This window comes from Bacillus glycinifermentans (genome assembly GCF_001042475.2).
Lineage (GTDB): Bacteria > Bacillota > Bacilli > Bacillales > Bacillaceae > Bacillus > Bacillus glycinifermentans.
Window position 1 is genome coordinate 1 of record NZ_LECW02000027.1, and the last position, 56,106, is coordinate 56,106.

Below are 56,106 nucleotides of genomic sequence, written 5' to 3' on the forward strand. Positions count from 1 at the left end.
TAGGACGCCGCCAAGCAACCTGAAAGGCCAGCTTTACTAAGCTGGCCTTTTTTGTCGTGCATTTTTTCTTCGTGTTTTATGACAGTCAAAAGTGGAAATAATAAAGAGTAAAGAGCAATTAGTTGAAAAAAAATAAAAAACCACTTATAGTAAGATTAAAGTCAAATATAGTCAAAGTCAAGTGAAGGAGGGGGCTGAGTGGGGCAAAACATTTCCGATATCATCGAACAATATTTAAAACAAATATTAGAAAAAAACGGGAAGGAAATTTTGGAGATTAAACGGAGCGAAATCGCCGATAAGTTCCAGTGCGTACCTTCTCAGATCAATTACGTGATCAATACGCGGTTCACAAGTGAACGCGGGTATATTGTTGAAAGCAAACGAGGCGGCGGAGGATATATCCGAATTATTAAAATTAAAATGAACGACAAAATCGATTTGATCAATAATATTTTGGATCAAATCTACACAAGGCTTTCGCAGGCTGCTTCAGATGACATCATTTTACGGCTTTTGGAAAATGGAGTGATCACGGAAAGTGAAGCAAAATTGATGGTCAGTGTAATGGATCGTTCTGTTCTATATATTGATTTACCTGAACGCGATGAGTTAAGAGCTAGAATGATGAAAGCTATGCTGCAATCACTGAAATTTAAGTAAAGAGGGTGAAAAGCGTGATATGTCAAGAATGTAAAGAAAGGCCGGCAACTTTTCACTTTACGAAAGTCATTAATGGCGAGAAACAAGAAATGCATATTTGCGAACAATGTGCGAAAGAGAACAGTGAATCATACTCTATGAATGAGAACAACGGATTTTCTATTCATAATTTATTATCCGGTTTGTTGAATTTTGATTCATCATTTACAAACACCGGGGAGGCTCAGCTTTTTCAGCAGCCTGAACAAGTCTTGCGCTGCAAAAAGTGCAATATGTCATTCCCCGAATTCCGAAAAACAGGGCGTTTTGGATGTTCGGAGTGCTATAAAACATTTCACTCTTACATCACCCCGATTTTACGAAAAGTCCATAGTGGCAACACCGTCCATGCTGGAAAAATTCCGAAGCGGATCGGCGGAAACCTACATGTGAGAAGACAAATCGATACGTTGAAAAGAGAGCTTAACGAATTGATTCAGCAGGAGGAGTTTGAAAAAGCGGCCAATGTCAGGGACCAGATCAGGTCACTAGAACAAAACTTAAACACAAACAATAAGGAGGGGGAAGACTGATGTCACTGCAGCATTTTATTCAGGACGCTTTAAGCAATTGGATGCGGCAAGAAGGCCCTGAAAGTGACATCGTGCTGAGCAGCAGGATTCGTCTTGCCCGCAATTTAGAGAAAGTCCGATTTCCCACACTTTTTTCAAATGAAGAGGCTTCAGCCATTATTGCCTTATTTGAAGAGCAATTCACCGGATATGAAGTGCCGGGCATCGGTAAGTTTGAACTGGTGAAAATGGAGCAGCTTCAGCCGCTGGAGAAAAGGGTGCTTGTTGAGAAGCATTTGATCAGCCCGCATTTGACAGAAGCCTCTTTCGGTGCGTGCCTTCTTTCTGAAAATGAAGAGGTCAGCATTATGCTGAATGAAGAGGACCATGTCCGCATTCAATGCCTGTTCCCTGGGTTTCAGCTGTCTGAAGCTTTAAAAGCAACCAATCAAGTCGATGATTGGATTGAAGAAAGAATCGATTACGCTTTCTCTGAGCAAAGAGGCTATTTGACAAGCTGCCCTACGAATGTGGGAACGGGACTCAGGGCATCTGTCATGATGCACCTTCCTGCTCTCGTATTAACAAGGCAAATTAATCGAATTATACCGGCAATTAATCAATTGGGCCTTGTGGTTAGAGGAATTTACGGTGAAGGCAGCGAAGCTTTAGGGAATATCTTTCAAATTTCGAATCAAATCACTCTTGGAAAATCGGAGCATGACATTGTTGAAGACCTTAACAGCGTGGTTGCCCAGTTAATCGAACAAGAACGGTCTGCGAGGAGGGCGCTTTATCAGACTTCGCAAATCGAGCTTGAAGACCGTGTCTACAGATCTTACGGCGTTTTATCGAACTGTCGGATGATCGAATCAAAAGAGACGGCAAGATGCCTTTCAGACGTTCGGCTCGGAATTGACCTCGGTATCATTAAAGGTCTTTCGAGGAATATATTGAATGAGCTGATGATTCTAACTCAGCCCGGTTTCCTGCAGCAATATTCGGGAGGCGCATTAAGGGCTAACGAGAGGGACATCAGGAGAGCAGCCCTCATCAGAGAACGATTGAAATTAGAAAACAACGGCAATAGACAGGAGGATGAAACGGTATGATGTTTGGAAGATTCACAGAAAGAGCACAAAAAGTATTGGCGCTTGCCCAAGAAGAGGCTCTGCGTCTCGGGCACAATAATATTGGAACTGAGCATATCCTGCTGGGACTTGTCCGCGAGGGAGAAGGGATTGCTGCAAAGGCGCTGCAGGCGCTGGGACTCAGCCCCGATAAAATACAAAAAGAGGTCGAAAGCCTGATCGGCCGCGGACAGGAAATGTCCCAGTCCATTCACTATACACCGAGGGCAAAAAAAGTGACGGAACTTGCGATGGATGAAGCGAGGAAGCTCGGGCATTCATATGTCGGAACCGAGCACATCCTCCTGGGATTAATTCGTGAAGGCGAAGGCGTCGCTGCCAGAGTGCTGAACAATTTGGGCGTCAGCTTGAATAAAGCAAGACAACAGGTGCTGCAGCTGTTGGGCAGCAATGAGAGCGGAGGCGGTGCGTCCGGGGCAAATAGCAATGCCAACACACCTACCTTGGACAGCCTCGCCCGCGATTTGACCGCGATTGCGAAAGAGGACAGCCTCGATCCGGTCATCGGGCGCAGCAAAGAAATTCAGCGCGTCATCGAAGTACTGAGCCGCAGAACGAAAAACAATCCTGTGTTAATCGGGGAGCCCGGCGTCGGTAAGACAGCGATAGCTGAAGGCTTAGCCCAGCAGATTATCAATAATGAAGTACCTGAAATTTTACGCGACAAGCGGGTGATGACGCTTGATATGGGAACTGTTGTTGCAGGTACAAAATACCGCGGGGAATTTGAAGACCGCCTTAAAAAAGTAATGGACGAAATCCGTCAGGCAGGAAACATCATCCTGTTTATCGATGAACTTCATACATTAATTGGTGCAGGCGGCGCTGAAGGCGCAATTGACGCCTCCAATATCCTGAAGCCTTCCCTGGCGCGCGGAGAATTGCAATGCATCGGGGCTACAACACTTGACGAATATCGTAAATACATTGAAAAAGACGCTGCGCTTGAACGGCGCTTTCAGCCGATTCAGGTAGACCAGCCGTCACCTGAGGAAAGCATTCAGATTTTGAAAGGGCTGCGTGACCGTTATGAAGCACATCACCGCGTCTCTATCACTGACGAAGCGATCGAAGCCGCTGTTAAACTGTCAGACCGGTATATTTCCGACCGCTTCCTGCCTGACAAAGCGATCGATTTAATCGATGAGGCCGGTTCAAAGGTTCGCCTGCGTTCATTTACAACGCCTCCTAACCTGAAAGAGCTTGAACAAAAGCTCGATGAAGTCCGTAAAGAAAAAGATGCCGCAGTTCAAAGCCAGGAATTTGAAAAAGCAGCGTCATTGCGTGATACGGAGCAGCGTTTGCGGGAACAGGTAGAAGAAACGAAGAAAACGTGGAAAGAAAAGCAGGGGCAAGAAAACTCCGAAGTGACGGTTGACGATATTGCGATGGTTGTATCAAGCTGGACCGGAGTGCCTGTGTCAAAAATCGCTCAGACTGAAACAGATAAGCTGCTGAATATGGAAAGCATTCTTCATTCGCGGGTTATCGGTCAGGATGAAGCGGTAGTCGCCGTTGCGAAAGCAGTAAGACGTGCGCGCGCCGGACTGAAAGATCCGAAACGTCCGATCGGCTCGTTTATTTTCCTCGGACCGACCGGCGTCGGCAAAACAGAGCTTGCCCGCGCGCTTGCGGAATCGATTTTCGGTGATGAAGAAGCGATGATCCGCATCGATATGTCAGAGTATATGGAGAAGCATTCGACATCAAGACTCGTCGGTTCTCCTCCGGGATATGTCGGCTATGATGAGGGCGGACAGCTTACTGAAAAGGTGAGAAGAAAACCTTATTCAGTCGTCCTGCTCGATGAGATTGAAAAAGCCCACCCTGACGTCTTCAATATTCTGCTGCAAGTGCTTGAAGACGGCCGTTTGACCGATTCAAAAGGACGCACTGTTGACTTTAGAAATACGATCCTGATTATGACGTCAAACGTCGGCGCAAGCGAGCTGAGAAGAAATAAATACGTCGGGTTTAACGTACAGGACGAAACGCAGAATTACAAAGATATGAAAGACAAAGTGATGGGCGAATTAAAACGCGCCTTCAGACCGGAGTTCATCAACCGGATTGATGAAATTATCGTTTTCCACTCACTGGAGAAAAAACATTTGAAAGACATCGTCTCCCTCATGTCAGACCAATTGACAAAGCGTCTGAAAGAACAGGACCTTTCCATTGAATTGACAGAGGCGGCAAAAGAAAAAATCGCCGAAGAAGGCGTTGACCTTGAATACGGAGCCCGTCCGCTCAGAAGAGCCATCCAGAAACACGTCGAAGACCGGCTGTCTGAAGAGCTCTTGAAGGGCAATATTACAAAAGGACAGCATATCGTGCTCGATGTAGAAAACGGAGAGTTTGTCGTAAAAACAGAAGCTAAAACGAACTAATATAGAGAAAAAAGAAAGAGGCATACGTTTGACCAGTATGCCTCACTTTCTTATAAAAGGGAGATTTAAAAAATCTATGGCTAAAACAAAGACTAAATTTATCTGCCAATCGTGCGGTTATGAGTCCGCCAAGTGGATGGGAAAGTGCCCGGGATGCGGCGCATGGAACACGATGGTGGAAGAAACGGTTAAAAAGCCGGCCGCCAACCGAAGAACCGCTTTTGCACATTCCGTTCAAAGGGTTCAGAAACCGTCGCCCATCTCATCGATCGAAACGACGGAAGAGCCGCGAATCAAGACGAAACTGGGCGAATTCAACCGTGTGTTGGGCGATGGAATCGTCAAGGGCTCGCTTGTCTTAATCGGAGGCGATCCCGGTATCGGAAAGTCGACATTGCTGCTGCAGGTATCTGCCCAGCTTGCCGATGCCAATGAAAACGTCCTGTACATATCAGGAGAAGAATCTGTCAAACAAACAAAGCTGAGAGCGGACCGGCTTGGGATCAACAATTCAACTCTGCACGTTTTATCTGAAACCGATATGGAGTATATTACGTCTTCTATAGAAGAGATGAACCCTTCATTTGTTGTGGTGGATTCGATTCAAACCGTTTATCAAAGCGACATTACCTCTGCCCCGGGCAGCGTGTCCCAGGTAAGGGAGTGTACCGCGGAGCTGATGAGGATTGCCAAAACAAAAGGAATTCCGATTTTTATCGTCGGACACGTCACGAAAGAAGGATCGATTGCCGGACCGAGACTGCTTGAACATATGGTCGACACCGTCCTTTATTTTGAAGGGGAGAGGCATCATACCTTCCGGATTTTACGAGCCGTCAAAAACCGGTTCGGTTCGACAAATGAAATGGGGATTTTTGAGATGAGGGAAGAAGGCCTCACAGAGGTGCTGAACCCGTCGGAAATTTTTCTTGAAGAGCGTTCGGCGGGCGCAGCCGGATCGAGCGTCGTAGCGTCAATGGAAGGGACGAGGCCGGTCCTCGTCGAAATTCAGGCGCTGATTTCGCCGACAAGCTTCGGCAATCCCCGCAGGATGGCTACCGGGATCGATCATAACCGTGTGTCGCTATTGATGGCCGTGCTGGAAAAAAGGGTCGGTCTGCTTCTTCAAAACCAGGATGCCTATTTAAAAGTTGCCGGCGGCGTGAAGCTCGACGAACCGGCGATAGACCTTGCCGTTGCCGTGAGCATTGCGTCAAGCTTCCGGGATACCCCGCCGAGTCCGACCGATTGTTTTATAGGTGAGGTCGGGCTGACAGGAGAGGTCCGCAGAGTATCGAGAATCGAACAGAGGGTTCAGGAAGCGGCCAAGCTCGGGTTCAAGAGAATGATCATCCCTGCCGCAAATGCGGACGGATGGACAAAACCGAAAGGAATTGAGGTCGTCGGTGTTGAAAATGTAGCTGAGGCTCTTCGAACTTCATTAGGAGGATCATAATAGATGGAAAAAGAAAAAAAAGGAGCGAAACAGGACCTTTCAGAAATTTTGCAGTTTGTCGCGCCGGGGACGCCCCTCCGCGAGGGAATCGAAAATGTGCTGCGGGCGAAAACGGGCGGGTTAATCGTCGTCGGTTTTAACGATAAAGTAAAAGAGGTTGTTGACGGCGGATTTCACATTAATTCCGCTTTTTCACCCGCCCATTTGTACGAGCTTGCGAAAATGGACGGTGCGATTATTCTGAGCGATTCGGGACAGAAAATTCTCTATGCCAATACGCAGCTCATGCCGGAAGCCACGATTCCTTCCTCGGAAACAGGGATGAGGCACAGAACCGCGGAGCGTGTGGCAAAGCAGACAGGGTGCCTGATCATCGCCATATCCGAAAGACGGAATGTGATCACGCTTTATCAGGAAAACATGAAATATATTTTAAAAGATATCGGCTTTATTTTAACAAAAGCCAATCAGGCGATTCAGACTCTTGAAAAATACAAGCTGATTTTAGACAATGCCATTTCGACATTGAGCGCTTTGGAGTTCGAAGAGCTCGTCACATTCGGCGACGTCATTTCCGTGATGCATCGCTATGAAATGGTGCTGAGAATCAAAAATGAGATTAATATGTATATTAAAGAGCTGGGCACGGAAGGACATTTAATCAGGCTCCAAGTCAGCGAGCTGATCACGGACATGGAGCAGGAAGCGGCCCTCTTTGTGAAAGACTATGTCAAAGAAAAAATCAAAGACCCGTTCGTCCTTTTAAAACAGCTTCAAGATATGTCAAGCTTTGAATTGCTGGATGATTCCATTCTGCTGAAGCTTCTAGGTTATTCAGCTACTACGAATATGGAGGAATATGTGTTCCCGCGCGGTTACAGACTTCTTCATAAAATACCCCGTCTTCCTATGCCGATCGTCGAAAATGTTGTTGAAGCGTTTGGCCATTTAAAGCTTATTATCGAGGCTGATGTAAAAGAATTAGATGAAGTGGAAGGAATTGGAGCTGTTCGTGCCCAAAAGATAAAGAAAGGGTTAAAACGGCTTCAGGAAAAACATTATATCGATAGACAGCTGTAAGAAATTTTCATGGAACCGATTAAAAATTGCAATTTATGGGTATATTATTTTTACTTTTTGTTTTCCCTTTAAACAGCTGCTTTCATAAAAAATAAACGATAATAAAAGGAGGTGAAGGTATGTTGAAGCGAATAGTTTTAGCGTTCTTTGCGATTTTGGGAGGCGTTACCGGTATTTTTCTAATACCGGAATTGTTTGTGCTGTTAAACGCACAGGACATACCTTTAATAACAAACCCGTATACGTCCGCTTGTTTGGGAGCCGTCATCTTTTTTCTGCTGGGCATCTGGTGTGCGGATCATGTGATCAACTGGGTGAAAGGGATTGAGGATTCTCTAATAAAAGCGCCTGTATCAGATTTGCTGTTCGGATCTTTAGGATTAATCTTCGGACTTATGCTAGCTTTCCTAATCGTCAATGTCATCCCGTTAAAAAACATCCCGTATCAGCTGATCAGTACGGTCATCCCGATCGTTCTCGCCGCTTTTCTCGGCTATCTCGGATTCCGGGTAGGCTTTAAGAAAAAAGATGAGATGCTCACGCTGTTCTCGTCCCGGAAGAAAAAAGGAAATGCTGAAGAAGAGCGGACTGAAGAGGACAAAAAGCTGAAAATTTTAGATACAAGTGTTATTATTGATGGGAGAATTGCTGATATTTGTCAGACCGGATTTCTCGAAGGTGTCATTGTGATTCCGCAGTTTGTGCTGGAAGAGCTCCAGCATATCGCCGACTCTTCTGACGTCCTTAAACGAAACAGGGGACGAAGAGGGCTTGATATTTTAAACCGGATTCAAAAGGAACTGGATATCAAAGTTGAAATCTATGAAGGCGACTTTGAGGATATTCAAGAGGTCGATAGCAAACTGGTCAAGCTTGCAAAGCTGACGTCCGGGGTCGTCGTCACAAACGATTTCAATTTAAACAAAGTATGCGAGCTTCAGAAAGTCGCCGTATTGAACATAAATGATCTGGCCAACGCCGTTAAACCTGTCGTGCTTCCAGGGGAAGAAATGAAAGTGCAGGTGATTAAAGACGGTAAGGAACATAACCAGGGCGTGGCGTATTTGGACGATGGCACAATGATTGTTGTAGAAGAGGGACGAAACTATATCGGCAAACACATTGATGTGCTTGTAACCAGTGTGCTGCAGACAGCGGCCGGCAGAATGATTTTCGCCAAGCCGAAACTGCTGGAAAAGGCGCTTTAAAAAGGGAGACAGAAGATGAATTACGAAGTCGTCATTCCTGCCGCCGGACAAGGCAAACGAATGAATGCCGGGAAAAACAAACTGTTTATCGAGGCAAAAGGACTGCCAGTCATTATTCATACATTAAAGGTGTTTGAAGACCATGACGCCTGCAAAAGGATCATTCTTGTTATCAATAAGCGCGAATTCGGCGAATTTGACAACCTTTTGAAAAAGCATCATTTCAGGACACCGATCGAGATCGTTCCGGGCGGTAAAGAACGCCAGCAAAGCGTTTTTCAAGGCGTTAAAGCTGCTGGAAACGAAGAGATCGTTTTGGTTCATGACGGAGCCAGACCCTTTATTAAACGGGAGCATATCGAAGAGCTTGTCATGAAAGCGAAACAAACGGGGGCAGCGATCGTTGCCGTACCCGTAAAAGACACGATAAAACGCGTTCAAGACGAAGAGATAGCCGGAACGATTGAACGTTCAAGCTTGTGGGCCGCTCAAACCCCACAAGCTTTTCGTCTTTCTATTTTAATGAACGCCCATACCGAAGCTGAAGCAAAAGGCTTTCTCGGGACGGATGACGCGAGTCTTGTCGAGGAAGCCGGAGGCAAGGTCGCCATTATTCATGGGGATTATCAAAACATTAAGCTGACGACCCCTGATGACTTGCTTGTTGCCGAAGCGATATTAGAAGCGGAAAGAAGGAATGAACATGTTTAGAATTGGTCAAGGTTTTGACGTCCATCAGCTCACAGAAGGCAGACCGCTTATTATAGGGGGCGTCACGATTCCTTATGAGAAAGGGCTTCTGGGGCACTCCGACGCTGATGTGCTTTTGCATACGGTTGCGGATGCCTGCCTTGGCGCCATTGGCGAAGGTGATATCGGAAAGCATTTTCCCGATACGGATCCGGAATTCAAAGATGCCGATTCTTTCAAGCTGCTTCAGCATGTGTGGGCGCTTGTGAAAGAAAAAGGCTACACGCTTGGGAACCTTGATTGTACAATCATCGCCCAAAAACCAAAGATGGCTCCTTATATCGATGACATGAGAGCCAGAATTGCTGAGGGTTTGGAAGCGGATGTGTCGCAAATTAATGTAAAAGCGACAACGACGGAAAAGCTCGGATTTACGGGAAGAGCTGAAGGAATCGCTGCTCAGGCTTCCGTTCTGCTCCAAAAGGCATAATTCATTTTGAAGACCATTTCATTTGATGATAGAATAAATATAAATTTGAACTCTGATTGAGACGAAAGGAAGTTTGACAGATGGGAAACGAAGTTCGGGTCCGTTATGCACCGAGCCCTACCGGCCATTTACATATCGGAAATGCAAGAACCGCTCTCTTCAATTATTTATTTGCCCGCAGCCAAGGCGGAAAATTCATTATCCGGATTGAAGACACGGATAAAAAGCGGAATATCGAAGGCGGGGAGCAGAGCCAGCTCAACTACTTGAAGTGGCTCGGCATCGATTGGGATGAAAGCATCGATGTCGGCGGAGAATATGGACCGTACCGTCAATCTGAAAGAAATGACATTTACAAAACATATTATGACGAGCTTCTTGAGAAAGGCCTCGCCTATAAGTGCTACTGTACAGAGGAAGAGCTTGAAAAAGAGCGCGAGGAACAGGCGGCCCGCGGAGAAATGCCGCGCTACTCCGGAAAATGCCGCAACCTGACAAAAGAAGAACAGGAAAAGCTTGAGGCTGAAGGAAGGAAGCCGAGCATCCGCTTTAAAGTTCCTCAAGGGGAAGTCATCACCTTCAAGGATATCGTCAAAGATGAGATTTCATTCGAGTCGGACGGCATCGGCGATTTCGTTATCGTTAAAAAAGACGGAACGCCAACCTACAATTTCGCGGTAGCAGTCGATGACTATTTAATGAAAATGACGCATGTGCTTCGCGGGGAAGACCACATTTCAAATACGCCGAAGCAGATTATGATCTACAATGCGTTTGGCTGGGATATCCCGGTATTTGGACATATGACGCTGATCGTCAACGAAAATCGCAAAAAGCTCAGCAAACGGGATGAATCGATCATCCAGTTTATCGAGCAATATGAAGAGCTCGGCTATCTGCCGGAAGCGCTGTTCAACTTTATCGCGCTGCTCGGATGGTCTCCGGTCGGAGAAGAAGAGCTGTTTACAAAAGAGCAGTTTATCGAGATATTTGATGTGAACCGTTTGTCAAAATCACCGGCTGTGTTTGACGCGCATAAACTGAAATGGGTCAACAACCAGTATGTGAAAAAGCTTGACCTTGATCAGGTCATCGATCTCGCGGTACCACATTTGCAAAAAGCCGGCAAAGTATCTGAAGAGCTTTCCGAGAGCGAACGCGAATGGGTCTGCAAGCTGATTTCCCTATACCAGGATCAATTAAGCTACGGCGCTGAAATCGTCGAGTTAACAGAGTTGTTCTTTAAAGAAGAAATCGAGTATAATCGTGAAGCAAGGACTGTTTTAGATGAAGAGCAGGTGCCTGAAGTGCTGAGTGCATTCGCCGAACAGCTCGAACAGCTCGAAGAATTCACCGCAGATCAGATCAAAGCATCGATCAAAGCAGTTCAAAAAGAAACGGGGCATAAAGGGAAAAAACTGTTTATGCCGATCCGCGTCGCGACAACCGGACAGACACACGGTCCGGAGCTGCCGCAGTCCATTGAATTATTAGGAAAAGACACCGTATTAAAACGTCTGAGTACATTGATCAATAAGTAAAATCGTTGACAGGGAGAAGTATAAAGCCAGCGGCCTTTAAAGAGAGAGTCTTCATCGGCTGGAAAAGACTTAAGCGCCGGGCTTTAGAAATGCACCTCTTGAGACCTTTGAAGAACGTTCGCGAAACAAGTATTCAAAGGCGGTATCCGCCGTTATGGATTCGAGTTTGAGAAAACAGATCCGCTGTTTTCTAAACAGAGTGGAACCGCGTGTAAAAAGCGTCTCTGTCATCAGACAGAGGCGTTTTTTTATACGCAAAACAGATAACAGCAGAAAGCAGGAAGCGGGGAACGGGGGGAAATCGTGTGTTCTTTAAAATGCTGAAAGAAGATGTAGATGTCGTATTTGAACAAGATCCGGCTGCGAGAAGCTACATCGAAGTCATATTAACATATTCAGGGTTACATGCTATATGGGCGCATCGAATTGCACATGCTTTATATAAGAGAAAAAGGTTTTTCATCGCCAGAGCGATCTCTCAAATTGCCCGCTTCTTCACCGGGATTGAAATCCATCCGGGAGCCAAGATCGGCAGGCGCTTTTTCATCGATCACGGGATGGGGGTCGTGATCGGCGAAACGTGTGAGATCGGAAACAATGTAACGGTCTTTCAGGGCGTTACGCTCGGAGGAACAGGAAAAGAAAAAGGAAAACGGCATCCGACAATAGAGGATGATGCCATGATTTCAACGGGAGCTAAGGTGCTTGGTTCGATTACGATCGGAAGAGGCTCGAAGATCGGCGCCGGTTCGGTCGTCCTGCACGATGTACCTGAATGCTCCACCGTTGTCGGCATTCCCGGACGCGTCGTGGTGCAAAACGGAAAGAAAATTAAACGCGATCTGAACCATCAGGATTTGCCGGATCCCGTTGCCGACCGCTTCAAAGAATTAGAGAACGAAATCAGGCAGCTGAAACAGGAGCTTTTAGAGAAAAGAAAGGGAAGATGAGTTGTGACCATTACACTTTATAATACGCTGACAAGAAAAAAAGAGCCGTTTGTGCCTCTTGAAGAAGGCAAGGTCAAAATGTATGTGTGCGGCCCGACCGTATATAATTACATTCACATTGGAAATGCAAGGCCGGCCATCGTATATGATACGGTCAGAAAATATTTGGAGTATAAAGGCTATGATGTTCACTACGTCTCAAACTTTACCGACGTGGATGACAAACTGATCAAAGCGGCAAATGAGCTTGGAGAAGAAGTGCCGGTCATTGCCGACCGGTTTATCAAGGCATATTTTGAGGATGTCGGTGCGCTCGGCTGCTCAAAAGCCGACTGCCATCCGCGGGTAACCGAAAACATGGACGACATCATCGAGTTTATCCAGACGCTCATTGATAAAGGCTATGCCTATGAAGCGGACGGTGATGTTTACTATAAAACAAGGTCGTTCAAAGACTACGGAAAACTATCGCATCAATCGATCGACGAATTGAGATCCGGCGCCCGGATTCAAGTGGGCGAGAAAAAAGAAGATGCCCTCGATTTCGCTTTATGGAAAGCGGCGAAAGAAAACGAAATCTTCTGGGATAGCCCTTGGGGCAAAGGCCGTCCGGGCTGGCACATCGAATGCTCCGCCATGGCGAAAAAATATTTGGGGGATTCGATCGATATCCATGCAGGAGGCCAGGATTTGACCTTCCCGCACCACGAAAACGAAATTGCCCAGTCTGAAGCTTTAACCGGCAAACTGTTTGCGAAATATTGGCTTCATAACGGCTACATCAATATTGATAATGAGAAAATGTCAAAATCGCTCGGAAATTTTGTGCTTGTGCATGACATCATTAAAGAGCACGATCCGCAAGTGCTGCGGTTTTTCATGCTCTCCGTTCACTACAGGCATCCGATCAACTATTCAGCCGAACTTCTCGAAAATACAAAAAATGCTTTTGGCCGCTTAAAAACGGCTTATAGCAATTTGCAGCATCGCCTGAAAAGCAGTACAAATTTAACAGAGGGCGATTCCGAATGGCTTGAGAAAATCGAGGAGCAGAGGGAAGCCTTTGTTGCGGCAATGGACGATGACTTCAACACGGCGAATGCGATTTCTGTCCTGTTTGACCTGGCTAAGCATGCCAATTATTATTTGCAGGAAAAGAACACCGCTGAACGCGTGATTCAAGCGTTCATTCAAATGTTTGACGAGATCTGCTCCGTTCTCGGATTCTCTCTTCAGGAGCAGGAGCTGCTTGACAAGGATATTGAAGAGCTTATTGAAAAGAGAAACGAAGCCCGCAGAAACAGAGACTTTGCTACGTCTGATCAAATACGCGATCAGCTCAAAAGCATGAACATCATTTTGGAGGATACTCCTCAAGGAACGCGCTGGAAAAGAGGAGAATCGTAAACATGAATTTGGAAGCCATTAAAGACGCCAAACAATTAAACGGTTTGGCGCTTGCCTACATGGGTGATGCCGTTTTGGAAATCTACGTCAGGCATCACCTGTTAAAGCAAGGTATGACAAAGCCCAATGATCTCCACAAGCACTCGAGCCGCTATGTTTCGGCAAAAGCGCAGGCGAGCATGCTGTTTGCCCTTGAAGAGCAGGATTTTTTTACAGAAGAAGAAAAGGCCGTGCTCAGAAGAGGGAGAAATGCAAAATCCGGAACAGTGCCTAAAAATACGGATGTCCAAACATACCGTTACAGCACAGCTTTCGAAGCCGTTATTGGATATCTTTTTCTTGAGAAAAAAGAAGCGAGACTTGAAGAGATCATAAACAAAGCGTTGGAAATACGGGACGGCAGGGAGGAAGTCAAATGAGCCAGCAGCACGATTACGTCATAGGGAAAAACGCGGTAATTGAAACGTTAAAATCCGGCCGTGAACTGTACAAGTTATGGATGGCGGAAAACACGGTGAAGGGACAGGCACAGCAGGTCGTTGAACTCGCCGCGAAAAAAGGAATCACGATTCATTATGTCCCCCGCAAAAAGCTCGATCAAATGGTTTCCGGCCAGCATCAAGGCGTCGTCGCTCAAGTCGCGGCTTATGAATACGCCGAGCTGGATGACCTTTTTCAAAAGGCCGAGGACAGGAATGAGCAGCCGTTTTTTATCGTTTTAGATGAAATCGAAGACCCGCATAATCTCGGATCGATCATGCGTACGGCTGACGCGGTCGGCGCCCATGGGATCATCATTCCAAAAAGGCGTGCCGTCGGCCTTACGACAACCGTCGCCAAAGCCTCAACAGGAGCGATCGAGCATATACCGGTCGTGAAGGTGACGAACCTTTCGCGGACATTGGAAGAATTGAAAGAACGGGGCATATGGATCGTCGGCACCGATGCGTCGGGGCGGCAGGATTACAGGTCGCTTGACGGAAACATGCCGCTCGCGCTTGTGATCGGAAGCGAAGGCAAAGGTATGGGAAGGCTTGTCAAGGAGTCATGCGATTTCCTCATTCGCCTCCCGATGGCGGGGAAAGTCACGTCCCTAAACGCTTCGGTTGCAGCGGGACTGTTGATGTACGAAGTGTACCGGAAACGAAGCCCCTTGGGAGAATAGAAAAGGATGGATATCCTTTTAGTCGACGGTTATAACATGATTGGGGCGTGGCCTCAGCTGAAGGATCTGAAAGCGAACAGCTTCGAGGAAGCAAGGGACCTTTTGATTCAAAAAATGGCGGAATATCAAGCTTACACCGGTTTTCGGGTGATTGTCGTATTCGATGCGCATCTCGTGAAAGGAATCGAGAAGAAAAAGATCAATCACCGGGTAGAGGTGATTTTCACGAGGGAGAATGAGACGGCTGACGAACGGATTGAAAAACTGGCGTCAGACCTGAACAATATTCAGACGCAAATCCACGTGGCCACATCCGATTATACCGAGCAGTGGGCGATCTTTGGACAGGGAGCGTTGCGCAAGTCTGCGAGGGAGCTGCTGAGGGAAGTTGAAGCGATCGAAAGAAAAATCGAAAAAAGCGTCAAAAAAATTACCATGGAGCGTCCCGTCGGAAAAATCCCTTTATCTGAAGATGTTTTGAAAATATTTGAGAAATGGCGGCGCGGTGATTTGGAGTAGGTTGACGCTTTTTTGTCCATTACTGTATAATATTTCTATCTACGTGCGGTCGGGGGGATCGGAGTGAACTTAGGAAACAACCAGGGGAAATTCAGCAAAGAACAGTTCAGCAAAGAACGGTTTTGCCAGTTGGAAGACGAGCAGGTCATTGAAATGGTTCATGTCGGAGACAGTGATGCGTTAGATTACTTGATTACAAAGTACCGTAACTTTGTAAGGGCAAAAGCGAGATCCTACTTTTTAATAGGAGCCGATCGGGAGGACATCGTTCAGGAAGGAATGATCGGGCTCTACAAATCTATCCGTGATTTTAGAGAGGACAAGCTGACTTCGTTTAAAGCTTTTGCCGAATTATGCATTACCCGCCAGATTATTACCGCTATCAAAACAGCTACTCGCCAGAAACACATTCCGCTAAATTCTTATGTGTCGCTGGACAAGCCTATTTATGACGAAGAATCGGACAGGACGCTCCTCGACGTTATTTCGGGAGCTAAAGTAATGAATCCTGAGGAACTGATTATCAACCAGGAAGAGTTTGATGACATCGAGCTGAAAATGGGTGAATTGCTCAGCGATTTGGAAAGAAAAGTTCTTACGCTCTATCTCGACGGAAGATCCTATCAGGAAATATCCGAAGAATTAAACCGCCATGTAAAATCAATTGATAATGCGCTCCAGCGCGTCAAAAGGAAGCTCGAGAAATACCTGGAGCTCCGCGAAATCAGCTTGTAGGGAGACCTGCGGCATATTGACAGTGATTTTGGGACTGTGATATCTTACTAAAGAAATGATTGTCCAGAAAAAGGTGTAAACATGAAGAAAAAAATCACGTTGGCCTGTAAAAATTGCGGGAACCGTAATTATACGACAATGAAAAGCTCCGCAGCTTTGGCTGAACGGCTCGAAGTAAAGAAATACTGCAATAACTGCAATTCTCATACAGTACATCTGGAAACAAAATAGGGTTTTTGTTTTTAGGTTGTGGAGGTTTCTTACCATGGGTATTATGAAATTCTTTAAGAACGTCGGAAAAGAAATGAAGAAGGTCACGTGGCCAAAAGGAAAAGAATTAACGAGCTATACGGTCACCGTTATTACCACCGTTATCTTTTTCGTCATCTTTTTTGCACTGATCGATTCAGGAATTACTCAATTAATTCGTTTAATAGTTGAATAATGATCAGCATAACGTGTTATAATAGATCTTAATATGACTTGCCAAAAAACCCGTTCGACGGGTTTTTTCATTGTTTCAAAATATGAGGCTCGTATAAAAGAAGTGTCAGTTTCCCGGTACGGCCAATAAACATTAAGGTGTGGGGAGGGAAGGACTTAAAAGGGTCCTGAATGAGAATGGAAAAGAAATGGTATGTTGTGCATACGTACTCCGGCTACGAAAATAAGGTGAAAGCGAATTTGGAAAAACGGGTCGAGTCGATGGGGATGCAGGATAAAATCTTCCGCGTCGTCGTGCCTGAAGAAGAAGAGACAGATATTAAAAACGGCAAGAAGAAAGTTGTTAAAAAGAAGGTCTTCCCTGGCTATGTTCTTGTCGAGCTTGTCATGACGGACGACTCCTGGTATGTCGTGCGAAATACGCCGGGCGTGACGGGATTTGTCGGTTCTGCCGGATCAGGCTCGAAGCCGACGGCTCTGCTTCCGGGCGAAGCCGAAAAAATTCTGAAGCGGATGGGTCTTGAAGAACGCAAAACGGAAATCGACTTTGAACTGAAGGAAACCGTGAAGGTAATCGACGGACCGTTTGCCGATTTCACGGGCACGATCGAGGAAATCGACCATGATAAAAACAAAGTCAAGGTATTCGTTAACATGTTCGGGAGAGAGACCCCTGTTGAACTTGAATTTACTCAAGTTGACAAATTGTAATGGAAAAGCGCTTGAAATCACTATATAAAAGTGGTAATATACAAAGGTGCGTCTTGGCAAAAAGGCCAAGTCGGCTAGCTTGATATTTTTTCATCATTCATATAAAGAATGAGACCTTGAGTGGGAGGGTTCACCCTATTACCACATCACGGACTTAAGGAGGTGTGTCTCGTGGCTAAAAAAGTAGTTAAAGTTGTAAAATTGCAAATTCCTGCTGGGAAAGCGAATCCAGCTCCGCCAGTTGGTCCTGCATTAGGTCAAGCCGGTGTTAACATCATGGGATTCTGTAAGGAGTTTAACGCTCGTACATCTGACCAGGCTGGTCTTATCATTCCTGTAGAAATTTCGGTTTACGAAGACCGTTCATTTACATTTATTACAAAAACTCCGCCTGCTGCTGTACTGCTTAAAAAAGCGGCTGGAATTGAGTCAGGTTCTGGTGAGCCTAACCGTAATAAAGTCGCAACCGTTAAACGCGATAAAGTACGTGAAATCGCCGAAACAAAAATGCCTGACTTGAATGCGGCAGATGTTGAAGCGGCTATGCGTATGGTTGAAGGAACTGCCCGCAGTATGGGTATTGTGATCGAAGACTAATTTGTTTCTTTGTGGGTTGCGAGTTTGGATCAGACAAGTTCGCAACCCTTATTCGTGGGAGGTTATTTCCGCTAAAACCACTAAGGAGGAAATTTTGAAATGGCTAAAAAAGGTAAAAAGTACGTTGAAGCAGCCAAGCTTGTAGAGCGTACAAAAGCTTACGATGTAAACGAAGCGATTGAGCTCGTGAAAAAAACAAACACAGCTAAATTCGATGCCACAGTTGAAGCGGCATTCCGTTTAGGTGTTGACCCTCGTAAAAACGACCAGCAAATCCGCGGTGCAGTTGTTCTTCCAAACGGAACGGGTAAAACTCAACGCGTCCTTGTTTTCGCTAAAGGAGAAAAAGCGAAAGAAGCAGAAGCTGCTGGTGCAGATTATGTAGGTGATGTTGATTACATCAACAAAATCCAGCAAGGCTGGTTCGATTTCGATGTAATCGTTGCAACACCTGACATGATGGGTGAAGTCGGTAAAATCGGCCGCGTGCTCGGACCAAAAGGTCTTATGCCAAACCCTAAAACAGGAACGGTTACATTTGAAGTTGAAAAAGCAGTAAACGAAATCAAAGCGGGTAAAGTTGAATACCGCGTTGATAAAGCCGGAAATATTCATGTTCCGATCGGTAAAGTGTCATTCGAAGACGAGAAACTTGTTGAAAACTTCGCGACAATGTATGACACAATCTTAAAAGCAAAACCTGCTGCTGCTAAAGGTGTATACGTGAAGAACGTTTCCGTTACATCTACAATGGGACCTGGAATCAAAGTGGACCCTTCAACTTTCAACGTAAAATAATATTGACTTAGCTTGATACGTTCTGATATAATTCAAAACGTTGTAAAATAAAATATGTCCATTTATACCGTAGACAGTAGGTGCCTTCAGAGGCTTAATTTCCTACCGAGGTGTATATATATCACAGCTTTTACGCTACGTATGCTTGTATATACAGCCTCCATGTCGAATGGAGGCTTTTTATATGGAATCTGTCGTTAAAGAACGTGATCACCGAACGGTATAAGTGTTACACAAGAATCTACAGGAGGTGTAACCATGAGCAGCGCAATCGAAACAAAAAAAGTTGTTGTTGAAGAAATTACTTCTAAACTGAAAGAAAGTAAATCAACGATCATCGTTGACTATCGCGGTCTTAACGTGGCTGAAGTAACAGAACTTCGCAAACAGCTTCGCGAAGCTGGCGTTGAGTTCAAAGTCTACAAAAACACAATGACTCGCCGTGCGGTAGAACAAGCTGAGCTTGATGGTTTAAACGAGTTCTTAACTGGACCGAATGCGATCGCATTCAGCACAGAAGATGTTGTCGCTCCGGCAAAAGTTCTTAACGAGTTTGCCAAAAAGAACGAAGCTCTTGAAATCAAAGCCGGCGTTATCGAAGGCAAAGTTTCTACTGTTGAAGAAGTGAAAGCTCTTGCTGAACTTCCATCACGCGAAGGCTTGCTTTCTATGTTGCTTAGCGTACTTCAAGCTCCAGTTCGCAACCTTGCTCTTGCTGCAAAAGCTGTGGCAGATCAGAAGGAAGAACAAGGCGCTTAATCTTATCAGTCTTTAAAATTAAAACAAATGGAGGAATTACAAATGGCTTTAAATATCGAAGAAATCATTGCTTCCGTTAAAGAAGCAACTGTTCTTGAGTTGAACGAATTAGTAAAAGCAATCGAAGAAGAATTTGGCGTAACTGCTGCTGCTCCTGTAGCTGTAGCTGGCGGAGCTGTTGCCGGCGGTGCTGCTGAAGAGAAAACTGAATTTGATCTTATCCTTGCTGGTGCAGGAGACCAAAAGATCAAAGTTATCAAAGTTGTTCGTGAAATCACTGGTCTTGGCTTGAAAGAAGCTAAAGAACTTGTTGACAACACTCCAAAACCTCTTAAAGAAGGTATTGCGAAAGAAGAAGCTGAAGAGCTTAAAGCTAAACTTGAAGAAGTTGGCGCTTCTGTAGAAGTTAAGTAATCTTCACCTAATCTTTTAGGAGAAAGCTCGCTGTTAAAAGCGGGCTTTTTCTTTGCTAAATAAATGAGTTCTTTCCGCATAAGATAATCCATCTTGTCTTAAGATATCTGGAGAGTTCACCAATTGAGGAGGTTCTATGGATGACTGACCATTATTATTCGGAAAAACCTTCAGCAAAAAGCAGCAGAAAAACGTGGGCATTCCAATTAAGAAACCGGACGTTTACATTTATCAGCGACAGCGGAGTCTTTTCAAAAAAAGAGGTGGACTTCGGTTCCAGACTGCTGATCGAAGCTTTCCGTGAACCTGATCAAGACGGTGATTTTTTGGATGTGGGCTGCGGCTACGGTCCGATCGGCATTTCGCTTGCTGCGGATTTCAAAGATCGAATGGTTCATATGATCGATGTCAATGAAAGGGCTGTAGAACTTTCAAAGGAAAATGCGTTAAATAATCAGATTGAAAATGTTACGGTATATCAAAGTGATCTGTTTTCCAACGTCGAACCTGCAAAACAATTCGCTTCCATTGTCACCAATCCCCCCATACGAGCCGGGAAAAAAACGGTACACGCCATTTTTGAAAAAAGCGCTGAACATTTAAGGCCTTCAGGTGATTTGTGGGTCGTCATTCAGAAAAAGCAAGGCGGTCCTTCCGCTATTGAAAAATTAAAACAGCTTTTTGCGGACGTTGAAGTCGTCCAAAAAAAGAAAGGGTATTATATCATAAAAGCAAAAAAAGTTTGACTCGGATTTTCAGCTATGTTAACATTATAAAATGCCAATGTATATATTTTGCTTGCCGCTTTTAAGAAACGCCCAGGCCTGTATAAAATATACATTTTTGGGAACACTAATAAAATCGGTATTTTGTTTTTGGATGTGGTTTTCTAATTAGAAACCCTTTTTTCTTTTGTCTTGTAAAAGTATTTCTTACATATATGGGGAAGAAATGCTTGTTACACATATATTACGCATGATTTGAGGGGTGAATCAGTTGACAGGTCAACTAGTTCAGTATGGACGACACCGCCAGCGCAGAAGCTATGCACGTATTAGCGAAGTGTTAGAATTACCAAATCTCATTGAAATTCAAACCTCTTCTTATCAGTGGTTTCTTGATGAGGGTCTTAGAGAGATGTTTCAAGACATATCGCCAATTGAGGATTTCACTGGTAACCTCTCTCTGGAATTTATTGATTACAGCTTGGGTGATCCTAAGTATCCGGTAGAAGAATCAAAAGAGCGCGATGTGACTTACTCAGCACCGCTGCGAGTCAAAGTCCGCTTGATCAACAAAGAGACCGGCGAGGTTAAGGACCAGGATGTCTTTATGGGCGATTTCCCTATCATGACTGACACTGGAACCTTTATTATCAACGGTGCGGAGCGCGTCATCGTATCTCAGCTCGTTCGTTCTCCAAGTGTATATTACAGTGGTAAAGTAGACAAAAACGGTAAAAAAGGTTTTACCGCGACTGTCATTCCAAACCGTGGCGCATGGTTAGAATACGAGACTGATGCGAAAGATGTTGTGTATGTCCGCATTGATCGCACACGTAAGTTGCCGGTTACGGTTCTTTTGCGTGCTCTTGGCTTCGGATCTGATCAGGAAATCATCGATCTGATCGGTGAAAACGAGTACTTGCGCAACACGCTTGATAAAGATAATACAGAAAACACCGACAAAGCGCTTCTTGAAATCTACGAGCGCCTTCGCCCTGGAGAGCCGCCGACGGTTGAAAATGCGAAAAGCTTGCTTGATTCAAGATTCTTTGATCCGAAAAGATATGACCTTGCAAGTGTAGGACGCTACAAAATTAATAAAAAGCTTCACATCAAAAACCGTCTTTTCAATCAGCGGCTTGCTGAAACGCTTGTAGATCCTGAAACGGGTGAAATCCTTGCTGAAAAAGGAACGATTTTGGACAGAAGAACACTCGACAAAGTGCTGCCGTACCTGGAAAACGGAATCGGCTTTAAAAAGCTGTATCCGAACGGCGGAGTAGTCGAAGATGAAGTAACGCTTCAATCCATTAAAATCTTCGCTCCGAATGACCCTGAAGGGGAACAGACGATCAATGTGCTCGGAAATGCTTATATCGAAGAAGGCGTTAAAAACATTACACCTTCTGACATTATCGCTTCCATCAGCTATTTCTTTAACCTGCTTCACGGAGTAGGCGATACAGATGATATCGACCATCTAGGAAACCGCCGCCTTCGTTCAGTAGGCGAGCTTCTGCAAAACCAATTCAGAATCGGTTTAAGCAGAATGGAGCGCGTTGTTCGTGAGAGAATGTCCATTCAGGATACAAATACGATCACGCCTCAGCAGCTGATTAATATTCGCCCTGTCATCGCTTCAATCAAAGAGTTTTTCGGAAGCTCACAGCTTTCTCAATTCATGGATCAGACGAATCCGCTCGCTGAGCTGACGCATAAACGTCGTTTATCAGCGCTCGGACCTGGTGGTTTGACGCGTGAACGCGCCGGAATGGAAGTGCGTGACGTTCACTACTCCCACTATGGCCGGATGTGTCCGATTGAAACGCCTGAGGGTCCGAACATCGGATTGATCAACTCGCTTTCTACATTTGCGAAAGTGAACCGGTTTGGCTTTATTGAAACGCCTTACCGCCGCGTTGATCCTGAGACTGGAAAAGTAACGCCGAGAATCGACTACTTAACGGCTGATGAAGAAGACAACTATGTTGTGGCACAGGCGAACGCCCGCCTCAATGAAGACGGATCATTTGTTGACGACAGCATCATTGCCCGCTTCAGAGGGGAGAACACCGTCGTTTCGAAAGACCGCGTTGACTACATGGACGTTTCGCCTAAACAGGTTGTTTCTGCCGCAACTGCATGTATTCCTTTCTTGGAAAACGATGACTCAAACCGCGCCTTGATGGGAGCGAACATGCAGCGTCAGGCTGTTCCGCTTATGCAGCCTGAATCGCCGATCGTCGGAACCGGAATGGAATATGTATCTGCGAAAGATTCCGGCGCCGCTGTTATTTGCCGCCACCCGGGAATCGTCGAACGTGTTGAAGCGAAAAACATCTGGGTGCGCCGCTATGAGGAAGTAGACGGACAAAAAGTCAAAGGAAACCTTGATAAATACAGCTTGCTGAAGTTCGTCCGTTCCAACCAGGGAACGTGCTACAACCAGCGTCCGATCGTAAGCGTCGGAGATGAGGTTGAAAAAGGTGAAATTTTGGCTGACGGTCCATCTATGGAAAAAGGGGAACTTGCCCTTGGACGCAACGTCATGGTCGGCTTCATGACATGGGATGGCTACAACTATGAGGATGCCATCATCATGAGCGAACGCCTTGTAAAAGACGATGTTTATACGTCTATCCATATTGAAGAATATGAATCAGAGGCCCGGGATACAAAGCTTGGACCTGAAGAAATCACCCGAGATATTCCAAACGTCGGTGAGGATGCTCTCCGCAACCTGGATGAGCGCGGAATTATCCGTGTCGGTGCTGAAGTAAAAGACGGAGACCTGCTCGTAGGAAAAGTAACGCCAAAAGGGGTTACAGAGCTTACGGCAGAAGAACGCCTGCTTCACGCCATTTTCGGAGAAAAAGCGCGTGAAGTCCGCGATACGTCACTCCGTGTTCCGCACGGCGGCGGCGGTATCATCCTTGACGTAAAAGTCTTCAACCGCGAAGACGGAGACGAACTGCCTCCTGGCGTCAACCAGCTTGTCCGCGTGTACATCGTTCAGAAGCGTAAAATCTCTGAAGGGGACAAAATGGCCGGACGTCACGGTAACAAAGGTGTTATTTCGAAGATTCTCCCTGAAGAAGATATGCCGTATCTTCCTGACGGAACACCGATCGACATCATGTTGAACCCGCTGGGCGTTCCATCGCGGATGAACATCGGTCAGGTATTGGAGCTTCACCTTGGTATGGCTGCACGCCGTCTTGGCCTGCATGTCGCATCACCGGTATTTGACGGAGCCCGCGAAGAAGACGTGTGGGAAACTCTTGAAGAAGCCGGCATGTCAAGAGACGCGAAAACCGTCCTTTACGATGGCCGTACCGGAGAACCATTTGATAACAGGGTTTCCGTGGGTATCATGTACATGATCAAGCTTGCCCACATGGTTGATGACAAACTCCATGCCCGTTCAACCGGTCCTTATTCACTCGTTACCCAACAGCCTCTCGGAGGTAAAGCGCAGTTCGGCGGACAGCGTTTCGGTGAGATGGAAGTATGGGCGCTTGAAGCTTACGGCGCAGCATACACGCTTCAAGAGATCCTTACCGTTAAATCCGATGATGTCGTGGGCCGTGTGAAAACATACGAAGCCATCGTTAAAGGCGACAACGTTCCAGAACCGGGCGTTCCGGAATCGTTCAAAGTATTGATTAAAGAACTTCAAAGCTTGGGTATGGACGTCAAAATCCTGTCAAGCGATGAAGAAGAAATCGAAATGAGAGATTTGGAAGACGATGAAGATGCAAAACAAAACGAAGGTCTTTCATTAACAAATGATGAAGAAACCGAAGAGTTTGTTTCTGCTGACATAGAACGTGATGTCGTCACGAAAGAATAAACGAAATTATTTACGCAAGTGACATGGGTATAACCCGAAGATTGAAAGGGAGGTAGGCCCCTTGCTGGATGTGAACAATTTTGAGTATATGAACATCGGTCTCGCTTCACCTGACAAAATCCGTTCATGGTCTTACGGAGAAGTGAAAAAGCCTGAAACAATCAACTATCGTACTTTGAAACCTGAAAAAGATGGTCTGTTCTGCGAGCGCATTTTCGGTCCCCAAAAGGACTGGGAATGCCATTGCGGAAAGTACAAGCGGGTTCGTTATAAAGGCGTTGTTTGTGACCGTTGTGGAGTTGAAGTAACCCGGGCTAAAGTCCGTCGTGAGAGAATGGGGCATATCGAGCTGGCTGCCCCGGTTTCTCACATCTGGTATTTTAAAGGAATCCCAAGCCGCATGGGTCTTGTGCTGGATATGTCTCCGCGCGCATTGGAAGAAGTCATCTACTTTGCTTCTTATGTCGTGACAGACCCGGCAAACACGCCGCTTGAGAAAAAACAACTTCTTTCTGAAAAAGAATATCGTGCGTATCTCGATAAATACGGCAATAAGTTTCAAGCTTCAATGGGGGCAGAAGCGATTCACAAGCTTCTTCAGGATATCGACCTCGAAAAAGAAGTCGATATGCTTAAAGAAGAGCTGAAAACGTCTCAAGGACAGCGCCGCACCCGTGCGATCAAGCGCCTTGAAGTGTTAGAGGCTTTCCGTAACTCCGGAAATAAACCATCTTGGATGATCCTTGATGTTCTTCCGGTTATTCCTCCTGAGCTGAGACCAATGGTGCAGCTTGACGGCGGACGTTTTGCGACTTCCGACCTGAACGATTTGTACCGCCGCGTTATCAACCGTAACAATCGTTTAAAACGTCTTCTGGATCTTGGAGCGCCTAGCATCATCGTTCAAAACGAGAAGCGTATGCTTCAGGAAGCCGTTGACGCATTAATCGATAACGGACGCAGAGGCCGTCCTGTTACCGGTCCGGGGAACAGGCCGTTAAAATCCCTTTCTCACATGCTGAAAGGTAAACAAGGCCGTTTCCGTCAAAACCTTCTCGGTAAACGTGTTGACTACTCAGGCCGTTCGGTTATCGTCGTAGGTCCGAACCTGAAAATGTACCAATGCGGACTGCCGAAAGAAATGGCTTTGGAACTGTTCAAGCCTTTCGTAATGAAAGAGCTTGTCGAAAAGGGTCTTGCCCATAACATTAAGAGTGCGAAGCGCAAAATCGAGCGCGTTCAGCCTGAAGTCTGGGATGTTCTTGAGTCAGTCATCAAGGAGCACCCGGTTCTTCTCAACCGTGCACCTACGCTTCACAGACTTGGGATTCAGGCGTTTGAACCAACGCTTGTTGAAGGCCGTGCCATCCGTCTTCACCCTCTTGTATGTACAGCGTACAACGCTGACTTTGACGGTGACCAAATGGCGGTTCACGTTCCTTTATCAGCCGAGGCGCAAGCTGAAGCTCGCATCCTTATGCTTGCTGCGCAAAACATCTTGAACCCGAAAGACGGAAAACCGGTTGTTACGCCGTCTCAGGATATGGTACTTGGAAACTACTACCTCACGCTTGAACGCCCTGGCGCTGTCGGCGAAGGTATGATTTTCAAAGATACGGATGAAGCGCTGCTTGCTTACCAAAACGGATATGTTCATTTGCATACGAGAGTGGCCGTCGCGGTCAACTCGCTGAAAAATGAAACATTCACTGAAGAACAGCGTTCAAAACTTTTGATTACGACAGTCGGAAAGCTGATCTTCAACGAGATTCTTCCGCCGTCGTTCCCATACATGAACGAACCGACGAAGAGCAACATTGAGGAAAAAACGCCTGAGCGCTTCTTCCTGGACTACGGCGCCGATGTAAAAGAGGCAATCCGCAATCAGGAAATCAACGCGCCGTTCAAAAAAGGCATATTGGGTAAAATCATTGCGGAGATCTTCAAAAGATTCCATATTACCGAAACGTCCAAAATGCTTGACCGCATGAAAAACCTCGGCTTTAAATATTCAACAAAAGCCGGAATTACGGTCGGTGTTTCCGATATCGTCGTTTTGGATGACAAACAGAAAATCCTTGAAGAAGCCCAAGGAAAAGTCGACAACGTCATGAAGCAGTTCAGGCGCGGTCTGATTACGGAAGAAGAGCGTTATGAACGCGTCATCTCCATCTGGAGCGCGGCTAAGGATACGATCCAAGGCAAGCTGATGAAGTCCTTGGATGAAATCAACCCGATCTACATGATGAGTGACTCTGGAGCCCGTGGTAACGCCTCGAACTTTACGCAGCTTGCGGGAATGCGCGGACTGATGGCCAACCCGGCCGGACGGATCATCGAGCTCCCGATCAAATCAAGCTTCCGCGAAGGTTTAACAGTACTGGAGTACTTTATCTCCACTCACGGTGCGCGTAAAGGTCTTGCTGATACAGCCCTTAAGACAGCTGACTCAGGTTACTTAACGCGACGTCTCGTAGACGTTGCCCAAGATGTCATCATTCGCGAGACAGATTGCGGTACTGACCGCGGTATCCTTGCGAAAGCCATCACGGAAGGTACAGAAGTAATCGAGCGTCTTGAAGAGCGCCTCATCGGCCGCTTTGCGAGAAAGCCTGTCAAACATCCTGAAACAGGGGAAATCCTTGTGAAGGAAAACGAGCTGATCGACGAAGACAAAGCAATGGAAATCGTTGAAGCAGGCATTGAAGAAGTGTGGATCCGTTCCGCATTTACATGTAATACGTCACACGGGGTATGTAAACGATGCTACGGCCGCAACCTTGCGACAGGTACCGATGTTGAAGTCGGTGAAGCAGTCGGAATCATCGCTGCCCAATCCATCGGTGAGCCGGGTACACAGCTTACAATGCGTACCTTCCATACGGGCGGTGTTGCCGGAGACGATATTACACAAGGTTTGCCGCGTATTCAGGAATTGTTTGAAGCGCGTAATCCTAAAGGTCAGGCGACGATCTCCGAAATTGACGGTGTCGTAGCCGAAATCAATGAAGTCCGTGACAAACAGCAGGAAATCGTGGTGCAAGGTGAAGTTGAAACCCGTTCATACACTGCGCCTTACAATGCACGCCTGAAAGTAACCGAAGGCGAGAAGATTTCCCGCGGTCAAGTCCTGACAGAAGGTTCGGTTGACCCGAAAGAGCTTCTGAAGGTAACGGATATCACGACGGTTCAGGAATATCTTCTGCACGAGGTGCAAAAGGTTTACCGTATGCAAGGGGTTGAAATCGGGGATAAACACGTCGAAGTTATGGTTCGCCAAATGCTTCGCAAAGTTCGAGTCATCGATGCCGGCGACACAGAAGTGCTGCCTGGCACATTGCTCGATATTCACCAGTTTACCCAAGCGAACAAAAAAGTGTTGCTTGAAGGAAAACGACCTGCGACAGGACGTCCTGTACTGCTCGGTATCACCAAAGCATCGCTTGAAACGGATTCCTTCCTGTCCGCCGCATCATTCCAGGAAACAACACGCGTCCTGACAGATGCAGCGATCAAAGGAAAACGCGATGAACTTCTCGGTCTGAAAGAGAATGTTATCATCGGTAAACTTGTTCCGGCTGGAACGGGTATGCTGAACTACCGCAAAGTAAAACCGGTTTTACAAGTTGAATCTTCGGAAGAAATGGTTCCGGCAGAATAGATTTTAAATATCCTAAAGAAGGATGTCACTAAAAATTGTCATACTGTGTTGACATCCTTCTTTCAGGATGATAATATAACCAAGGTGCTCAATTTAAACCTGTTACTTTGGAGGATGTATAATGTCTTATGATAAAGTATCACAGGCTCAATCTATTATTATCGGTACGAAGCAGACAGTTAAAGCTCTCAAACGCAATTCTGTCAAGGAAGTTGTCGTAGCGAAAGACGCAGATCCTTGTCTGACGACAGGTGTTATCAATCTGGCAAATGAACAAGGCATTCCCGTCTCCATGGCAGATTCCATGAAGAAGCTAGGCAAAGCCTGCGGAATTGAAGTCGGTGCGGCAGCTGTTGCCATTATTCAATAACGTACTCGTTGTTTTTGCTTGCATGCAAAGACATTGTTTTTTGGCTTTAAATGAACCACCTGGGTATGTGGGTTATAAAACATGATGAAGGGAGGAAATACAACATGCCTACAATTAATCAGTTAGTACGCAAGGGACGCGTGAACAAAGTAGAAACTTCAAAGTCTCCTGCACTTAACAAAGGATACAACAGCTTTAAGAAAGAGCACACTAACGTATCTTCACCACAAAAACGCGGGGTGTGTACTCGTGTTGGTACAATGACACCGAAGAAGCCGAACTCAGCGCTTCGTAAATATGCCCGTGTTCGCTTAACAAACGGAATCGAGGTTACTGCCTACATTCCTGGTATCGGACACAACCTGCAAGAGCACAGTGTCGTATTGATCCGCGGCGGACGTGTTAAAGACTTACCGGGGGTACGCTACCACATCGTGCGTGGCGCGCTTGATACTGCCGGAGTTGAAAACCGTGCACAAGGCCGTTCTAAATACGGTACAAAACGTCCTAAGAAAAAATAATTCGGTTTAAATACAAAGAAAAGGGTTTTTAAAAGCGGGGAAATCTGGCAAAGCTGTTAGGGCATCGGACTTCCGCGGGAAGCGGGTTTCCGTGCTGTATCAGATGCCGTGAAGAACCCCCTCTGCATGAAACCTGTAACAAGAGAAGGGAGGCTAATCAGATGCCACGTAAAGGTCCTGTAGCAAAAAGAGACGTTTTGCCTGATCCAATTTACAACTCTAAGCTGGTTACTCGTTTGATCAACAAGATGATGATCGACGGTAAAAAAGGCAAAGCTCAAACAATCCTATACAAGTCATTCGATATCATTAAAGAACGTACCGGCAACGATGCAATGGAGGTTTTCGAACAAGCATTGAAAAACATCATGCCTGTACTTGAAGTTAAAGCACGCCGTGTAGGTGGTGCGAACTACCAAGTGCCTGTAGAGGTTCGTCCTGAACGTCGTACGACTCTTGGACTTCGCTGGTTAGTAAACTACGCTCGTCTTCGCGGAGAAAAAACGATGGAAGAGCGTTTGGCTAACGAAATTTTAGATGCAGCCAACAACACTGGTGCTGCTGTTAAGAAACGTGAAGATACTCATAAGATGGCTGAAGCGAACAAAGCGTTTGCTCACTATCGCTGGTAATCTTACGCGACAAAATATTATTTCCTAAGAAGGAAGGAGAAAAGACCCAATGGCAAGAGAGTTCTCCTTAGAAAAAACTCGTAATATCGGAATCATGGCTCACATCGATGCCGGTAAAACGACTACAACTGAACGTATCTTGTTCTATACAGGCCGTATCCACAAAATTGGTGAAACTCATGAAGGGGCTTCCCAAATGGACTGGATGGAGCAGGAACAAGAACGCGGTATTACGATTACATCTGCTGCAACAACAGCACAATGGAAAGGGCACCGCGTTAACATCATCGACACACCAGGACACGTAGACTTCACTGTTGAAGTTGAACGTTCACTCCGCGTACTCGATGGTGCCGTTGCCGTTCTTGACGCACAATCCGGCGTTGAGCCGCAAACTGAAACAGTTTGGCGTCAGGCGACAACTTACGGAGTACCTCGTATCGTATTTGTCAACAAAATGGACAAAACCGGTGCGGACTTCCTTTACTCTGTAGGAACTCTTAGAGACCGTCTTGAGGCGAACGCTCACGCGATCCAATTACCGATTGGTGCCGAAGACAACTTCGAAGGAATCATCGACCTTGTAGAAAACGTTGCATACTACTACGAAGATGATCTAGGAACACGCTCTGATGCGCGTGAAATTCCTGCTGAGTACAAAGACAAAGCCGAAGAGCTTCGCGCAAGCTTGATCGAAGCTGTTGCTGAGCTTGATGAAGAGCTTATGATGAAGTACTTGGAAGGCGAAGAAATCACAGTTGACGAGCTGAAAGCAGCAATCCGCAAAGGAACATGTAATGTTGAATTCTACCCTGTTCTTTGTGGTTCAGCTTTTAAAAACAAAGGTGTTCAATTAGTGCTTGACGCAGTTCTTGACTACCTTCCGGCTCCAACTGACGTACCTGCGATCAAAGGTATTATCCCTGATTCTGATGAAGAGGTTGCTCGCGAGTCTTCTGACGACGCTCCTTTCTCAGCATTGGCGTTCAAAGTTATGACAGACCCTTACGTTGGTAAGCTGACGTTCTTCCGTGTGTACTCAGGTACGCTTGATTCCGGTTCATACGTAAGAAACTCAACGAAAGGCAAACGTGAGCGCGTCGGCCGTATCCTGCAAATGCACGCCAACAGCCGTGAAGAAATCTCTACTGTATACGCAGGGGATATCGCAGCAGCTGTAGGTCTAAAGGATACGACAACTGGTGACACGCTATGTGACGAGAAAAACCTTGTCATCCTGGAATCAATGGAATTCCCTGAGCCTGTTATCCACGTTGCGATCGAGCCTAAATCTAAGGCCGACCAGGACAAAATGTCTACTGCGCTGACTAAACTGGCTGAAGAAGATCCAACATTCCGTGCGCACACTGACGCTGAAACAGGTCAAACGATCATCGGTGGTATGGGTGAGCTTCACCTTGACATCATCGTTGACCGTATGAAGCGCGAATTTAAAGTTGAAGCCAACGTAGGTGCACCTCAAGTTGCGTATCGCGAAACATTCCGTGCGAGCGCGCAAGTCGAAGGTAAATTCGTACGTCAATCCGGTGGACGCGGACAATTCGGTCACGTTTGGATCGAATTCTCTCCAAACGAAGAAGGAAAAGGCTTTGAATTCGAAAATGCAATCGTCGGCGGTGTCGTTCCTCGTGAATACATTCCGGCTGTTCAAGCAGGACTTGAAGATGCACTGCAAAACGGTGTTATCGCAGGCTACCCTGTCATCGACATCAAAGCAAAACTGTTTGATGGTTCTTACCACGATGTCGACTCTAACGAAATGGCGTTTAAAATCGCTGCTTCCATGGCGCTTAAAAACGCGGCAAGCAAGTGTAACCCGGTTATTCTTGAGCCGATCTCCAAAGTTGAAGTCGTTATCCCAGAGGAATACATGGGAGACATCATGGGTGACATCACATCACGCCGCGGTCGCGTAGAAGGTATGGAAGGACGCGGAAACGCTCAAGTCGTTCGCGCGATGGTTCCACTTTCTGAAATGTTCGGTTACGCTACGGCGCTCCGTTCAAACACACAAGGACGCGGTACGTTCACAATGGTCTTTGACCACTACGAAGAAGTGCCTAAGAGCATCGCTGATGAGATCATCAAAAAAAATAAAGGCGAATAATTGATTTTGCCGCTTCATTAAAGTATAACTACTATTGTAAGATGAGAAAGTGAAACACAGCTTTCACTTTCTATCACTCTATATATTAAAATAAACCCTTTTAAGGAGGATTTTCAGAATGGCTAAAGAAAAATTCGACCGTTCCAAATCACATGCCAACATCGGTACAATTGGACACGTTGACCATGGTAAAACTACATTAACTGCAGCTATCACAACTGTTCTTTCTAAATCAGGTAACGCTGAAGCTCGTGCGTATGATCAAATCGACGGTGCACCAGAAGAACGTGAGCGCGGAATCACAATCTCTACTGCACACGTTGAGTACGAAACTGAAACACGTCACTACGCTCACGTTGACTGCCCAGGACACGCTGACTATGTTAAAAACATGATCACTGGTGCTGCGCAAATGGACGGAGCGATCCTGGTTGTTTCTGCAGCTGACGGCCCAATGCCGCAAACTCGTGAGCACATCCTTCTTTCTCGTAACGTAGGCGTGCCTTACATCGTTGTATTCTTGAACAAATGCGACATGGTAGACGACGAAGAGCTTCTTGAACTAGTTGAAATGGAAGTTCGCGATCTTCTTTCTGAGTATGAATTCCCTGGTGACGATGTACCAGTTATCAAAGGTTCTGCTCTTAAAGCTCTTGAAGGCGACGCTCAATACGAAGAAAAAATTCATGAGCTTATGGCAGCTGTTGACGAGTACATCCCAACTCCAGAACGTGAAACTGACAAACCTTTCATGATGCCTGTTGAGGACGTATTCTCAATCACTGGTCGTGGTACTGTTGCTACTGGCCGTGTAGAACGCGGTCAAGTTAAAGTCGGTGACGAAGTTGAAATCATCGGTCTTCAAGAAGAAAACAAGAAAACAACTGTTACAGGTGTTGAAATGTTCCGTAAGCTTCTTGACTATGCAGAAGCTGGAGACAACATCGGTGCGCTTCTTCGCGGTGTAGCTCGTGAAGAAATCCAACGTGGTCAAGTACTTGCTCAACCAGGTACAATTACACCACACAAAAAATTCAAAGCTGAAGTTTACGTTCTTTCTAAAGAAGAAGGCGGACGTCACACTCCATTCTTCTCTAACTACCGTCCTCAGTTCTACTTCCGTACAACTGACGTAACGGGTATCATTCAGCTTCCAGAAGGCGTAGAAATGGTTATGCCTGGAGACAACATTGAAATGAACGTTGAACTGATCTCAAACATCGCGATCGAAGACGGTACTCGCTTCTCTATCCGTGAAGGCGGACGTACTGTTGGTTCAGGCGTTGTTACTACAATCGTTGAATAATACTTATGAAATAAAAAAACGGGATCCGCTCGGGTCTCGTTTTTTATTTGGGCGTTCTTAGTTCAATTGCGACTATACCAGATATAATGGGAGATTTTTTCCGCTGATAAGTCCTTGATAACATGAGGATTGATCTGTATAATTAAAAAAGTGTGCAAATGCCGGTAATATTGAATATTGCCTTGCAACATGCCTATAAATTTTGTATAATAGTGCATGTTGGTCTTTGACTGCGATGAAGTGAGAGGTTGCTGATACACCCGGCCGCTTTGCCATGGCAAGGTGATTCAGGTTTTTCTCACGGAGAATTGTCTAATGTAAGTAGGCGAAAAGGAGGGAAAATAATGGCAAAACAAAAAATTCGTATTCGTTTAAAAGCGTATGATCATAGAATCCTTGATCAATCCGCTGAAAAGATTGTTGAAACGGCTAAACGCTCCGGTGCCAGCGTATCTGGTCCGATTCCGTTGCCAACTGAGAAATCAGTTTACACAATCCTTCGTGCGGTGCATAAATACAAAGATTCTCGTGAGCAATTTGAAATGCGTACACATAAACGTTTAATCGACATTGTGAACCCAACACCACAAACTGTCGATGCGCTAATGCGTTTGGATTTACCATCAGGTGTTGACATTGAAATTAAACTTTAATCTAAATATAGAATGATCTTAACAGGAGGTGTGACGAATGACCAAAGGAATCTTAGGAAGAAAAATTGGTATGACGCAAGTTTTCGCAGAAAACGGTGATCTTATTCCGGTAACTGTTATCGAAGCTGCAGCTAATGTTGTACTTCAAAAGAAAACAGTTGAAAACGACGGTTATGAAGCGATCCAAATCGGTTTTGATGATAAGCGTGAAAAGCTTGCCAACAAGCCTGAAAAAGGACACGTCGCAAAAGCGGAAACTGCACCTAAGCGCTTCGTTAAAGAATTACGCGGAGTGGAAATGGATGCGTATGAAGTTGGTCAGGAAGTCAAAGTTGATATTTTCTCTAACGGAGATATCGTAGATGTAACAGGAATTTCAAAAGGTAAAGGTTTCCAAGGCGCAATTAAACGCCACGGACAATCTCGCGGACCTATGTCTCACGGTTCCCGCTACCATCGTCGTCCTGGTTCAATGGGACCGGTAGACCCTAACCGTGTATTCAAAGGAAAGCTGTTGCCTGGACGTATGGGCGGAGATCAAATCACTGTTCAAAACCTTGAAATCGTAAAAGTTGATGCTGAGCGCAATCTTCTTTTAGTTAAAGGGAACGTTCCTGGTGCAAAAAAATCACTAGTCACTGTAAAAAGTGCTGTTAAATCTAAATAATTCTCTTAGGAAAGGAGGAAATTGATCATGCCAAAAGTAGCATTATACAACCAAAACGGTTCTACTGCTGGTGATATCGAATTAAACGACTCTGTATTTGGAATCGAGCCGAATGAGAGCGTGGTATTCGACGCTATTAATATGCAAAGAGCTTCCTTGCGACAAGGAACTCACAAAGTTAAAAATCGTTCTGAAGTTAGTGGCGGAGGTCGCAAACCTTGGCGTCAAAAAGGTACTGGCCGTGCCCGTCAGGGATCTATCCGTTCACCGCAATGGCGCGGAGGTGGTATCGTATTCGGTCCTACACCACGCAGCTATTCTTATAAATTACCGAAAAAAGTTCGCCGCTTGGCAATCAAATCAGCATTGTCTTCTAAAGTGCAGGACAACAACTTGATCGTTCTTGAAGATCTTACTCTTGATGCGGTTAAAACAAAAGAAATGGCAGCTATCCTTAAAGGTCTGTCTATCGAGAAAAAAGCTTTAGTCGTAACTGCAGATGCTAACGAAACAGTTGCGCTATCTGCTCGCAACCTTCCGGGAGTTACGGTCGTTGAAGCTAACGGAATCAACGTTCTCGATGTTGTCGGTCACGAGAAGCTTGTGATGACAAAAGCAGCGGTTGAAAAAGTAGAGGAGGTGCTTGCATAATGAAAGATCCTCGTGATGTTCTTAAGCGCCCCGTCATTACTGAACGTTCTGCTGATTTAATGGCTGAAAAGAAATATACGTTTGAAGTAGACGTTAAAGCTAATAAAACAGAAGTGAAAGACGCAGTTGAAGAAATCTTTGGAGTGAAGGTTGAAAAAGTCAACATTATGAACTACAAAGGGAAATTCAAACGTGTCGGCCGCTACTCTGGTATGACAAACCGTCGCAGAAAAGCGATTGTGAAGCTTACTGCAGACAGCAAAGAAATCGAAATTTTTGAAGCTTAATCACTTGTAAAAAGAAGGAGGGAAATTCAAAATGGCGATTAAAAAGTACAAACCGACCTCAAACGGACGTCGCGGCATGACATCTTCTGATTTCGCTGAAATCACGACAGATCAGCCGGAAAAATCCTTGCTTGCCCCGCTTCACAAAAAAGGCGGACGCAACAACCAAGGTAAATTGACTGTACGTCATCAAGGCGGCGGACATAAACGCCAATACCGTATTATCGACTTCAAACGCGATAAAGATGGTATACCTGGACGCGTTGCTACAGTTGAATACGATCCAAACCGTTCAGCGAACATTGCTCTAATTAACTATGTAGACGGAGAAAAACGCTACATCCTGGCTCCTAAGGGCCTACAAGTAGGAACTGAAATTATGTCAGGTCCAGAAGCTGACATTAAAGTAGGTAATGCACTTCCACTTATCAACATCCCAGTTGGTACAGTTGTGCACAACATCGAATTGAAACCTGGAAAAGGCGGACAGCTTGTACGTTCTGCTGGTACATCTGCCCAAGTTCTTGGTAAAGAAGGTAAATACGTTCTTGTACGTCTTAATTCCGGTGAAGTTCGCATGATTCTTTCTGCTTGCCGCGCTACGATCGGTCAAGTGGGTAACGAACAGCACGAACTGATCAACATCGGTAAAGCGGGACGTTCACGCTGGAAAGGCGTTCGCCCTACAGTTCGTGGTTCTGTAATGAACCCTAACGATCACCCACACGGCGGTGGTGAAGGACGCGCTCCAATCGGACGTAAATCACCTATGTCTCCATGGGGTAAACCAACTCTTGGATTCAAAACCCGTAAGAAAAAGAACAAATCAGATAAATTCATCGTTCGTCGTCGTAAAAATAAATAACGGGGTTGTCTACGGTTCTTATCGGACCGTAGTGCAATCACGAAGGGAGGTTCCAAAATGGCTCGCAGCTTAAAAAAAGGACCATTTGTCGATGATCATCTAATGACAAAAATCGAGAAATTAAATGAAACGGATAAGAAACAAGTTGTAAAAACTTGGTCTCGCCGTTCTACTATTTTCCCGCAATTTATCGGTCACACAATCGCAGTCTATGACGGCCGCAAACATGTGCCTGTTTACATCTCTGAAGATATGGTAGGTCACAAGTTGGGTGAGTTCGCACCGACTCGTACTTACAAAGGTCATGCTAGTGATGACAAAAAAACAAGACGCTAATGAGAGGAGGCTTTTAAATGCAACAAGCTAAAGCTGTCGCAAGAACAGTCCGTATTGCTCCTCGTAAGGCACGTCTAGTAATGGACCTGATTCGAGGTAAGCAAGTAGGTGAAGCAGTATCGATCTTGAACCATACGCCAAAAGCTGCTTCCCCGATTATTGAAAAAGTTTTAAAATCTGCTGTCGCTAACGCTGAGCACAACTATGAGATGGATATAAACAACCTGGTTGTTACTCAAGCTTACGTGAACGAAGGCCCTACGTTGAAAAGATTCCGTCCGCGCGCTATGGGACGTGCAAGCCAAATCAACAAACGTACGAGCCACATTACTATCGTTGTATCAGAAAAGAAGGAGGGATAACTCGTGGGTCAAAAGGTAAATCCAGTCGGTCTTCGTATCGGAGTCATTCGTGATTGGGAATCTAAGTGGTTCGCTGGCAAAGATTACGCTGACTTCCTTCACGAAGATCTAAAAATCCGTGAATTTATTAATCAACGCCTGTCTGACGCTTCTGTTTCTAAAGTGGAAATCGAGCGTGCGGCAAACCGTGTAAACATTACGATCCACACAGCTAAGCCTGGTATGGTTATCGGTAAAGGCGGTTCCGAAGTCGAAGCACTTCGTAAAGCCCTTAACAACCTTACTGGCAAGCGTGTACACATCAACATTCTTGAAATCAAAAAAGCTGATCTTGACGCTCAGCTGGTTGCAGACAATATCGCTCGTCAATTGGAAAACCGTATTTCATTCCGTCGTGCGCAAAAGCAACAAATCCAACGCACAATGCGCGCTGGTGCACAAGGTGTGAAAACGATGGTGTCCGGTCGTCTTGGCGGCGCAGATATCGCTCGTTCTGAATACTACAGTGAAGGAACTGTTCCATTGCACACATTGCGTGCTGACATCGACTATGCTACATCAGAAGCTGATACAACTTACGGCAAGCTTGGTGTAAAAGTCTGGATCTATCGTGGAGAGGTTCTTCCTACTAAGAAGAAAACTGAGGAAGGAGGAAAATAATATGTTAATGCCAAAACGCGTTAAATATCGCAGAGAGCATCGCGGAAAAATGCGCGGCCGTGCCAAAGGCGGCACTGAAGTGCATTTCGGTGAATACGGTATCCAAGCTCAAGAAGCTTCTTGGATCACAAACCGCCAAATCGAAGCTGCCCGTATCGCGATGACTCGTTACATGAAACGTGGCGGTAAAGTTTGGATCAAAATTTTCCCTTCTAAACCATACACAGCTAAGCCTCTAGAGGTTCGGATGGGTTCCGGTAAAGGTGCTCCTGAAGGATGGGTAGCTGTTGTAAAACCGGGCAAAGTTTTATTTGAAATTTCTGGTGTGTCTGAGGAAGTCGCTCGCGAAGCTCTTCGTCTGGCATCTCACAAATTGCCAATTAAAACGAAGTTCGTAAAACGTGAAGAAATTGGTGGTGAATCAAATGAAAGCTAATGAAATTCGTGACCTTACCACTGCTGAAATTGAACAAAAAGTAAAGTCTCTTAAAGAAGAACTTTTCAATCTTCGCTTTCAATTAGCGACAGGACAACTTGAAAATACTGCTCGCATCCGTGAAGTGCGCAAGTCAATCGCGCGCATGAAAACTGTGATTCGGGAAAGAGAAATTGCTGCCAACAAATAATTCCGGAGGGAGGTTCTCTAAACATGAGCGAACGCAATCAGCGCAAAGTTTACCAAGGACGTGTCGTTTCTGACAAAATGGATAAAACCATTACTGTTGTTGTAGAAACTTACAAAAAACACCCTCTTTACGGTAAACGCGTAAAGTACTCTAAAAAATTCAAAGCACATGATGAAAATAATCAGGCTAAAATCGGAGACATCGTAAAGATCATGGAAACTCGTCCATTATCTGCGACTAAACGTTTTCGTCTAGTTGAAGTTGTCGAAGAAGCTGTTATTATCTAATAAAGTTCGGAAACTTTTTTCCGAAGGGAGGTAACAAATAATGATTCAACAAGAGACTCGTTTAAAAGTAGCTGACAACTCTGGTGCTCGTGAAGTTCTGACGATCAAAGTTCTTGGCGGTTCCGGACGCAAGACGGCTAACATCGGTGATGTCATTGTTTGCACGGTTAAACAAGCAACACCAGGAGGCGTTGTCAAAAAAGGTGATGTCGTAAAAGCTGTTATCGTTCGTTCAAAGAGCGGAGCGCGCAGAACTGACGGATCTTACATCAAATTCGATGAGAATGCATGTGTTATCATCCGTGACGACAAAAGCCCGCGCGGAACTCGTATCTTCGGACCTGTAGCACGTGAACTTCGTGACAACAACTTTATGAAAATTGTTTCTCTAGCTCCAGAAGTACTTTAATGATATCAATGCCGGACTTAAGGAGGTGCGATCAGGATGCATGTTAAAAAGGGCGATAAAGTAATGGTTATCTCTGGTAAAGATAAAGGGAAACAAGGAGTGATCCTTGCAGCGTTCCCTAAAAAAGACCGCGTAATCGTTGAGGGTGTCAACGTGGTGAAGAAGCACTCTAAACCGACACAAGCAAATCCTCAAGGCGGAATTTTAAACCAAGAGGCGCCAATTCATGTGTCAAACGTAATGCCGCTCGATCCTAAAACAGGTGAAGTGACTCGCGTAGGATACAAAGTTGAAAATGGCAAAAAAGTTCGTATTGCAAAAAAATCTGGGCAAGTTCTAGATAACTAGTAATAAAGGAAGGGAGGTCTATCTCATGAACCGCCTTAAAGAAAAATACACTAAAGAAATTACACCTGCATTAATGAGCAAGTTTAATTACAAATCTGTGATGCAAGTGCCAAAAATCGAAAAAATCGTAATCAACATGGGTGTTGGTGACGCTGTTCAAAACGCTAAAGCGATCGATAGCGCTGTTGAAGAATTAACGTTTATCGCAGGTCAGAAACCTGTCGTTACTCGTGCGAAGAAATCTATTGCTGGATTCCGTCTTCGTGAAGGAATGCCGATCGGTGCGAAAGTAACTCTTCGCGGAGAGCGCATGTATGATTTCCTTGATAAACTGATTTCTGTTTCTTTACCACGTGTACGCGACTTCCGCGGTATCTCTAAAAAGTCTTTCGACGGACGCGGAAACTACACGCTGGGAATTAAAGAACAGCTGATCTTCCCTGAAATTGACTATGATAAGGTAACTAAAGTTCGCGGTATGGACATCGTTATCGTAACGACTGCCAATACAGATGAAGAAGCTCGTGAACTATTAACTCAATTAGGTATGCCATTCCAGAAATAATCAATGAAAGGGAGGCGAAATCGTGGCTAAAAAGTCAATGATTGCGAAACAAAAACGCACACCAAAGTTTAAAGTGCAAGAGTACACTCGCTGCGAACGCTGCGGCCGTCCGCACTCTGTAATTCGTAAATTTAAACTTTGCCGTATTTGTTTCCGTGAACTTGCATATAAAGGACAAATTCCTGGCGTTAAAAAAGCCAGCTGGTAATCCCCGTTAATGGGAAGGAGGTTATTAAATAATGGTTATGACAGATCCGATTGCAGATATGCTGACTCGTATTCGTAATGCAAACATGGTACGTCATGAGAAGCTTGAAATCCCGGCTTCTAAATTGAAAAGAGAAATCGCTGAAATCTTGAAAAGAGAAGGTTTCGTCCGTGACGTAGAATACATTGAAGACAACAAACAAGGCATCATCCGTGTATTCTTGAAATACGGTCAAAACAACGAGCGCGTCATCACTGGTCTTAAAAGAATCAGCAAACCTGGTCTGCGCGTTTATGCTAAGTCAAACGAAGTGCCTCGCGTACTGAACGGACTTGGAATCGCAATTCTTTCTACATCACAAGGTGTGTTAACAGATAAAGAAGCTCGCGCTAAACAAGCTGGCGGAGAAGTTTTAGCATACGTTTGGTAAGAAGTTTAACATGAATGGAGGTGCTTGGTATGTCTCGTGTAGGTAAGAAGCTACTTGAGATTCCTTCTGGCGTTACAGTTACGCTTAACAACAATACTGTAACCGTGAAAGGACCAAAAGGAGAATTAACTCGTACGTTTCATCCTGATATGAACATTAAAATTGAGGACAATGTACTTACAGTAGAACGTCCTTCTGATAACAAAGAACATCGCGCGCTGCATGGTACGACACGCAGCATCATCGGAAACATGGTTGAAGGTGTATCTAAAGGTTTTGAAAGAGGTTTGGAATTAGTCGGTGTCGGTTACCGTGCTTCTAAATCCGGAAACAAACTTGTTTTGAACGTTGGATACTCTCATCCAGTAGAAATCGTTCCTGAAAACGGAATCGAAATCGAAGTTCCATCTCAAACGAAAATAGTCGTAAAAGGTACAGATAAAGAGCGCGTTGGAGCTACTGCTGCAAACATCCGCGCTGTACGTTCTCCAGAGCCTTACAAAGGCAAAGGGATCCGCTATGAAGGAGAAATGGTTCGTCGTAAAGAAGGTAAATCTGCTAAGTAAAACCGCTTAAAGTGAGAAAGGAGTGACTCTGGATGATTACGAAAACAAGCAAGAATGCTGCACGTCTTAAAAGACACGCCCGTGTTCGCGCGAAGCTTTCAGGAACGCCTGAGAGACCTCGTCTTAATGTTTTCCGTTCAAACAAACATATCTACGCACAAGTGATCGATGACATGAACGGTGTTACACTTGTGAGTGCATCTACTCTTGATAAAGACTTTGACGCTGAAAAAAGCAGCGATACGTCTGCGGCTGCAAAAGTTGGAGAACTTGTTGCAAAACGCGCTTCTGAGAAAGGTATTAAAAACGTCGTGTTCGACCGTGGCGGATACCTGTATCATGGACGTGTAAAAGCATTGGCTGACGCTGCACGCGAAGCTGGTCTGGAATTTTAATAAAAGAAGGAGGGACATGTGAATATGCGTCGTATTGACCCAAGCAAATTAGAGTTAGAAGAACGCTTAGTTACCGTTAACCGCGTAGCGAAAGTTGTTAAAGGTGGTCGTCGTTTCCGTTTCGCAGCTCTAGTCGTTGTCGGTGACAAAAACGGTCACGTCGGATTCGGAACTGGTAAAGCACAAGAAGTGCCGGAAGCGATCCGCAAAGCTGTTGAAGATGCGAAAAAGAATTTGATCGAAGTACCAATGGTTGGAACTACAATTCCACACGAAATCGTCGGACATTTCGGTGCAGGAAACATCTTGTTAAAACCTGCTTCTGAAGGTACGGGAGTTATCGCTGGAGGCCCAGTACGTGCGGTGCTTGAGCTTGCCGGTGTAGCTGATATCCTTTCTAAATCTTTAGGTTCTAACACACCGATCAACATGATCCGTGCAACAATCCAAGGATTGAGCGAACTGAAACGCGCTGAGGATGTTGCGAAGCTTCGTGGAAAATCTGTAGAAGAACTGTTAGGATAAGGAGGGAACATTAATGGCTAAATTAGAAATTACCCTCAAACGCAGTGTAATCGGCCGTCCGGAAGATCAGCGCATCACTGTGAGAACGCTTGGTTTAAAGAAAACAAACCAAACCGTCGTTCACGAAGATAACGCTGCGATCCGCGGCATGATCAACAAAGTATCTCATTTAGTTTCTGTTAAAGAACAACAATAAAAATAAATGATAGGCTAAGGAGGTGTCCTAATGAAACTTCATGAATTAAAGCCCGCAGAAGGTTCACGCAAAACGCGCAACCGCGTAGGTCGTGGTATTGGTTCAGGTAACGGTAAAACAGCTGGTAAAGGTCATAAAGGTCAAAACGCTCGTTCTGGCGGCGGTGTACGTCCTGGATTCGAGGGTGGACAAATGCCTTTATTCCAACGTCTTCCTAAACGCGGTTTTACAAACATCAACCGCAAGGAATTCGCTGTGATCAACCTAGACAAACTCAACAGCTTTGCAGAAGGGACGGAAGTTACTCCTGAACTTCTTTTAGAAACAGGTGTAATCAGCAAGTTGAAATCTGGAGTGAAAATTCTTGGCGACGGTAAATTAGAAAAAAAATTAACTGTTAAAGCCAATAAATTCTCCGCTTCTGCTAAACAAGCAATTGAGGCTGCTGGCGGTACAGCTGAGGTGATCTAACTTGTTTAAGACAATCTCCAATTTTATGCGTGTGAAGGATATTCGGAATAAGATTATCTTCACTCTTTTAATGCTTATCGTCTTTCGTATCGGTTCATTCATTCCTGTGCCGAATGTAAATACAGAGGTTCTGAAGGCACAGGATCAAATGAGCGTATTTGGGGTTCTAAACACATTTGGCGGCGGTGCATTATACAACTTTTCCATTCTCGCGATGGGGATTATGCCATACATCACCGCTTCAATTATCATTCAGCTTTTACAGATGGATGTTGTTCCGAAGTTCACGGAATGGTCGAAGCAGGGTGAAGTTGGCCGCCGTAAATTAGCTCAGTTCACAAGGTACTTCACAATCGTTCTTGGTTTCATCCAAGCTTTAGGTATGTCTTACGGGTTTAATAACATGGCCGGCGGCGCGTTAATCAATGACCCGGGAGTCGGCACTTATTTGACCATTGCGATTGTACTCACTGCCGGAACTGCTTTTTTAATGTGGCTCGGTGAACAAATTACGGCTCATGGAGTTGGCAACGGAATTTCCATCATCATCTTTGCTGGTATCGTTGCCGGTATTCCGCAGACGATCAATCAGATCTATGCTCAGCAGTTTGTAGATGCTGGAGATCAGTTATTCATGCAAGTCTTAAAGGTTGTCATTATATTGGTTGCGATTTTGGCGATCGTCGTTGGAGTCATTTTCATTCAACAGGCGGTAAGAAAAATCTCAATTCAATATGCAAAAGGTTCAGGCCGTTCACCTGCTCCTGGCGGTCAGTCAACGCATCTGCCGCTGAAAGTTAACCCGGCGGGTGTCATTCCGGTCATCTTTGCTGTTTCGTTTATCATTACGCCGCGGACCGTGGCATCATTCTTTGGCTCTAACGATGTAACGAACTGGATCCAAAAAACGTTTGATTACACGCATCCGGTTGGAATGTGCGTCTATGCAGCATTGATTATTGCCTTTACCTACTTCTATGCATTTGTCCAGGTAAACCCTGAGCAAATGGCCGATAATCTTAAAAAGCAAGGTGGCTATATTCCGGGAGTTCGTCCAGGAAAAATGACTCAGGAAAGAATCACGAGCATTTTGTATCGACTTACATTTGTCGGCTCCATATTCTTGGCTGTGATTGCCATTCTTCCTGTCTTGTTCGTTAATTTTGCTGGGCTGCCTTCTTCTGCACAAATCGGCGGCACGAGCTTGCTGATTGTGATCGGTGTAGCACTTGAAACTATGAAGCAGCTTGAAAGCCAGCTGGTGAAACGAAACTATCGTGGATTTATGAAGCACTAGAGGAAATGGGATGTGCCCATTCCCTCTAAAAATAGAGAGGACGGGGAATCCGAAATGAACTTAGTCTTAATGGGACTGCCTGGAGCCGGTAAAGGAACACAGGCTGAACGGATTGTTGATGATTTTGGGATACCTCATATCTCAACAGGAGACATGTTCCGCGCTGCCATGAAAGAAGAAACGGATCTTGGACTTGAAGCCAAATCATACATTGATAAAGGTGAACTTGTTCCGGATGAAGTGACGATTGGTATTGTCAGGGAGAGACTTGGCAAGAATGATTGTGACCGGGGTTTTCTTCTGGACGGATTTCCGAGAACAGTCGCTCAAGCTGAGGCACTAGAGGAAATTCTTAAAGGACTGGGCAAGTCGATTGATTATGTCATCAATATTCAAGTCGATAAAGATGCCTTGATGGAACGTCTTACTGGGCGCAGAATCTGCAAAAATTGCGGTGCAACTTATCATTTAGTCTTTAATCCGCCTGCAAAGGAAAATGTATGCGATAAGTGTGGAGGAGAACTCTATCAGCGCGAAGATGATAATGAGGCTACGGTATCCACGCGTCTTGAGGTCAACTTGAAGCAGACTCAGCCTTTACTCGATTTCTATGCGGATAAAGGATATCTTGTAAACATTGAGGGGCAACAGCACATCAATGAAGTTTACGCAGATATAAAAGAGCTTCTCGGAGGCCGGGGCAAATGATTATTTGTAAAACTCCCCGAGAAATCGAAATCATGCGTGAAGCAGGCCGGATTGTTGCTTTAACTCACGAGGAGCTTAAAAAGCACATTAAACCCGGAATCTCGACAAAAGAATTGGATCAAATTGCCGAACGTTTTATTACGAAGCAGGGTGCAATCCCATCTTTTAAAGGGTATAATGGTTTTCGCGGGAGCATTTGCGTTTCAGTCAACGAAGAGCTGGTTCACGGTATACCGGGAAGCCGGGTGCTTCGTGACGGAGACATCATCAGCATCGATATCGGTGCGAAGCTAAACGGTTATCATGGTGACTCTGCGTGGACGTATCCAGTGGGAACGATCAGCGATGAGGATCAAAAACTGCTGGACGTGACAGAGGAATCTTTATATAGAGGCTTGCAGGAAGCAAAACCGGGAGAACGTTTGTCGAATATTTCCCACGCAATACAAACGTATGTCGAAAGCGAACATTTTTCTGTTGTCAGGGAATATGTCGGACACGGGGTTGGGCAGGATCTGCATGAGGATCCGCAAATTCCTCACTACGGTCCGCCGAATAAAGGCCCGCGGTTAAAGCCCGGCATGGTCTTGGCCATTGAACCGATGGTCAACGCAGGCAGCCGGTATGTCAAAACGCTGGCTGATAATTGGACGGTTGTTACTGTGGACGGGAAAAAGTGTGCTCATTTTGAACACACGATTGCGATTACGGAGACAGGTTTTGATATACTGACAAAAGCCTAGGTGAATGAGATGATTCGGAAAACGCCTGAAATTGGACAGTTCGTACGTATTACACGAGGACGCGAAACGAACCAATACGCAGTTGTTATCGATATCTTCGATCATCATCATGTGCTGGTAGCAGACGGAGAAAAACGTAAATTTCATTCTCCTAAGAAAAAGAATATCAATCATTTAACCTTTTATGATTGCGTATCTCCGGAAGTTCAGAACAGTATAAACGAAACTGGGCGTGTGACAAATGGAAAATTGAGATATTCTCTTTTGAAATTTGTCAGAGAGCAAGTTACTGATTTGAAGAAGGGAGAACACTTGAATGGCGAAAGACGATGTAATTGAAGTGGAAGGTACAGTAGTCGAAACGCTGCCAAACGCAATGTTCAAAGTTGAACTTGAAAATGGCCACACGGTTTTGGCTCATGTATCCGGTAAGATCCGCATGCACTTCATTCGCATTTTACCTGGAGACAAAGTTACGGTAGAATTATCTCCATATGACTTAACTCGTGGTAGAATTACGTACCGTTACAAATAAGGCACTCCGGAAATTGAAGGAGGTTGGAAACACATGAAAGTGAGACCATCAGTTAAACCGATCTGTGAAAAATGCAAGGTCATTCGCAGAAAAGGAAAAGTAATGGTGATCTGTGAAAATCCAAAGCATAAACAAAAACAAGGCTAATTTATAAGGAGGTGCGAGAGAGAATGGCTCGTATTGCTGGTGTAGATATCCCACGTGACAAACGTGTTGTTATTTCATTGACATACATCTTTGGAATCGGCCGTACAACGGCTCAGCAAGTATTAAAAGAAGCTGGTGTTTCTGAAGATACTCGCGTTCGTGATCTGACTGAAGAGGAACTTGGTAAAATCCGTGACGCGATCGACAAATTGAAAGTTGAAGGTGACCTTCGCCGTGAAGTGTCTCTTAACATCAAACGTCTGATCGAAATCGGAAGCTACCGCGGAATTCGCCATCGTCGCGGATTGCCTGTTCGCGGTCAAAATACGAAAAACAACGCGCGTACTCGTAAAGGTCCGCGTCGTACTGTAGCTAACAAGAAAAAATAAGTAAGGGAGGTATTTGAACAATGGCTGCTGCTCGTAAATCAAACACGCGTAAACGCCGCGTGAAAAAGAATATAGAATCTGGAATCGCTCATATTCGTTCAACTTTCAACAACACGATCGTTACAATTACTGATGTTCATGGCAATGCTCTTTCTTGGTCAAGTGCCGGAGCTCTAGGATTTAAAGGATCTCGTAAATCCACTCCGTTTGCTGCACAAATGGCCGCTGAAACAGCTGCAAAGGGTTCTATGGAACATGGACTGAAAACTCTTGAAGTGACTGTTAAAGGACCAGGTTCTGGCCGTGAAGCTGCAATCCGTGCACTGCAAGCTGCCGGACTTGAAGTTACTGCGATCAGAGACGTAACGCCTGTACCTCATAACGGTTGCCGTCCACCAAAACGTCGCCGCGTGTAATTTGTTTGTATAGATTTTGTGTCCCTGTCAATAATGGGTTATGATACAGTTAATTTATAAAACGAATGCACACTCGTTGCCTGAGCACATACGGGACTAAACAATGGGGAATTTCGGATAGAATCAGAGAAATTCTGTCCGGGGTTTCGACGTTTTGAAGGAGGGTTTTATGAAATGATCGAGATTGAAAAACCAAAAATCGAAACGGTTGAAATCAGCGACGATGCCAAGTATGGTAAATTTGTCGTAGAGCCACTTGAGCGTGGATATGGTACAACTTTGGGTAACTCCTTACGTCGTATCCTTTTATCCTCACTCCCTGGTGCCGCTGTAACATCGATCCAGATAGATGGTGTACTGCATGAATTCTCGACGATTGAAGGCGTTGTTGAAGATGTTACAACGATTATCTTAAACATTAAAAAACTTGCATTGAAAATCTACTCTGAAGAAGAGAAGACGCTTGAGATTGATGTTCAGGGTGAAGGAGTTGTAACGGCTGCTGATATTACCCACGACAGTGATGTTGAGATTTTGAATCCTGATCTTCACATTGCGACTCTTGGCCAAAACGCGAGTTTCCGAGTTCGCTTAACCGCTCAAAGAGGTCGCGGGTACACACCAGCTGATGCGAATAAAAGAGACGATCAGCCGATTGGCGTCATCCCGATTGATTCCATCTTTACACCAGTTTCTCGCGTTTCTTATCAAGTAGAGAATACTCGTGTGGGTCAGATTACAAACTATGACAAACTTACGCTTGACGTATGGACAGATGGAAGCACTGGACCAAAAGAAGCGATTGCGCTTGGTTCAAAGATTTTGACTGAACACCTTAATATTTTTGTCGGCTTGACCGACGAAGCCCAGCATGCTGAAATCATGGTTGAAAAAGAAGAGGATCAGAAAGAAAAAGTTCTGGAGATGACAATTGAAGAACTTGACCTTTCCGTCCGTTCTTACAACTGCTTGAAACGTGCGGGCATCAATACGGTTCAAGAGCTTGCGAACAAGACTGAAGAAGATATGATGAAAGTTCGCAACCTGGGTCGCAAATCACTTGAAGAAGTGAAAGCGAAACTTGAAGAGCTTGGACTCGGCCTTCGTAAAGACGATTGACTAGTTTCCATGTGAACTAGGATTTTCGTGTGTTTTTTATTTCAGATAGAGTATTTCAATAAAGGAGGGGACACCACATGTCATACAGAAAACTAGGACGCACTAGTGCACAGCGTAAAGCAATGCTGCGTGATCTTACAACAGACTTGATCATCAACGAAAGAATCGAAACAACAGAAGCTCGCGCGAAAGAACTTCGCTCTGTTGTAGAAAAAATGATTACACTTGGCAAGCGTGGAGATTTACACGCACGCCGCCAAGCAGCTGCATACATCCGCAACGAGGTAGCAGACGCAGAGAAAGACCAAGATGCACTTCAAAAGCTTTTCTCTGAAGTAGCACCTCGTTATGAAGAGCGCCAAGGCGGATACACACGCATTATGAAGCTTGGTCCTCGCCGTGGTGACGGAGCACCAATGGCTATCATCGAATTGGTTTAATCACATATATTGTGTGTCTAAAGAAGGGCGGGACAGTTTTTAACTGGATCTATGCCCTTTTTTTAGATATCAGGTTTTTTTTATCGTTAACGAATAGTCAGATAAGCAGAGTTTTTAGATGAGAGGAGGCCGGATGGGCAAAATGAATCAAGAGCGATTGATAGCTGTAGAGGATATCACATTCCGTTACCAGAAAGACGCGGACAGTGCTGCGCTTGATCATGTATCGTTTCATGTTTCGAAAGGAGAATGGCTCGCGATCGTCGGCCACAATGGTTCAGGGAAATCGACGCTTGCCCGCGCTTTAAACGGCCTGATTCTGCCTGATGAAGGATCGATTGAAGTCGGCGGCATTAAGCTGACGGAAGAAACGGTCTGGGATGTCAGGAAAAAAGTCGGCATGGTTTTTCAAAATCCCGATAACCAATTTGTCGGGACAACCGTTCGCGATGATGTGGCTTTTGGTTTAGAAAACAACGGAGTTCCAAGAGAAGATATGGTGGAAAGGGTAGATTGGGCTGTTCAACAGGTGAATATGCAGGACTTTCTCGATCAAGAGCCGCACCATCTCTCAGGAGGACAAAAGCAGCGTGTGGCGATTGCGGGAGTGCTTGCCGCCCGGCCTGACATCATGATCCTTGATGAAGCTACTTCAATGCTCGACCCGATGGGAAGAGAGGAAGTGCTGGAGACGGTCAGACGGTTAAAAGACGAAGGAATGGTAACGGTCATTTCGATTACCCATGATTTAAACGAGGCGGCGAAGGCGGACCGGATCATCGTCATGAACGGCGGAAAAAAATATGCCGAAGGATCGCCGGAAGAAGTCTTCCGCCGCGATAAAGAACTCATTGAAATCGGACTTGACCTGCCTTTTTCCGTTCAGCTTGGCCGGCTCTTAAAAGAAAGAGGGCTGGCTGTAAACGGCGATCATCTGACACAAGAAGGATTGGTGAATGAGCTATGGACATTGCGATCAAAGATGTAGAACACCGATACCAGATGAAAACGCCTTTTGAACGCCTGGCGCTTTACGATGTCAATGCCGTGATCAACGAAGGAAGCTATGTCGCCGTTATCGGGCATACAGGTTCAGGGAAATCGACCTTGCTTCAGCACTTGAACGGGCTGCTAAAGCCGACGAAAGGACAGATTCGCCTCGGCGAAGAAGTGATTGAAGCAGGAAAAAAGAATAAGCATTTAAAAGCGCTCCGAAAAAAAGTCGGCATCGTGTTTCAGTTTCCGGAACACCAGCTGTTCGAAGAAACGATTTTAAAGGACATTGCCTTTGGACCCGTCAATTTTGGGGCAAGCCAAAAGCAGGCTGAAAAAAAGGCCAGGGAAATGCTGAAGCTTGTTGGACTGCCTGAGGAGCTGAGCGACCGGTCTCCGTTCGAGCTGAGCGGCGGACAAATGAGGCGCGTGGCAATCGCGGGAGTGCTGGCGATGGAGCCCGAGGTTCTCGTTCTCGATGAACCGACGGCAGGTCTTGATCCAAGAGGCCGCAAAGAAATCATGGACATGTTTTACGATTTGCACAAAGAGAGAAAGCTGACGACGATTCTCGTCACCCACAGTATGGAGGACGCAGCAGCATATGCCGACGAGCTGATCGTCATGCATAAGGGGACTGTAAAAGCAAAAGGAACCCCTCGCGAGCTCTTTTCAAAAAGCGATGAAATCGCCGCTTTCGGCCTTGATATGCCGGAAACGATTAAATTTCAAAAACGGCTTGAAGAGGCATTCGGCATCAGGTTTAAATCGCCGATCCTGACGATCGAAGAAGCGGCTTCCGAAATTAAAGCGCTCTTTCAGGAGGAAAATGCCTATGATGGATAGTATCATTATCGGCAAGTATGTTCCTGGTTCTTCGGTCATTCATCGTCTTGATCCGCGTACGAAGCTGTTATCCATATTTCTTTTCGTCTTTATCGTTTTTTTTGCCAATAATACCGTAACATACGCTTTGCTCGGCGTGTTTACCGTTCTTGCGGCCGCCTTGTCAAAAGTCCCTGTCCGCTTCCTTTTAAAAGGGATGAAACCGGTGATCTGGATTGTGCTGTTTACGTTTCTGCTCCATATCCTGATGACGCGTGAAGGACCCGTCCTCGCCGATCTCCGCTTATTTAAAATTTATGAGCAGGGGCTTGTTCAGGGCATTTTTATATCGCTTCGGTTTATTTATTTGATCGTCATCACGACGCTTTTAACGCTGACAACCACTCCGATCGAAGTGACGGACGGGCTTGAGCGTTTGCTCGGTCCGTTTAAAAAACTGAAGCTGCCCGTTCACGAACTCGCTTTAATGATGTCCATTTCGCTTCGATTTATACCGACTCTTATCGAAGAGACGGATAAGATCATGAAGGCGCAAATGGCGCGAGGCGCAGATTTTACAAGCGGTCCGCTGAAAGACCGCGTCAAAGCGGTCGTTCCCCTTCTTGTTCCGCTGTTTGTCAGCGCCTTTAAAAGAGCTGAAGAACTGGCGACGGCGATGGAGGCGCGCGGCTACCGGGGAGGGGAAGGCCGCACGAAGTACAGGCAGCTGACATGGAAAGGGAAGGACACTGCCGTTCTCCTCATTTTAGTCGTTCTTGCAGCCTTATTAATCCTATTGCGGACTTAGGTGATACATGATGAGAATGAAGTGCACCATTTCATACGACGGACATCTTTTTTACGGCTATCAGGTGCAGCCTGGGCAGAGAACCGTGCAGGACGAGCTGGAAAAGGCGCTGAAAACCCTTCATAAAACGAAGGAGCGCATTCCCGTCGTTTCATCCGGAAGAACCGACAGCGGCGTTCATGCGGTGGGACAGACAATTCATTTTGACAGTCCGCTTTCCATCCCTGAGGCAAAATGGCCGTATGCTTTAAATGCTCTGCTTCCTGATGATGTAGCGGTCACGACAGCGGAGGTTGTCGATGACCAGTTTCATGCGCGGTTTTCTGCAAAGAAAAAGGAATACCGGTATATGATCTACAAAGGCAGACACCTGAATGTGTTTAAACGGCATTATGCATATCATGTTCCATATGAGCTTGATTTGAAAATGGTGGAAAAGGCAGCACAACATTTAGTCGGCACCCATGATTTTACAAGCTTTTGCACGGCCAAAACCGAGGTAAAGGACAAAGTCAGGACGGTATATGAGCTTGAATGGTCTGAAACCGAAGACGGTCTGCAAATGCGGATCGTCGGAAGCGGATTTTTGTACAACATGGTCAGAATTATTACCGGAACGCTTCTTGATGTCGGTACCGGCAAATTTTCACCCGATGATATTGAAAAGATGCTCGCTGCCAAAAATCGCGATGCGGCGGGGCGTACTGCACCGGCGCATGGATTGTACCTATGGAACGTCATCTATGACAACTAGACCAGGTGTAACATTTTCTTGACAGCGAGTACAGAAAGTTATAAGATATCATATGGTATGTATTTCAACCCCACGATAAGCCCCGGAAACTTATTGTGTTTTGAAATAGAACGTAATTGAAGTTTATTGAAAATGGCAGATCATTTAGGAGGGAAATTTAATGCGTACAACACCTATGGCTAACGCAAGTAATATCGAACGCAAGTGGTTAGTTGTTGATGCTGCTGGCAAGACGCTAGGACGTCTTTCTACAGAAGTTGCATCTATCCTTCGCGGAAAACACAAACCAACTTATACACCACACGTTGACACTGGAGATCATGTGATCATCATCAACGCTGAAAAAATCGAGTTAACTGGTAAAAAGTTAACGGACAAAATCTACTACCGTCACACTCAACATCCAGGCGGATTAAAATCAAGAACAGCTCTTGAAATGCGTACAAACTACCCTGAGAAAATGCTTGAGCTTGCGATTAAAGGCATGCTTCCAAAAGGTTCTCTAGGTCGTCAAATGTTCAAAAAATTGAACGTATACCGTGGTTCTGAGCATCCACATCAAGCACAAAAACCTGAAGTTTACGAACTTCGCGGTTAATAAAAAAGGAGGTTACCAATTTGGCACAGGTTCAATATTACGGTACTGGCCGTCGTAAAAGCTCTGTAGCGCGTGTGCGTTTAGTTCCAGGAGAAGGCCGTATCATCGTTAATAATCGTGAAATCAGCGAACACATTCCATCTGCAGCTCTAATCGAAGATATCAAACAACCATTGACTTTGACTGAAACAGCTGGCACTTATGATGTTTTAGTAAACGTACATGGAGGCGGCTTCTCCGGACAATCCGGCGCAATCCGCCACGGCATCGCACGCGCTTTGCTTGAAGCAGATCCTGAATACCGTGCGACTCTGAAACGTGCAGGTCTTCTGACTCGTGACGCACGTATGAAAGAACGTAAAAAATACGGACTTAAAGGCGCACGCCGTGCACCTCAGTTCTCAAAACGTTAATTATGGCGTTTTAAAGGCTCTCAAGACTTTTGTCTTGGGGGTCTTTTTTATTTTATTGTTAGCTTACATTCCACAGCCTTGCATAGGCAGCCGATAGCGGTTCGCAGTTCATCCCCTGTGCCCAGATGGAGATTTGTCCGAGATGATGACTGATCAAGTGTCTTAAAACATCGCCTTGCGTAAAGGCTTCGTCCGAGCAAGACGTTTTGAAGGATCTTTTATAGCTATGAAAACCACGCTTTTAACTTCGGGACGAAATGCTTCAAAAACTGGATAACGTGCTAACTCGGCCGCCAGCCGGAAAAATCGGGGGCGAAATCAGGCTTTTCCGAAATCGTATACATCCAGCTCGCCTCAACACCGGCGATATGAAACAGGATTTCGAAATGTTTTCCATACTCCAGGCACCGGTCAAACCATTCATCGCACTTGCCAAGTGTACTGAAACAAACCTTTCATCTCATGCTCGTCTCTCCTTAAATATTCGATATTTTCCTCTGTTTCCCTTCCCGGATTGCCAAGGGTACACATTCATGATGTAATTAGTCTTACAAAGCATGAAGGAGAGAAAAGATGATTCAAACAATGATAAAACAATTGCATGCTGCATTAAACCAACATTTCCGTCCGTTTTTGAATCCTCCTGCAACAGAGGAAGACATTCAAAAAGCTGAAACTGAAATGGACGTCGCGTTTCCAGAAGAGCTCAGGGAGCTGTATCTTGCACATAATGGTGAAAAGGAATCGGGCCCCGGGTTATTTTTCGGACTTCCTTTTCTTTCTTTGCAAGAAATGCTCACGGAGTGGCGGATATGGAAGGGGCTTGAAGGAGATGAAGAACTGGATGAGATCGATGCATATTCAGTTCCGCCGTGTTGGATTAAAGAAAAATATGTGAACCGCCGATGGATTCCGATCAGCAGGGATTACGGAGGAAATCATATTGGCATAGACCTTGACCCTGATCAAGAGGGGAAAGCCGGACAAGTGATCAATTTTGGGCGCGACGAAGAAATAAAGTATGTGATTGCCCATAATGTGACAGATTTTCTGATCTATATAATAAATACGCTCAAAAACGGTCATTATACGATTGATGAATATGATGATGCCGTCAGCTGGAGCTACGGCAAAGAGGAAGAGCTGCATTTCTTGGATGCGATCCGTTCCATGGATCTTCCGGTGCTGCATGCAAGACCGCAGGAAGCCGATCTTGAACATGCAGACCGGTGGTTTCGTCAGCTGGACGATCGCTGGACTACGATTGTGGAAACGATGGCTGAAAGTCCAAAGGCATTTTGTAACAAGATAAGGTTGCGTTTAACTGGCCGGGAGCTGACAGACATTAAACCGATATCAATCTGCACGGATACGAGGGAATTGATTTTAAGCGCAAATCGCATTCATGATTTAACGCCTTTGCAAAGCATGATCTTTTTGAAAAAGCTTTATCTTGTAAATAACCCGGTAACAGACTTAACGCCAATCGCCCAATTGAAACATCTGCAGTATTTAAATGTGGCAAAAACAAGCGTGGCCGATTTGTCTCCGCTTGCGGATTTATCATCTTTGAGAGAATTGGATATGACCGATATTCAAGCTGCAGAATATACGCCGCTCAGTCACTGTAAAAACCTTGAGTCTTTAAAGGTAAATGTTTATAACGAAAAGCAATTAATAGATATTTCTCAAATCAGCGCGTTGAAACGATTACATATACGAGGAAGTGAACATGTAACCGAAGAAGAGATAAAAGCGATAGCAGGCTTGAAAACATTAAGGTTTTTAACAGTTGAAAATATTACGTTAGAAAACGTTGATTTCTTAGGCACGCTTCATACGCTTCAAACACTAACTCTTATAAATTCGTCCGTTAAAGACGGAACCGCTCTTGCCGGCCTGGAACATCTGAAAAGACTGGAATTGGAAAGTTCTGAAATCGCAAACCTTAAAGTGGTGGCGCAGTCGCCTTCGTTAGAAGAGTTTGCCGGTTCTTTTGACCAATTTTATGTATTGAAGGACATATGCAAGAAAAAAGTGGATTTCTCTAAGGTGATTGGCGAGATGTCTGAAGAAGAAGAGGAGATATGGAGCAGCTATGTGAGCGAATAGCTTTTCATCTCGCGGCTTCTAATATTTTCGGCTTCTTCCTCCGTTTCCCTTCGCCGCATGAGCATGATTTTCCGCTCCTGATTGCACAATACAATGTAAAAAGGAGGCGGTGTTATGGGGACGGTATTATCCTTCATTAATGAAAAACAAAAAAAGCAGGTAAATCTGGAGAAGCAGCTTCTGCGGGAGCTCTCTGTTGAAAAAATCATGGACATGGCAGAGGAATGCTTCGCCCCCCTTTTTCACTTTTTTTCGAAACATACGGATATTTTATATGACGGCTGTATTGATTTTGCGATTGAAGCATATTTGCTCGGCGCTCAATTCGGGAAGTTCGGCTATCATGGAGAGTCCGTCCAACAGGCGATGACCCGATCTGAAAAAGAAGAAAAGGAGCTCCTGCACGAGCTTTATGAATATGCGCTGAGCTGGTCGGCCGCTTTCAATATTACGCTATACGATGAGGGGCTTTATTATGCCTGTGAACGCTTTATCCAAACCTGGTGGAAGGAAGGCTTCAGCGAAAGGGAAAAACGTTTCAAGCTCCGTCTCAGATAAGATCCGGGATTTCGAAAAGTACAATTTGTCCGCTCAGACCGATCATATTTCCTCTCCTTGTCCCATATCTTGTAGTAAGGACAAGCGGGAGGGAAAGGGATGAAAGAAAAAATAAAATGGCTCGGGTTTTTGCTCGGCTTTGTCGCTTTATTATGTTTGTTTCAGTATCAATTCAATAATGATGATTCATGGAAATCATGGAATCTGCCGCTGAGCGGAAAAATCATCTACATTGATCCAGGGCATGGAGGACCGGACGGAGGGGCATCAAGCCGAGAAACCCTCGAAAAAGACATCGCGCTTGAGGTTTCTTTAAGAATCAGGGATTACCTTCAGGAGCAGGGAGCTTTGGTGCTGCTGACGCGGGAAGACGATCGCGATCTCGCCCTTGAAGAAACGAAAGGCATGAGCCGAAGAAAAGCTGAAGATTTGCGGAAGCGGGTCGACATGATCAACAATTCGGAAGCCGATCTTTATCTCAGCATTCATCTGAATGCCATTCCTTCCGCAAGGTGGAGCGGCGCCCAAAGCTTTTTCTACGGACAGTACGAAGAAAACGAACGGGCAGCCAAGTTCATTCAGGATGAATTAAGGCACAACCTTGAAAATACAAAGCGTAAAGCAAAACGGATTCACGGCATTTATCTGATGCAAAACGTAAAAAAACCGGGAGCGCTTGTTGAAATCGGGTTTTTATCCAATCCCGAAGAAGCAAAGCAGCTGGCAAAACCTAAATATCAGGACAAGATCGCCGCTTCGGTTTATAAGGGCGTGCTTCGCTATTTTACAGAAGACAGGGACCCTCCGGAATAAGGAGGGTTTCTTTTTA

The 56,106-nt window shown here is 45.3% G+C and carries 70 protein-coding genes, 1 pseudogene and 2 other annotated features; all 71 genes and pseudogenes read left to right on the forward strand.

Annotated elements, in window-relative coordinates; genetic code table 11:
* Positions 1-198 precede the first annotated feature (198 nt).
* The 71 genes and pseudogenes from AB447_RS16505 to cwlD all read left to right on the forward strand — a co-directional run bounded on the left by AB447_RS16505 (position 199) and on the right by cwlD (position 56,090).
* Positions 199-663, forward strand: coding sequence for a CtsR family transcriptional regulator (locus AB447_RS16505; RefSeq protein WP_048355822.1), 465 nt, complete (start codon positions 199-201; stop codon positions 661-663).
* A gap of 14 nt (positions 664-677) precedes the next feature.
* Positions 678-1,235 carry a protein-arginine kinase activator protein McsA gene (locus AB447_RS16510; RefSeq protein ID WP_048355823.1) on the forward strand — a complete coding sequence of 186 codons (558 nt, stop codon included), beginning with the start codon at positions 678-680 and terminating at the stop codon, positions 1,233-1,235.
* A complete protein-coding gene (locus tag AB447_RS16515; RefSeq protein ID WP_048355824.1) occupies positions 1,235-2,326 on the forward strand; it encodes a protein-arginine kinase McsB in 1,092 nt (363 codons plus the stop codon). Before AB447_RS16510 ends, AB447_RS16515 begins: the two co-directional genes overlap by 1 nt.
* On the forward strand, positions 2,323-4,755 hold the full coding sequence (clpC, locus tag AB447_RS16520; RefSeq protein ID WP_006640291.1) for an ATP-dependent protease ATP-binding subunit ClpC: 2,433 nt from the start codon (positions 2,323-2,325) through the stop codon (positions 4,753-4,755). Before AB447_RS16515 ends, clpC begins: the two co-directional genes overlap by 4 nt.
* A 76-nt stretch (positions 4,756-4,831) precedes the next feature.
* Positions 4,832-6,211, forward strand: a complete 1,380-nt coding sequence (radA, locus tag AB447_RS16525; protein WP_048355825.1) for a DNA repair protein RadA — start codon at positions 4,832-4,834, stop codon at positions 6,209-6,211.
* Positions 6,212-6,214: 3 nt separating this feature from the next.
* Entirely contained in the window at positions 6,215-7,291 is a 1,077-nt protein-coding gene (gene disA, locus AB447_RS16530; protein ID WP_046128830.1) for a DNA integrity scanning diadenylate cyclase DisA, read from the forward strand.
* Between the two features lie 119 nt (positions 7,292-7,410).
* Complete coding sequence (locus AB447_RS16535; protein WP_048355826.1) at positions 7,411-8,499, forward strand: PIN/TRAM domain-containing protein; 1,089 nt, start codon at positions 7,411-7,413, stop codon at positions 8,497-8,499.
* A 15-nt stretch (positions 8,500-8,514) separates the two neighbouring features.
* Complete coding sequence (gene ispD, locus AB447_RS16540) at positions 8,515-9,210, forward strand: 2-C-methyl-D-erythritol 4-phosphate cytidylyltransferase (RefSeq protein ID WP_048355827.1); 696 nt, start codon at positions 8,515-8,517, stop codon at positions 9,208-9,210.
* Entirely contained in the window at positions 9,203-9,679 is a 477-nt protein-coding gene (gene ispF / locus AB447_RS16545) for a 2-C-methyl-D-erythritol 2,4-cyclodiphosphate synthase (protein WP_048355828.1), read from the forward strand. The genes ispD and ispF overlap by 8 nt, the downstream gene beginning before the upstream one ends.
* An 80-nt stretch (positions 9,680-9,759) precedes the next feature.
* Positions 9,760-11,220 (forward strand): glutamate--tRNA ligase, encoded by a 1,461-nt coding sequence (gene gltX / locus AB447_RS16550; RefSeq protein ID WP_048355829.1) that lies wholly within the window; start codon positions 9,760-9,762, stop codon positions 11,218-11,220.
* Positions 11,217-11,449, forward strand: a binding site (T-box leader). It overlaps the preceding gene by 4 nt.
* A 76-nt stretch (positions 11,450-11,525) precedes the next feature.
* Positions 11,526-12,170, forward strand: coding sequence for a serine O-acetyltransferase (gene cysE, locus AB447_RS16555; RefSeq protein ID WP_048355830.1), 645 nt, complete (start codon positions 11,526-11,528; stop codon positions 12,168-12,170).
* Between the two features lie 3 nt (positions 12,171-12,173).
* Positions 12,174-13,577 carry a cysteine--tRNA ligase gene (cysS, locus tag AB447_RS16560; protein WP_048355831.1) on the forward strand — a complete coding sequence of 468 codons (1,404 nt, stop codon included), beginning with the start codon at positions 12,174-12,176 and terminating at the stop codon, positions 13,575-13,577.
* Between the two features lie 2 nt (positions 13,578-13,579).
* Positions 13,580-14,039: pseudogene (locus AB447_RS16565) on the forward strand (Mini-ribonuclease 3).
* Entirely contained in the window at positions 13,993-14,742 is a 750-nt protein-coding gene (gene rlmB / locus AB447_RS16570; protein ID WP_048355833.1) for a 23S rRNA (guanosine(2251)-2'-O)-methyltransferase RlmB, read from the forward strand. The pseudogene AB447_RS16565 and the gene rlmB overlap by 47 nt, the downstream one beginning before the upstream one ends.
* 6 nt (positions 14,743-14,748) lie before the next feature.
* On the forward strand, positions 14,749-15,261 hold the full coding sequence (rae1, locus tag AB447_RS16575) for a ribosome-dependent mRNA decay endonuclease Rae1/YacP (protein WP_048355834.1): 513 nt from the start codon (positions 14,749-14,751) through the stop codon (positions 15,259-15,261).
* A gap of 63 nt (positions 15,262-15,324) precedes the next feature.
* Positions 15,325-15,996 (forward strand): RNA polymerase sporulation sigma factor SigH, encoded by a 672-nt coding sequence (sigH, locus tag AB447_RS16580; protein WP_048355835.1) that lies wholly within the window; start codon positions 15,325-15,327, stop codon positions 15,994-15,996.
* Positions 15,997-16,077: 81 nt separating this feature from the next.
* Positions 16,078-16,227, forward strand: a complete 150-nt coding sequence (gene rpmG / locus AB447_RS16585; RefSeq protein ID WP_006640304.1) for a 50S ribosomal protein L33 — start codon at positions 16,078-16,080, stop codon at positions 16,225-16,227.
* Between the two features lie 34 nt (positions 16,228-16,261).
* Positions 16,262-16,441: a preprotein translocase subunit SecE gene (gene secE / locus AB447_RS16590; protein WP_046128841.1), complete on the forward strand. Its 180-nt coding sequence runs from the start codon at positions 16,262-16,264 to the stop codon at positions 16,439-16,441.
* Positions 16,442-16,617: 176 nt separating this feature from the next.
* Positions 16,618-17,151, forward strand: a complete 534-nt coding sequence (nusG, locus tag AB447_RS16595; RefSeq protein ID WP_003178298.1) for a transcription termination/antitermination protein NusG — start codon at positions 16,618-16,620, stop codon at positions 17,149-17,151.
* Positions 17,152-17,322: 171 nt separating this feature from the next.
* On the forward strand, positions 17,323-17,748 hold the full coding sequence (gene rplK, locus AB447_RS16600; RefSeq protein ID WP_003178300.1) for a 50S ribosomal protein L11: 426 nt from the start codon (positions 17,323-17,325) through the stop codon (positions 17,746-17,748).
* 99 nt (positions 17,749-17,847) lie between these two features.
* Positions 17,848-18,546: a 50S ribosomal protein L1 gene (gene rplA, locus AB447_RS16605; protein ID WP_046128843.1), complete on the forward strand. Its 699-nt coding sequence runs from the start codon at positions 17,848-17,850 to the stop codon at positions 18,544-18,546.
* 49 nt (positions 18,547-18,595) lie between these two features.
* Positions 18,596-18,738: a sequence feature (ribosomal protein L10 leader region), on the forward strand.
* Between the two features lie 66 nt (positions 18,739-18,804).
* The gene (rplJ, locus tag AB447_RS16610) at positions 18,805-19,305 is read left to right on the forward strand and encodes a 50S ribosomal protein L10 (RefSeq protein ID WP_046128844.1); all 501 of its coding nucleotides are present in this window, start codon (positions 18,805-18,807) and stop codon (positions 19,303-19,305) included.
* A 42-nt stretch (positions 19,306-19,347) separates the two neighbouring features.
* A complete protein-coding gene (rplL, locus tag AB447_RS16615; protein WP_048355836.1) occupies positions 19,348-19,719 on the forward strand; it encodes a 50S ribosomal protein L7/L12 in 372 nt (123 codons plus the stop codon).
* A gap of 140 nt (positions 19,720-19,859) precedes the next feature.
* Positions 19,860-20,465 carry a class I SAM-dependent methyltransferase gene (locus AB447_RS16620; protein WP_048355837.1) on the forward strand — a complete coding sequence of 202 codons (606 nt, stop codon included), beginning with the start codon at positions 19,860-19,862 and terminating at the stop codon, positions 20,463-20,465.
* Between the two features lie 250 nt (positions 20,466-20,715).
* On the forward strand, positions 20,716-24,297 hold the full coding sequence (rpoB, locus tag AB447_RS16625) for a DNA-directed RNA polymerase subunit beta (RefSeq protein WP_048355838.1): 3,582 nt from the start codon (positions 20,716-20,718) through the stop codon (positions 24,295-24,297).
* A 61-nt stretch (positions 24,298-24,358) separates the two neighbouring features.
* Positions 24,359-27,958, forward strand: a complete 3,600-nt coding sequence (rpoC, locus tag AB447_RS16630; protein WP_048355839.1) for a DNA-directed RNA polymerase subunit beta' — start codon at positions 24,359-24,361, stop codon at positions 27,956-27,958.
* A 121-nt stretch (positions 27,959-28,079) separates the two neighbouring features.
* Positions 28,080-28,328 carry a 50S ribosomal protein L7ae-like protein gene (locus AB447_RS16635; protein WP_046128849.1) on the forward strand — a complete coding sequence of 83 codons (249 nt, stop codon included), beginning with the start codon at positions 28,080-28,082 and terminating at the stop codon, positions 28,326-28,328.
* Between the two features lie 104 nt (positions 28,329-28,432).
* Positions 28,433-28,849 carry a 30S ribosomal protein S12 gene (gene rpsL / locus AB447_RS16640; protein ID WP_006640313.1) on the forward strand — a complete coding sequence of 139 codons (417 nt, stop codon included), beginning with the start codon at positions 28,433-28,435 and terminating at the stop codon, positions 28,847-28,849.
* 161 nt (positions 28,850-29,010) lie between these two features.
* Positions 29,011-29,481 (forward strand): 30S ribosomal protein S7, encoded by a 471-nt coding sequence (gene rpsG, locus AB447_RS16645; protein ID WP_006640314.1) that lies wholly within the window; start codon positions 29,011-29,013, stop codon positions 29,479-29,481.
* A gap of 49 nt (positions 29,482-29,530) precedes the next feature.
* Positions 29,531-31,609: an elongation factor G gene (gene fusA, locus AB447_RS16650; protein WP_048406283.1), complete on the forward strand. Its 2,079-nt coding sequence runs from the start codon at positions 29,531-29,533 to the stop codon at positions 31,607-31,609.
* A gap of 118 nt (positions 31,610-31,727) precedes the next feature.
* A complete protein-coding gene (tuf, locus tag AB447_RS16655) occupies positions 31,728-32,915 on the forward strand; it encodes an elongation factor Tu (RefSeq protein ID WP_048355841.1) in 1,188 nt (395 codons plus the stop codon).
* Positions 32,916-33,259: 344 nt separating this feature from the next.
* Complete coding sequence (gene rpsJ, locus AB447_RS16660; RefSeq protein WP_003156464.1) at positions 33,260-33,568, forward strand: 30S ribosomal protein S10; 309 nt, start codon at positions 33,260-33,262, stop codon at positions 33,566-33,568.
* Positions 33,569-33,605: 37 nt separating this feature from the next.
* Positions 33,606-34,235 carry a 50S ribosomal protein L3 gene (gene rplC / locus AB447_RS16665; RefSeq protein WP_048355842.1) on the forward strand — a complete coding sequence of 210 codons (630 nt, stop codon included), beginning with the start codon at positions 33,606-33,608 and terminating at the stop codon, positions 34,233-34,235.
* A 27-nt stretch (positions 34,236-34,262) separates the two neighbouring features.
* Positions 34,263-34,886 (forward strand): 50S ribosomal protein L4, encoded by a 624-nt coding sequence (rplD, locus tag AB447_RS16670; protein ID WP_048355843.1) that lies wholly within the window; start codon positions 34,263-34,265, stop codon positions 34,884-34,886.
* On the forward strand, positions 34,886-35,173 hold the full coding sequence (gene rplW, locus AB447_RS16675; RefSeq protein WP_006640319.1) for a 50S ribosomal protein L23: 288 nt from the start codon (positions 34,886-34,888) through the stop codon (positions 35,171-35,173). Before rplD ends, rplW begins: the two co-directional genes overlap by 1 nt.
* Positions 35,174-35,204: 31 nt before the next feature.
* A complete protein-coding gene (gene rplB / locus AB447_RS16680) occupies positions 35,205-36,038 on the forward strand; it encodes a 50S ribosomal protein L2 (RefSeq protein ID WP_003178332.1) in 834 nt (277 codons plus the stop codon).
* Between the two features lie 57 nt (positions 36,039-36,095).
* The gene (rpsS, locus tag AB447_RS16685; protein WP_006640321.1) at positions 36,096-36,374 is read left to right on the forward strand and encodes a 30S ribosomal protein S19; all 279 of its coding nucleotides are present in this window, start codon (positions 36,096-36,098) and stop codon (positions 36,372-36,374) included.
* Between the two features lie 17 nt (positions 36,375-36,391).
* Positions 36,392-36,736: a 50S ribosomal protein L22 gene (gene rplV / locus AB447_RS16690; protein ID WP_048355844.1), complete on the forward strand. Its 345-nt coding sequence runs from the start codon at positions 36,392-36,394 to the stop codon at positions 36,734-36,736.
* A gap of 3 nt (positions 36,737-36,739) precedes the next feature.
* Positions 36,740-37,396 carry a 30S ribosomal protein S3 gene (gene rpsC / locus AB447_RS16695; protein ID WP_046128855.1) on the forward strand — a complete coding sequence of 219 codons (657 nt, stop codon included), beginning with the start codon at positions 36,740-36,742 and terminating at the stop codon, positions 37,394-37,396.
* Position 37,397: 1 nt separating this feature from the next.
* Complete coding sequence (rplP, locus tag AB447_RS16700; RefSeq protein WP_006640324.1) at positions 37,398-37,832, forward strand: 50S ribosomal protein L16; 435 nt, start codon at positions 37,398-37,400, stop codon at positions 37,830-37,832.
* On the forward strand, positions 37,822-38,022 hold the full coding sequence (rpmC, locus tag AB447_RS16705; RefSeq protein ID WP_003178343.1) for a 50S ribosomal protein L29: 201 nt from the start codon (positions 37,822-37,824) through the stop codon (positions 38,020-38,022). The genes rplP and rpmC overlap by 11 nt, the downstream gene beginning before the upstream one ends.
* Positions 38,023-38,045: 23 nt before the next feature.
* The gene (gene rpsQ / locus AB447_RS16710) at positions 38,046-38,309 is read left to right on the forward strand and encodes a 30S ribosomal protein S17 (RefSeq protein ID WP_006640325.1); all 264 of its coding nucleotides are present in this window, start codon (positions 38,046-38,048) and stop codon (positions 38,307-38,309) included.
* A gap of 40 nt (positions 38,310-38,349) precedes the next feature.
* Positions 38,350-38,718 (forward strand): 50S ribosomal protein L14, encoded by a 369-nt coding sequence (rplN, locus tag AB447_RS16715; protein WP_048355845.1) that lies wholly within the window; start codon positions 38,350-38,352, stop codon positions 38,716-38,718.
* A gap of 36 nt (positions 38,719-38,754) precedes the next feature.
* Positions 38,755-39,066: a 50S ribosomal protein L24 gene (gene rplX, locus AB447_RS16720; protein ID WP_048406284.1), complete on the forward strand. Its 312-nt coding sequence runs from the start codon at positions 38,755-38,757 to the stop codon at positions 39,064-39,066.
* Positions 39,067-39,091: 25 nt separating this feature from the next.
* Positions 39,092-39,631: a 50S ribosomal protein L5 gene (gene rplE / locus AB447_RS16725; RefSeq protein ID WP_048355846.1), complete on the forward strand. Its 540-nt coding sequence runs from the start codon at positions 39,092-39,094 to the stop codon at positions 39,629-39,631.
* A 22-nt stretch (positions 39,632-39,653) separates the two neighbouring features.
* Positions 39,654-39,839, forward strand: coding sequence for a 30S ribosomal protein S14 (gene rpsN, locus AB447_RS25395; RefSeq protein WP_003178353.1), 186 nt, complete (start codon positions 39,654-39,656; stop codon positions 39,837-39,839).
* A gap of 31 nt (positions 39,840-39,870) precedes the next feature.
* Positions 39,871-40,269, forward strand: coding sequence for a 30S ribosomal protein S8 (rpsH, locus tag AB447_RS16730; RefSeq protein ID WP_048355847.1), 399 nt, complete (start codon positions 39,871-39,873; stop codon positions 40,267-40,269).
* A gap of 29 nt (positions 40,270-40,298) precedes the next feature.
* Positions 40,299-40,835 (forward strand): 50S ribosomal protein L6, encoded by a 537-nt coding sequence (gene rplF, locus AB447_RS16735; RefSeq protein ID WP_048355848.1) that lies wholly within the window; start codon positions 40,299-40,301, stop codon positions 40,833-40,835.
* A gap of 32 nt (positions 40,836-40,867) precedes the next feature.
* Positions 40,868-41,230: a 50S ribosomal protein L18 gene (rplR, locus tag AB447_RS16740; RefSeq protein WP_048355849.1), complete on the forward strand. Its 363-nt coding sequence runs from the start codon at positions 40,868-40,870 to the stop codon at positions 41,228-41,230.
* Positions 41,231-41,254: 24 nt separating this feature from the next.
* Positions 41,255-41,755, forward strand: a complete 501-nt coding sequence (gene rpsE / locus AB447_RS16745; protein WP_048355850.1) for a 30S ribosomal protein S5 — start codon at positions 41,255-41,257, stop codon at positions 41,753-41,755.
* 13 nt (positions 41,756-41,768) lie between these two features.
* The gene (gene rpmD, locus AB447_RS16750; protein ID WP_046128860.1) at positions 41,769-41,951 is read left to right on the forward strand and encodes a 50S ribosomal protein L30; all 183 of its coding nucleotides are present in this window, start codon (positions 41,769-41,771) and stop codon (positions 41,949-41,951) included.
* Positions 41,952-41,981: 30 nt separating this feature from the next.
* The gene (gene rplO / locus AB447_RS16755) at positions 41,982-42,422 is read left to right on the forward strand and encodes a 50S ribosomal protein L15 (RefSeq protein ID WP_029418438.1); all 441 of its coding nucleotides are present in this window, start codon (positions 41,982-41,984) and stop codon (positions 42,420-42,422) included.
* A 1-nt stretch (position 42,423) separates the two neighbouring features.
* Positions 42,424-43,719: a preprotein translocase subunit SecY gene (gene secY, locus AB447_RS16760; protein ID WP_048355851.1), complete on the forward strand. Its 1,296-nt coding sequence runs from the start codon at positions 42,424-42,426 to the stop codon at positions 43,717-43,719.
* 54 nt (positions 43,720-43,773) lie between these two features.
* Positions 43,774-44,427 carry an adenylate kinase gene (locus AB447_RS16765; protein ID WP_048355854.1) on the forward strand — a complete coding sequence of 218 codons (654 nt, stop codon included), beginning with the start codon at positions 43,774-43,776 and terminating at the stop codon, positions 44,425-44,427.
* Positions 44,424-45,170, forward strand: coding sequence for a type I methionyl aminopeptidase (gene map / locus AB447_RS16770; protein WP_048355852.1), 747 nt, complete (start codon positions 44,424-44,426; stop codon positions 45,168-45,170). Before AB447_RS16765 ends, map begins: the two co-directional genes overlap by 4 nt.
* Before the next feature lie 9 nt (positions 45,171-45,179).
* Positions 45,180-45,509, forward strand: a complete 330-nt coding sequence (locus AB447_RS16775) for a KOW domain-containing RNA-binding protein (protein WP_046128863.1) — start codon at positions 45,180-45,182, stop codon at positions 45,507-45,509.
* Positions 45,487-45,705, forward strand: a complete 219-nt coding sequence (gene infA / locus AB447_RS16780; protein ID WP_003178377.1) for a translation initiation factor IF-1 — start codon at positions 45,487-45,489, stop codon at positions 45,703-45,705. The genes AB447_RS16775 and infA overlap by 23 nt, the downstream gene beginning before the upstream one ends.
* Before the next feature lie 33 nt (positions 45,706-45,738).
* Positions 45,739-45,852 (forward strand): 50S ribosomal protein L36, encoded by a 114-nt coding sequence (rpmJ, locus tag AB447_RS16785; RefSeq protein WP_003156543.1) that lies wholly within the window; start codon positions 45,739-45,741, stop codon positions 45,850-45,852.
* A 23-nt stretch (positions 45,853-45,875) separates the two neighbouring features.
* Positions 45,876-46,241 (forward strand): 30S ribosomal protein S13, encoded by a 366-nt coding sequence (gene rpsM / locus AB447_RS16790; RefSeq protein ID WP_048406285.1) that lies wholly within the window; start codon positions 45,876-45,878, stop codon positions 46,239-46,241.
* Positions 46,242-46,261: 20 nt separating this feature from the next.
* Positions 46,262-46,657, forward strand: a complete 396-nt coding sequence (gene rpsK / locus AB447_RS16795) for a 30S ribosomal protein S11 (protein ID WP_048354126.1) — start codon at positions 46,262-46,264, stop codon at positions 46,655-46,657.
* A 174-nt stretch (positions 46,658-46,831) separates the two neighbouring features.
* Positions 46,832-47,776 (forward strand): DNA-directed RNA polymerase subunit alpha, encoded by a 945-nt coding sequence (locus AB447_RS16800; protein WP_003178382.1) that lies wholly within the window; start codon positions 46,832-46,834, stop codon positions 47,774-47,776.
* Between the two features lie 77 nt (positions 47,777-47,853).
* Positions 47,854-48,216, forward strand: a complete 363-nt coding sequence (rplQ, locus tag AB447_RS16805) for a 50S ribosomal protein L17 (protein ID WP_046128867.1) — start codon at positions 47,854-47,856, stop codon at positions 48,214-48,216.
* Positions 48,217-48,358: 142 nt separating this feature from the next.
* Positions 48,359-49,204, forward strand: a complete 846-nt coding sequence (locus AB447_RS16810) for an energy-coupling factor ABC transporter ATP-binding protein (RefSeq protein ID WP_046128881.1) — start codon at positions 48,359-48,361, stop codon at positions 49,202-49,204.
* Positions 49,180-50,055, forward strand: a complete 876-nt coding sequence (locus AB447_RS16815; protein WP_048354125.1) for an energy-coupling factor ABC transporter ATP-binding protein — start codon at positions 49,180-49,182, stop codon at positions 50,053-50,055. Before AB447_RS16810 ends, AB447_RS16815 begins: the two co-directional genes overlap by 25 nt.
* Positions 50,045-50,842: an energy-coupling factor transporter transmembrane component T family protein gene (locus tag AB447_RS16820; RefSeq protein ID WP_048354124.1), complete on the forward strand. Its 798-nt coding sequence runs from the start codon at positions 50,045-50,047 to the stop codon at positions 50,840-50,842. Before AB447_RS16815 ends, AB447_RS16820 begins: the two co-directional genes overlap by 11 nt.
* 10 nt (positions 50,843-50,852) lie before the next feature.
* Positions 50,853-51,596, forward strand: coding sequence for a tRNA pseudouridine(38-40) synthase TruA (truA, locus tag AB447_RS16825; RefSeq protein WP_048354123.1), 744 nt, complete (start codon positions 50,853-50,855; stop codon positions 51,594-51,596).
* A gap of 160 nt (positions 51,597-51,756) precedes the next feature.
* Positions 51,757-52,194, forward strand: a complete 438-nt coding sequence (rplM, locus tag AB447_RS16830) for a 50S ribosomal protein L13 (RefSeq protein ID WP_003178393.1) — start codon at positions 51,757-51,759, stop codon at positions 52,192-52,194.
* A gap of 20 nt (positions 52,195-52,214) precedes the next feature.
* Positions 52,215-52,607, forward strand: coding sequence for a 30S ribosomal protein S9 (gene rpsI / locus AB447_RS16835; RefSeq protein WP_048354122.1), 393 nt, complete (start codon positions 52,215-52,217; stop codon positions 52,605-52,607).
* A gap of 573 nt (positions 52,608-53,180) precedes the next feature.
* Positions 53,181-54,719 (forward strand): SMI1/KNR4 family protein, encoded by a 1,539-nt coding sequence (locus tag AB447_RS16840; RefSeq protein WP_048354121.1) that lies wholly within the window; start codon positions 53,181-53,183, stop codon positions 54,717-54,719.
* Between the two features lie 114 nt (positions 54,720-54,833).
* Positions 54,834-55,277 (forward strand): DUF2521 family protein, encoded by a 444-nt coding sequence (locus AB447_RS16845; protein WP_048354120.1) that lies wholly within the window; start codon positions 54,834-54,836, stop codon positions 55,275-55,277.
* 99 nt (positions 55,278-55,376) lie between these two features.
* Positions 55,377-56,090: an N-acetylmuramoyl-L-alanine amidase CwlD gene (gene cwlD / locus AB447_RS16850; RefSeq protein ID WP_048354119.1), complete on the forward strand. Its 714-nt coding sequence runs from the start codon at positions 55,377-55,379 to the stop codon at positions 56,088-56,090.
* The last annotated feature ends 16 nt before the right edge of the window (positions 56,091-56,106 follow it).

Coding starts and splice junctions, on each gene's coding strand:
- secE (WP_046128841.1), top strand. CDS start 16,262: ATGGGTATTATGAAATTCTTTAAGAACGTCGGAAAAGAAATGAAGAAG.
- rpmC (WP_003178343.1), top strand. CDS start 37,822: ATGAAAGCTAATGAAATTCGTGACCTTACCACTGCTGAAATTGAACAA.
- rpsE (WP_048355850.1), top strand. CDS start 41,255: ATGCGTCGTATTGACCCAAGCAAATTAGAGTTAGAAGAACGCTTAGTT.
- rplL (WP_048355836.1), top strand. CDS start 19,348: ATGGCTTTAAATATCGAAGAAATCATTGCTTCCGTTAAAGAAGCAACT.
- AB447_RS16515 (WP_048355824.1), top strand. CDS start 1,235: ATGTCACTGCAGCATTTTATTCAGGACGCTTTAAGCAATTGGATGCGG.
- ispD (WP_048355827.1), top strand. CDS start 8,515: ATGAATTACGAAGTCGTCATTCCTGCCGCCGGACAAGGCAAACGAATG.
- rpsS (WP_006640321.1), top strand. CDS start 36,096: ATGGCTCGCAGCTTAAAAAAAGGACCATTTGTCGATGATCATCTAATG.
- gltX (WP_048355829.1), top strand. CDS start 9,760: ATGGGAAACGAAGTTCGGGTCCGTTATGCACCGAGCCCTACCGGCCAT.
- AB447_RS16535 (WP_048355826.1), top strand. CDS start 7,411: ATGTTGAAGCGAATAGTTTTAGCGTTCTTTGCGATTTTGGGAGGCGTT.
- rplE (WP_048355846.1), top strand. CDS start 39,092: ATGAACCGCCTTAAAGAAAAATACACTAAAGAAATTACACCTGCATTA.
- clpC (WP_006640291.1), top strand. CDS start 2,323: ATGATGTTTGGAAGATTCACAGAAAGAGCACAAAAAGTATTGGCGCTT.
- AB447_RS16820 (WP_048354124.1), top strand. CDS start 50,045: ATGATGGATAGTATCATTATCGGCAAGTATGTTCCTGGTTCTTCGGTC.
- rplA (WP_046128843.1), top strand. CDS start 17,848: ATGGCTAAAAAAGGTAAAAAGTACGTTGAAGCAGCCAAGCTTGTAGAG.
- radA (WP_048355825.1), top strand. CDS start 4,832: ATGGCTAAAACAAAGACTAAATTTATCTGCCAATCGTGCGGTTATGAG.
- disA (WP_046128830.1), top strand. CDS start 6,215: ATGGAAAAAGAAAAAAAAGGAGCGAAACAGGACCTTTCAGAAATTTTG.
- rplN (WP_048355845.1), top strand. CDS start 38,350: ATGATTCAACAAGAGACTCGTTTAAAAGTAGCTGACAACTCTGGTGCT.
- AB447_RS16845 (WP_048354120.1), top strand. CDS start 54,834: ATGGGGACGGTATTATCCTTCATTAATGAAAAACAAAAAAAGCAGGTA.
- tuf (WP_048355841.1), top strand. CDS start 31,728: ATGGCTAAAGAAAAATTCGACCGTTCCAAATCACATGCCAACATCGGT.
- cwlD (WP_048354119.1), top strand. CDS start 55,377: ATGAAAGAAAAAATAAAATGGCTCGGGTTTTTGCTCGGCTTTGTCGCT.
- rpsL (WP_006640313.1), top strand. CDS start 28,433: ATGCCTACAATTAATCAGTTAGTACGCAAGGGACGCGTGAACAAAGTA.
- truA (WP_048354123.1), top strand. CDS start 50,853: ATGAGAATGAAGTGCACCATTTCATACGACGGACATCTTTTTTACGGC.
- AB447_RS16840 (WP_048354121.1), top strand. CDS start 53,181: ATGATTCAAACAATGATAAAACAATTGCATGCTGCATTAAACCAACAT.
- rplQ (WP_046128867.1), top strand. CDS start 47,854: ATGTCATACAGAAAACTAGGACGCACTAGTGCACAGCGTAAAGCAATG.
- nusG (WP_003178298.1), top strand. CDS start 16,618: ATGGAAAAGAAATGGTATGTTGTGCATACGTACTCCGGCTACGAAAAT.
- rpsM (WP_048406285.1), top strand. CDS start 45,876: ATGGCTCGTATTGCTGGTGTAGATATCCCACGTGACAAACGTGTTGTT.
- rae1 (WP_048355834.1), top strand. CDS start 14,749: ATGGATATCCTTTTAGTCGACGGTTATAACATGATTGGGGCGTGGCCT.
- AB447_RS16775 (WP_046128863.1), top strand. CDS start 45,180: ATGATTCGGAAAACGCCTGAAATTGGACAGTTCGTACGTATTACACGA.
- rplF (WP_048355848.1), top strand. CDS start 40,299: ATGTCTCGTGTAGGTAAGAAGCTACTTGAGATTCCTTCTGGCGTTACA.
- rplJ (WP_046128844.1), top strand. CDS start 18,805: ATGAGCAGCGCAATCGAAACAAAAAAAGTTGTTGTTGAAGAAATTACT.
- rpmJ (WP_003156543.1), top strand. CDS start 45,739: ATGAAAGTGAGACCATCAGTTAAACCGATCTGTGAAAAATGCAAGGTC.
- rpsH (WP_048355847.1), top strand. CDS start 39,871: ATGGTTATGACAGATCCGATTGCAGATATGCTGACTCGTATTCGTAAT.
- AB447_RS16620 (WP_048355837.1), top strand. CDS start 19,860: ATGACTGACCATTATTATTCGGAAAAACCTTCAGCAAAAAGCAGCAGA.
- rplB (WP_003178332.1), top strand. CDS start 35,205: ATGGCGATTAAAAAGTACAAACCGACCTCAAACGGACGTCGCGGCATG.
- rplR (WP_048355849.1), top strand. CDS start 40,868: ATGATTACGAAAACAAGCAAGAATGCTGCACGTCTTAAAAGACACGCC.
- rlmB (WP_048355833.1), top strand. CDS start 13,993: ATGAGCCAGCAGCACGATTACGTCATAGGGAAAAACGCGGTAATTGAA.
- rplP (WP_006640324.1), top strand. CDS start 37,398: ATGTTAATGCCAAAACGCGTTAAATATCGCAGAGAGCATCGCGGAAAA.
- rplM (WP_003178393.1), top strand. CDS start 51,757: ATGCGTACAACACCTATGGCTAACGCAAGTAATATCGAACGCAAGTGG.
- rplO (WP_029418438.1), top strand. CDS start 41,982: ATGAAACTTCATGAATTAAAGCCCGCAGAAGGTTCACGCAAAACGCGC.
- rplX (WP_048406284.1), top strand. CDS start 38,755: ATGCATGTTAAAAAGGGCGATAAAGTAATGGTTATCTCTGGTAAAGAT.
- AB447_RS16815 (WP_048354125.1), top strand. CDS start 49,180: ATGGACATTGCGATCAAAGATGTAGAACACCGATACCAGATGAAAACG.
- rplV (WP_048355844.1), top strand. CDS start 36,392: ATGCAACAAGCTAAAGCTGTCGCAAGAACAGTCCGTATTGCTCCTCGT.
- AB447_RS16810 (WP_046128881.1), top strand. CDS start 48,359: ATGAATCAAGAGCGATTGATAGCTGTAGAGGATATCACATTCCGTTAC.
- rpsJ (WP_003156464.1), top strand. CDS start 33,260: ATGGCAAAACAAAAAATTCGTATTCGTTTAAAAGCGTATGATCATAGA.
- rpmG (WP_006640304.1), top strand. CDS start 16,078: ATGAAGAAAAAAATCACGTTGGCCTGTAAAAATTGCGGGAACCGTAAT.
- AB447_RS16800 (WP_003178382.1), top strand. CDS start 46,832: ATGATCGAGATTGAAAAACCAAAAATCGAAACGGTTGAAATCAGCGAC.
- rpsQ (WP_006640325.1), top strand. CDS start 38,046: ATGAGCGAACGCAATCAGCGCAAAGTTTACCAAGGACGTGTCGTTTCT.
- AB447_RS16635 (WP_046128849.1), top strand. CDS start 28,080: ATGTCTTATGATAAAGTATCACAGGCTCAATCTATTATTATCGGTACG.
- fusA (WP_048406283.1), top strand. CDS start 29,531: ATGGCAAGAGAGTTCTCCTTAGAAAAAACTCGTAATATCGGAATCATG.
- rplW (WP_006640319.1), top strand. CDS start 34,886: ATGAAAGATCCTCGTGATGTTCTTAAGCGCCCCGTCATTACTGAACGT.
- rplD (WP_048355843.1), top strand. CDS start 34,263: ATGCCAAAAGTAGCATTATACAACCAAAACGGTTCTACTGCTGGTGAT.
- rpsG (WP_006640314.1), top strand. CDS start 29,011: ATGCCACGTAAAGGTCCTGTAGCAAAAAGAGACGTTTTGCCTGATCCA.
- map (WP_048355852.1), top strand. CDS start 44,424: ATGATTATTTGTAAAACTCCCCGAGAAATCGAAATCATGCGTGAAGCA.
- rplC (WP_048355842.1), top strand. CDS start 33,606: ATGACCAAAGGAATCTTAGGAAGAAAAATTGGTATGACGCAAGTTTTC.
- rpsK (WP_048354126.1), top strand. CDS start 46,262: ATGGCTGCTGCTCGTAAATCAAACACGCGTAAACGCCGCGTGAAAAAG.
- ispF (WP_048355828.1), top strand. CDS start 9,203: ATGTTTAGAATTGGTCAAGGTTTTGACGTCCATCAGCTCACAGAAGGC.
- rpmD (WP_046128860.1), top strand. CDS start 41,769: ATGGCTAAATTAGAAATTACCCTCAAACGCAGTGTAATCGGCCGTCCG.
- AB447_RS16765 (WP_048355854.1), top strand. CDS start 43,774: ATGAACTTAGTCTTAATGGGACTGCCTGGAGCCGGTAAAGGAACACAG.
- infA (WP_003178377.1), top strand. CDS start 45,487: ATGGCGAAAGACGATGTAATTGAAGTGGAAGGTACAGTAGTCGAAACG.